Below are 57,671 nucleotides of genomic sequence, written 5' to 3'. Positions count from 1 at the left end.
AGACGACAGCGCCAGACCGGCGACGACGAGGAGCGTGCGTTGTGCAAAAGACAGCAATGAATTCACGATGATTCCAAAATAGAAATGACAAGAGCCGCGATGGCGAAACTCACAGCGCGAGTGAAGACTGTGTCAATTCGTGACACGCATAAGGCAAATGCACATCACAAAAGCAGACATCGGCGAAAGAGCATTGGTCGCATGCGCGATGCAGATGGTTGCGTTGCGTCGGCACCGCTGCGGTCAAAAGGTGATCGGCAGCGCGCGCGGGATATTTAGGCGCTGCCACCGGACCACACATGCGCCTTGCGCGTGGGTGTTGGCACGCATTCCAGCCCCGGCAGACGGCGCACGGCCTGCGACAGCGCCGCGCAGATGGCCTTGGAAGTCGCGTGCGACGCGCGTCTGGCGCGGACACGGCACTGTTCAAGCGTCCCGATGCGGCCTGGACCGCGTGCTGCAACTGAACGGCGCCAATCAACGCCAATCAAGGGATCACGCTTCAGGCCGATACGAGCGCATGCCTTCCCTGCCTGCCTCTGTCGCGTCTCTTCTTCCGCCCACGCTCGACGAGTCCACCCGGCTCGAGGTGCTGCGCGGCCTGTGCCTGCTGGATTCGCCGCCAGACCCGGTGTTCGACACCGTGGCCGCCATGGCCGCGCGCAGCCTGGACGCGGAAATTGCGTTGGTATCGCTGGTGGACGAGCACCGCCAGTGGTTCAAGGCACGCATTGGCCTGGAAGCGCGCGAAACGCCGCGGAGTCAGGCGTTCTGCGCGCATGCGATCCGCTCGGACGAAGTGATGGTGGTGCCGGATGCGCGGCTGGATCCGCGCTTTTGCGACAACCCGCTGGTGCTGGGGCCGCCGTTCATTCGCTTCTATGCCGGCGCACCGCTGAAGCTGCGCGATGGCCATAGCATCGGCACCTTGTGCGTGATCGGCACCAGCCCGCGCCCCGGGCTGGATGCAGCAGCGATCACGCAACTGGAAGGCCTGCGCGACCTGGCCGTGCTGCGCGTGGAAAACCTGCGCAGTACCACCTACCGCGATGGTCCGACCGGGCTGCCCAACCGCGCGCGCTTTAGCGAAGACCTGGATACCTGGCTGTCGCAACGCGACACTGCACCGGCCACCACGGCGGTGGCCATCGATGTCTGCGGCAGCGATTATTTCCGCGATATGGTTAAGGCGCTGGGCTGGGAATACGCAGACGGCTACGTCGCCCTGGCACAGCGTCGCCTTGCCGCCTATCTGCCCGGCGGCACCCTGTTGTATCGGTTGGACCCGACGACCTTCGGCTTCCTGGCGCAGGCGGAAGGCCAGCGTCTGGCCACGCTATGCACCAAGGTCGCCAAGGCGTTCACCGAGCCCTTGGAACATCAGGGCATCCCGCACACCGCGGTGGCTTCGATCGGCGCGGTCTCGCTGCAGTCCAGCTACGGCGCCGCCGATACCATCCGCTCGCTGACCACCTCGGTGGATATTGCGCGCGAGCGCTGCCTGCCGTGGAGCCTGTACGAGCGCAAGCACGATGTTGCCCAGCGCAATACCTTCCGCCTGCTCGCCGCCCTGCCCGCGGCCCTGGACAGCGCCAGCCAGCTGCGCCTGCATTTTCAACCGCGCGTGGATCTGCACGACCACCGCTGCGTCGGCGTGGAAGCCTTGCTGCGCTGGCAGCACCCGATGATCGGCCCGGTGGTGCCGTCGGATTTCATTCCGATGGCCGAGAAAACCGCGCTGATCAACCGCATTACCGCCTGGGTCATCGACAACGGCATCGCGCAGGCAGCGCGCTGGCAGCAGCAAGGCCTGGACTTCAACCTGGCCTTGAACGTGTCGGCCGCCGATCTGGATCGCCCCGGCTTTGCCGGCCTGCTGCGGCGCGGCCTGGATCGTCACAAGCTGGACCCGCGCCGGCTGGAAATCGAATTCACCGAAAGCGCGATGATTCGCCACCCCGACCACCTGGCCGAACAACTGGCCGCCATTGCAGCGCTGGGCGTGCATATCGCCATCGACGACTTCGGCACCGGCTACAGCAATTTCAGCTATCTCAAGCAGCTGCCGGCCAGTTCGTTGAAGATCGATCAATCCTTCATCCGTTCGCTGCCGGACAGCCGCACCGACCGCACCCTGGTGCCGGCGATGATCCAGCTTGGCCACAGTCTGGGCCAGCGCGTGGTGGCCGAAGGCATCGAATCGGCGGAAGCGTACGCGCAATTGCGCGCCTGGGGCTGCGACGAAGGCCAGGGCTACTGGATCGCCAAACCGATGCCGGCCGCCGCGCTGGAAACCTGGCTGGAAACGCCGTGGCACGAGCAACATGCCGCGCCGGTCAACCTGCTTGCCGCCAGCTTGGCCGCGGCACGCGTCTAAGCGCAGCCAGCACACCAACCGCGTCCACCACTCGGCGGCGCAGGCGGTACTTGAGTGGCATCTGCCACGAATGCGCAGTGGCTGCCGCGGGCCATCCAAACGCGCTTGACGAGGGCTCGCGCCGCCGAAACGGCAGGCTGTCAACGCAGCGCGGCGCGACACCGAGGTGCCGCGCCGCGTTTCAAGACATCACTGCTTACCAGAACACGGTGTACAGCACGATCAGAATCGCGATCACGCCCGCCGCGCCGATCTTGAAGCTCAGCGTGGTGCCGTAGGCAACGTCGTTGGTACGGATCAGATCGCGTGCCTGGGTGGCCGGCGTCAGCAACGACACCACCGCCGCCAACACCAGCGCGGCCACGAACACCACGCCGATGCGGTCCATGAACGGCAGTTCGGGCCAGGCGAACTTGAGCGCGAACGACAACACCACCGAGCCGATCGCCGCGGTGAGTGCGCCGGCTTCGTTGGCGCGCTTCCAGAACAGGCCGAGCATGAAGATCACCACCACGCCGGGAGTGAAGAAGCCGGTGAATTCCTGGATGAACTGGAAGCCCTGATCGAAGTTGCCCAGCAACGGCCGCGCGGTGAGGATGCCGATCAGCACCGACAGCGCGGCCACGATACGGCCTACGCGCACCAGCTGTTTCTGCCCGGTCTGCGGGCGGAACTTGGCGTAGAAATCCAGGGTGAAGATCGTCGCCACCGAATTGATCTTCGAGGCCAGCGAGGCCACGATCGCCGCAACCAACGCGGCAAACACCAGGCCCAGGATGCCGGTCGGCAACAGCTGCATCATGGTCGGGTAGGCCTGATCGGGCTTGGCCAGATCAGGCGCCAGCACCACCGCGGCAATGCCCGGCACCACGATCACCAACGGCATCAGCAGCTTCAGGAACGCGGCAAACACCATGCCCTTCTGCGCCTCGCCGATGTTCTTGGCCGCCAGCGCGCGCTGGATGATGTACTGGTTGAAACCCCAGTAACTGATGTTCATCACCCACAGCCCGCCAAGCAGCACGCTCAGGCCCGGCAGATCCTTGTAGAACGGGTTGTCCTTGGTCAGGATCATGTGGAAGTGCTCCGGGTGCGCGCTCCACAGGTGCTGGAAGCCGGCCAGCACGCCGGCACCGTCGCCGATCCGCGCCAGGGTCAACCCGGCCACCAGCAGCCCGCCCAGCACCAGCAGGGTGACCTGCACGATGTCGGTCAGCGCCACCGCCTTCAGCCCGCCGTAGAGCTGGTAGACCAGCGCAAACACGCCGATCAGTGCCAGCGCCAGGGTCTGGTCCATACCGGTGACCTGGCTGACCGCGATCGATCCCAGCCACAGGATCGAGGTGAGATTGACGAACACGTACAGCAGCAGCCAGAACACCGCCATCAGCGTGCGGATCCACTTGCCGTAACGCTGCTCCAGAAACTGCGGCATGGTGTAGATGCCATTGCGCAGGAAGATCGGCAGGAAGAACTTGCCGACGATCAGCAGCGTCAGCGCCGCCATCCATTCGTAGGAGGCGATCGCCAGGCCGATCGCATAGCCGGAACCGGCCATGCCGATGATCTGTTCGGCCGAAATGTTCGCCGCAATCAGCGAGGCGCCGATCGCCCACCACGGCAGCGACTTGCTGGCCAGGAAGTAATCCTCGGCGCTCTTGCTGTGGCCTGCCTTCTCGCGCGAGACCCACTGCGCAAGCACGAAGATGCCGGTCAGGTAGACCAGCACGATCACGATATCCAACGTCGCCAAACCCACTGCACTCTCCTGTCTGGCTCTGGGATGTGCATCGAACGCCAGACAGGCCTGCAGAATGCCGCCGCAACGCACGGCGTGCGTCACGGCAGCGCGGCGAACCGCAGCTGCAGGCCATCCCGGCCAATCGACGCGCGCGTCCCGCGGCGGCTGATGACACCACCGATCAGGGTGGCCGCTATACCGCGCCGCCAGCACTGGCGACGCGCCTGTTTCATCCGATCTCCCGCAGGCGCGCCTACGCCTGCGGGAATGCTGCTTACTTGACCGGGCAGTCGACGGTAACTTCGGCTTCGTTGAGCGCACCCAGCGCCACCTTGGACACCGACAGGTCCAGCGCGGCGGCGCTTTCGATGCTGGCGACCTGGGTCAGCTTGCTCACGTCGGCACCGGCCACTGCAAAGCACTTGAGCGGCACGCCGACGACTTTCCACTGGCCTTGCGGCAGCGCGGCCAGGGTCTTGCGCACATCCACGCGACCACCGCACTTGTCGCCACAGCCCACGCCCAGCCACACCGACGCGGTCACGGCGCTGTCGCGGCGCAGGGTCAGCTGCAACTGCACATCGCCGTTGCTCTCACGCGAGACGTCCACCGGCTTGGCGGACACCAGCAACACGCTGGAGGCGGTGCTGCCGGACCACACCAGACGGCGCGCATCTTCCTGCGCCTTGTGATCGACTGCGCTCATCTTCAGGCTGCCATCGGACAGGCCCACCGGCAGCGTGGTTGCCGGCATGTTGGCCTGGCCGGCGTTGGACAGCTGCATCGCGATACCCAGTGCCGGCTTGCCGCGCACGAAGTACATCCCGCCTACCGACTGCTCTCCGGACACGCCCGACTCTTCCGGCAACGCCGCCAGGTCGCCCTTGTCGGCATAGGTCAGGCCAAAGCCGAACTTGAACTGCGGGTCGTAGTCCTTCTGGCCGACGTTGTTGGCGAACTGCACCGCGGTCTTGGGCCAGGAGAAGCTGAGCTTGCCCTTGAAGTCGTTCTGCACCGAGCCATCGGCCTTGCGCAGCAGCACGTCGGCAATGCCCTCGCCTTCGGAACCCGGCAACCAGGCAGCGACGAACGCGTCGGAGGCGTTGATGTACTGGTTCATCCACAGCGGACGCCCGCTCAGGAACACCGCCACCACCGGGATGCCGTCGGCCTTGAGCTTCTTGATCAGGGCCAGTTCGCTTTCGTCGCCCGGCTTGTACAGCAAGGTGGCGATATCGCCCTGGAATTCGGCGTACGGGTTTTCGCCGAACACCACCACGGCCACGTCCGGCTTGGTCTTGTAGGCGCCGTCCACGGCCAACTCGGCGCTGCCGCCGGCGGCCTTGATCTGCTTGTCCAGGCCTTCCCAGATGGTGGTGCCGTTGGGGTAGTCGCTGCGCTTGGTGCCGGTGCCCTGCCAGTTCAGGGTCCAGCCGCCGGACTGCTTGCCCATGTCGTTGGCGCCATCGCCCACCACCAGCACGCGCTTGGTCGGATTCAGCGGCAGGATGCCGGCCTGGTTCTTCAGCAGCACCAGCGACTCACGTACCGCCTGGCGGGCGATCGCACGGTGTTCGGGTGCGCCGAGCAATTCGTACTTGCCACCGAGTGGGCGCTTGGACGGCTTGCCGGCCTCGAACAGGCCCAGGCGCATCTTCACACGCAGGATGCGGCGCACGGCATCGTCCAGACGCTCGGCCGAAATCTGGCCGGACTTCACCGCCGCCAGTTCGGTTTCGTAGATACCCTTCCAGCTGTCGGCGGCCATCGCCATGTCGACACCGGCAATGAACGAGGCCGGGCAGTTCTGGTTGGTGCAGCCCTTGACCTGGCCGTGGCCATTCCAGTCGCCGACCACGAAACCGCCGAAATTCATCCGGCCCTTGAGCACGTCGGTCAGCATGACCTTGTTGCCGTGCATCTTTTCGCCGTTGAAGCTGTTGAACGAGGCCATCACGCTCTGTGCGCCAGCGGCAATCGCAGGCGGATAACCGGCAGCGTGGATATCGCGCATGGTGGCTTCGGACACCTTGGTGTCGCCCTGGTCCTTGCCGTCGGTGGTGCCGCCATCGCCGACGAAATGCTTCACCGAGGAAATCACGTGGCTGCCGTCCAGGAACTGCGGCGTGCCCGGCACGCCCTGCACGCCTTCGACCATCTTGCCGGCAAAGCTGGCCACCACGTCCGGCGATTCGGAATAGCCTTCGTAGGTGCGGCCCCAGCGGTCGTCCTGCGGCACGGCCACGGTGGGCGCGAAGGTCCACTCCATGCCGGTGACGCGGGTTTCGGCAGCGGTGACTTCGCCGATCTTCTTGATCAGGTCCGGGTTGCGCGTGGCGCCCAGGCCGATGTTGTGCGGGAACAGCGTGGCGCCGACGATGTTGCTCTGGCCGTGCACCGCATCGATGCCGAAGATGATCGGAATCGCGTTGCCGCCCTTGGAAGTGTCCATCGACGCTTCATAGAACGCGTCGGCCAGCTTCAACCATTCGGCCGGGCTGGCGTTGTACTTGCCGCCCGGATCGGAATTGCCGCCGGCCAGCACCGAGCCGATGCGGTACTTGCGCACGTCATCCGGGGTCATGCTGGCGATATCGCCCTGGATGGTCTGGGCGACCTTCTCTTCCACGCTCATCTTGGCCATCACATCGGTGATGCGCTGCTCCAGCGCCGCGTCCTGCGGGAACGGCCACTTCGGCGACGGCCACTGGTCCGGATGGATGGCGGTCGACGCCTCGGCAGGTGCGGCGGCCGGGGCGGCCTTGCTCGCTTCGGCAGCAGTGTCCTTGCCTTGGCAGGCGGCCAGCATCAGCACCGCCGCAGCGGTGGCCAGGCAGAGGGCGCGACGCGCGACGGGCGCGGCGGTACGACGGAGCAGCTTGTCCAAGATTCGTTTCTCCAGGGTGGTTCTCCCACGGCGATGCGTTGCGCCGCAGGCCATTAGGCGGCGTACGCTTGCGTGATTCCCCTACCCTGTCAACCACAGCTGCCCGTATGCCGAATACCGGGCAACTTATTGGCCGCGGCTATAGCATTGGAATACCGGCAGCACCTGTGAAACCGCGCAAAACCACCCAATCCGCTGCCGCGTCTGACAGCGCGAGCAGATGCACTTTGCTGCATCGCACCACCCGCCGGTCTGACCAATGCGCAGCATCGGCGTGTCAAGGGAACCTGGCAGCGCTCGCTTGCCACGACACGTTCGAACCCAGGCCAACGGGTGAGCCTGCTGTCAAACAAGTGTCATACCAGCGGCCTAGCGTGACCGGCTTGCCGATGCGCCATTGCCATCGTCGATCGTCGCCTTTGCCTGGAGTTTCGATGTCCCCCTCCCCCGACCCCTCCCGTCGTCGCCTGATGCAATTGCTGGCGGCAGTTCCCCTGTTGCCGCTCGGCAACGCCAGCGCTGCCGCCCTGCAACAGCTTGGCGGTGCGGCGTGGGCGGCGCGCCCGTTGCGGCCATCGGAGAACCCGACCCGCCTGGTCTCGGCCACCTTCCACGGCATGCCGGCGCCGAGCCTGGCCGACCCGGCGGCAATGGCCACCACCACGGTCGGTTCGGCACTCAGCGTGACCCGCAGCGACGGCAGCACGCAGCGCTACGCACTGGCCTACCACCCGTTCTTCATCACCGGCGATCAGGTGCCGGACGGCAACGGCGGCACCGTGCTGGCTGGCGGGTACTACGACATCCAGCATCGCCCGATCATCGACCGCTCCAAACCCGGTGCCGAACGTCCGTTCTTTTCCGATTGCCCGGACGGCTCCTCGCTACTGACCCTGCCCAATGCCAAGGTGCCAGGCGTCAAGGGCAACCACGTGTTCGCAGTGGTGCAGTTCGAATACACCACCCGCGACCAGGCCGGCAACGACACCAACCGTCACCTGCCTGCGCCGATCGCCGTGTTGACGCTGGATCAGGACCCGGCCACCGGCAAGCTGTCGCTGGTGAAGTACCACAACGTCGACACCGCACCGGTCCATGGGCTGTGGACCACCTGCGGCGCCAGCCTGTCGCCGTGGAATACCCACCTGTCCAGCGAAGAATACGAGCCCGATGCCACGGCATTGGCCGGCAACACCCAGTTCCGCAGCTACAGCACGCATCTGTACGGCGACCCGAATAAAGCCAATCCGTACCACTACGGCCATCTGCCAGAAATCACCGTGCACCCGGACGGCACCGGCAGCGTGCGCAAGCACTACTGCCTGGGCCGCATCTCGCACGAGCTGGTGCAGGTGATGCCCGACCAGCGCACCGTGCTGATGGGCGACGACGCGACCAACGGCGGGCTCTTCATGTTCATCGCCGACCGCAAGGCCGATCTCTCCGCCGGCACGTTGTATGTCGGCAAGTGGCACCAGACCTCGGGCATCGGCCCGGGCGCGGCCACGCTGCGCTGGATCAAGCTCGGCCACGCCACCAGTGCCGAGATCCAGGCCATGGCCGACCGCCTTACCGCCGCCGACATCCTCGACGTGCACCTGAGCGACCCGGGCGATGCCTCGTTCACCAAGATTCCGTTCAACGGCACCTTCAACTGGATCCGCATCAAACCCGGCATGGAGAAGGCTGCCACGTATCTGGAAACCCATCGCTATGCCGCGCTGGCCGGCGGCAGCCTGGGCTTCACCAAGCTCGAAGGCACCACCGTCAACGCACGCGACAAGGTCGCCTACATGGCGATGTCCTACATCGTCACCAGCATGCTCAACGGCTCGGGCGATGTGAAAGTGCAGGGTCCGGAAGCTGGCGCGGTGTACGCCTTGAACCTGCGTGGCGGCCAGCGCGACAGCCAGGGCGCCCCGATCCACAGCGATTGGGTGCCGATCGACATGGCCGCCCCGGCTGCCCTCACCGGCCACAACCTGGCCAAGGCCGACGCACTAGGCAACCTGGCCGACCCCGAACGGATTGCCAACCCGGACAATCTCAAGTTCTCCGAATCGCTGCGCACCTTGTTCATCGGCGAAGACAGCAGCCTGCATGTCAACAATTTCCTGTGGGCCTACAACGTGGACAGCGGCACGTTGACGCGCGTGCTGTCGGTGCCGGCCGGCGCCGAATCGACCGGCCTGCATGCCGTCGACGAGATCCACGGCTGGACCTACGTGATGAGCAACTTCCAGCATCCCGGCGACTGGGAAAGCCCGCTGCACGACACCGTCAAGGCCACGCTGGATCCGTTGGTCCGCGCCAACTACAAGGACCGCTTCGGTGGAGCGGTGGGTTATCTCACCGGCGACCCGATGGCCGTGCAGTTGAGCAAGGCGTAAGCGCTGCCGTTTCCAGTTGCGGCGCTGCATGACGCGACAGCCGACACGTGCAGCGGGGCATTCCCGCTGCTGTCGCAGACCGGTAGGAGCGCGCACGGGCACGAGGAGCGTTGCCGATGTGGCCTGTCGCGCGCCGGTGCGCTCCTACGGGTACGGTCGATGGGTCTCTGGCTACGTCGGTGAGACGGATCTGACGCACGTGCCTGAGTGCGCCGCTCAGCACTGCCGTAACTCCAGCGCCGTCATCACGATGGGCTTGGCCCAATCGGGTACCTGTGCCAATTCGTCCGGCGTCTGCGGGTATTGCAGGCCGCTGCGGTCCAGTTCCAGTACCAGCATGGGCGATGCCTGACCCGCGGCATCGGCCGGTGCGCTGTTGTCGTAGACATGCAGCACGGCCAGATCGGGCAGCAACGCGATCAGGTTGGCGCGCGAGGCATCGTAACGCTCGCGGATCTTGTGTTCGGGAATGGCATGTCCGCCAGCCGCAACCCGCGCCGCCACGCGCTCGATGTGCAGCTCCACCGTCGCCAACCCGCAGAACCAGACCGCCACCGTGTGCTGGGCGCAGGCTTCGCGCAGCAGGCGCGGAATGGTCGTCGCGCCCAGCGTGGTTTCGAAGGCGAAATCGCTGTTATCGGCCATGGCCTGGCGCAGCCGCCGTACGCCTTCCTGCCAGGCCTGCGCGTTCGCTTCCGCAGGCGCCCAGCCCTGCTCCACCAAGTCCCTGGTGAAGGCGTCCGGGTTGAACCAGGTGGCACCGTCCTCTTGCAGAAAACGACCCAGTAACGAACTCTTGCCTGCGCCATTGACGCCAGCCAGCACCAGAAGATTGCCCATCGCTTACAGCGACGGGCCCAAGGCGACCTTGCGGCCGCGGCGTGCCGGCGTGGCGATCGCCCTGGCCACGCCCGCACCCTCGGTCGCTGCGGCAAGATGCGCGTCGAACTTCGCCTGCAAAGCCTGCAGCGACTGCGCGCGCGCCGAGGTTGCGGCCGCCGCACTCGCCTGATTGACCAGGCGCCGATACGCCTCGGCATCCACCACCACCGCTTCGGGATGATTGTGGTTGGTGATCACCACCGCCCCATGCGAGCGCACCTTGCGCATCAGGCTGGGCCAACCTTTTACCTTGATGTCGGCAGCGGGGGATTTTTCGAGATCGGGCAGATCCTGGAAGCGCGACATGGGGGCAGTCCGGACGGAGTGACGGCGATCAGCCTACTCTCAAATCCCCAATTTAGGAAATTTGTCCATTTTGACCTCAGCGCAGTCGGCCATGTCGTCCAAAACAAGACGGGGCCCGCAGGCCCCGTTCTCTATCTGTACGATGCGCAACTGCTCAGCCGCGCAACTTGCTCAGCAGCTCGCGTGTCACCGGGTCGGCCACATCGGCCGCTTCGCCCTTCAGCGCCGGCAGCAACTGGCTGGCCAGCTGCTTGCCCAGTTCCACGCCGAACTGGTCGAACGCATTGATGCCCCACATCACCGATTGCACGTAGACGCTGTGCTCGTACATCGAGATCAGCCCGCCCAGTGCCTGCGGGGTGAGCGCATCAAGCAGGATCACCGTGCTCGGGCGGCCGCCCGGGTAGCTGCGGTGCGGGTCGCTGCTGTCCTGGCCGTTGGCCAGCGCCTCGGTCTGCGCCAGCACGTTGGCCATCAGCGCGACATGGTTTTCCGCGTACGGGTCGTCGTTGTGCACGGTGCCGATGAAATCGGCCGGCACCACGCTGGTGCCCTGATGCAGCGCCTGGAAGAAGCTGTGCTGTACATCGGTGCCCGCGCCGCCCCACCACACCGACACGGTATCGCTGTCCACCGCCGAGCCGTCGAGCTTGACGCGCTTGCCCAGGCTCTCCATCACCAGCTGCTGCAGGTACGCCGGCAGCAGCGCCAGGCGCTGGTCGTAGGTCATCACCGCGTGCGTGGCGCTACCGAGCAGGTTGCGGTTCCACACTGCGGTCAGGCCGTGCAACACCGCGACGTTTTCTTCCAGCGGCGTGTTGAGCACATGTGCATCGAACTGCGCGGCGCCTTCCAGCAGTTGTTCGAAACGTTCGAAACCAATGGCCAATGCAATCGGGAAACCCACTGCCGACCACAGCGAGTAGCGCCCGCCCACCCAATCCCACATCGGCAGCACGCGGCCCGGTGCGATATCGAAGGCCTTGGCGGCGCGCTCGGGGTTGGCGCTGACTGCGTACAGCCGCTCGCTGCCACCGAGCCAGGCATGCAGGATGCTGCCGTTGAGCAGGGTTTCCTGGGTGCCGAAGGTCTTGGAGATCAGGATGCCGGCGGTGCGTGCCGGATCCAGCGTGGCCAGCGTGCGCTGCATCGCCGCACCGTCGACGTTGGAGACGAAGTGCACGCGGAACCGCGCCCCACTCACCGGACGCAGTGCATCGGCCACCAGCCGCGGACCCAGGTCCGAGCCACCGATGCCGACACTGACGATGTCGGTGACCTCGGTCGCTTCCAGCTGCTGGATCAACGCACCCATGCGTTGGCGCACTTCTGCAGCGGTGGCGTAGGCCTCCGATGCCACGGGCGCGTCGGTCAAATCGCCGCGCAATGCGGTATGCAAGGCCGCGCGTTGTTCGGTGACATTGACCTGCTCGCCACGGAACAGGCGCTGGAACGCGCCGGCCAGATCTCGCTCGCGCGCGATGGCGAACAAGGCATCGAGCGCGGCGCGGTCGTACTTCTGCCGCGCGAAGTTGAAATACAACGGACCGACTTGCCTGGCGTACTGCGTGGGCCGCTGCGGCTCGGCGGCAAGCAATGCGGGGATGGCAGCGCCGCGCAGGCGCTGGGCGTGGGCGTGAAGCGCGTCGAATCCGTTGGTCTGTGTCATGCGGCCTGCGTGGGGATGCTGTGGTTGGTGTGGGAGATCGCGTTGTGCGCGTTCACATATACCAGATTGGGCTTGAAGGTCTTGGCTTCGTCTTCGCTCATGCTGGCGAACGCCGCCACGATGATCAGATCGCCCACCTGCACGTGACGCGCTGCGCCGCCGTTGAGCGACATGATGCCGCTGCCCTCTTCTGCGCGGATGGCATAGGTGCTGAAACGCGCACCGTTGGTGACGTCCCAGATATGGACCTGTTCGAATTCGCGGATGCCGGTCGCTTCCAGCAGCAGGCCGTCGATGGCGATCGAGCCTTCGTAGTTGAGCTCGGAATGGGTGACGGTGGCGCGGTGGATCTTGGCTTTCAGCAGGGACAGATGCATGGACGGAAGGCAACGACAAAAGGAAAGCCGGCATTTTAGCGGAAAGCGCCCGCCCCCACCGGATTGCGCGGCCGCCGGTGGTGAGGGCTTCAGGCCCGCGCAGCGCGAACAAACGCGCGCCCCCGTTCGCTGGCGCTCCGGACCGCTCAGACGCCGCATCGCTGCGTCGGCCTGCTCAGAATTCCAGGTTGTCGATCAGACGCGTGTTGCCCAGGCGAGCCGCGATCAAGGCCACGCGCGCGCCGGTGTAGCTGTCGCCCGGCTCGCTGAGGTCAGGCAGCCGCACCACCGCGTAATCGACCCGGAAACCGGCCTGTTCCAGCGCTTGGCTGGCGGCATCTTCCACCTGCGCACGCGGCGTGCCGGCGGCGTAGCTGTCGCGCATCTGCAACAGCACCTTGCGGATCGTGGCCGAGATCGGGCGATCTTCCGCCGACAGATACTGGTTGCGTGAACTCATCGCCAGGCCATCGGCCTCGCGCACGATGCTGCCGCCCAAAATTTCGATCGGAAACGCCAGGTCGGCCACCATCTGCCGGATCACCGCCAACTGCTGGTAATCCTTCTTGCCGAAGGCGGCCACGTCCGGCTGCACCTGGTTGAACAAGCGCGCCACGACGGTGCACACGCCATCGAAATGCCCTGGCCGGCACTCGCCTTCCAGCACATCGCTGACACCGGGCGCGTGGATCGGCGTAGCCAGCGCGGTGCCGAGCGGGTACATGGTGTCCACATCCGGCAGCCACAGCGCATCGCAGCCGGCATCTTCCAGGCCGCGCAGGTCGGCCTCGGGCGTGCGCGGGTAGCGCGCAAAATCTTCATTCGGGCCGAACTGGGTCGGGTTGACGAACACGCTGGAGACCACGCGGTCGGCGTATTGGCGCGCCAGCATCACCAGCGAATAATGCCCGGCGTGCAGGTTGCCCATGGTGGGCACCAGCGCCACGCGCAGGCCCTCGCGCTTCCAGCCATTGACCAGGGCGCGCAATGCGGAAAGATCGGTCAGGGTCTGGATCATGCGGCGTACGCGTGCTCTGCATCGGGAAAGCTGCCGTCGCGCACGGCCTGCGCATAGGCGCGCACCGCGCCGGCGACCGAGCCGCCTTCGGCCAGGAAATCCTTGACGAACTTGGGCCGGCGGTGGCCACTGTCCAGCCCAAGCATGTCGTGCATCACCAGCACCTGGCCGTCGCAGCCGGGGCCGGCACCGATTCCGATGGTGGGAACGCTAAGGTCGGCGCTGATCTGCGTGGCGATCGGTGTCGGCACGCATTCCAGCACCAACAAGCTCGCACCGGCATCGACCACCGCCTGTGCGTCACGACGCAGCTGCTCGCCAGCTTCGCCGCGGCCCTGCACCTTGTAGCCGCCAAACCGCAGCACCGATTGCGGGGTCAGGCCCAGGTGCGAACAGACCGGGATCTCGCGCTCGACCAGGTAACGGATGACTTCCAGCTTGTGCCCGGCGCCTTCGATCTTGACCATTTCCGCGCCGGCCTGCAGCAGCTGGGTGGCGGCATCCAATGCACGTTCAGGGGTGGCATCGGCTTGGAACGACAGGTCGGCCACCAGCAAGGCGCGATCGAGCGCACGGGCCACCGCGGCGGTGTGGTAGACCATGTCGGCGGTGGTCACCGGCAAGGTGGAATCGTGTCCCTGCACCACCATGCCGAGCGAATCGCCGACCAGGATCAGGTCCACGCCATGGGCGTCGAAGGTGCGCGCGAAACCGGCGTCGTACGCGGTCAACATGACCAGTTTTCGACCCTCGCGCTTGGCCTGCGCCAAGGCGGGCACGGTCCAGGGCTTGCTGTCGGCGTGGCTGCTCATGAAGTCATTACGTGGGGTGATAAGCCGGCCATTATCTACCCAATCGGCTCCAGCCCGCAGGTATCGATGGCGCGCAGGGCGCGCCGCACTGTTCCATGCCCCGGGATGATCGCCTCCGGCGCCAGCTCCGACAGCGGCAGCAGGGCGAAGGCGCGCGCGTGCAGATGCGGATGCGGCACCTGCAACTGCGGCAGGTCGATCACCTGATCGGCGTACAGCAGCAGGTCCAGGTCCAGCGTGCGCGGACCCCAGCGCTCGCCGGCGCGACGCTCGCGGCCGAACGCCTTTTCGATGCCGAGCAAGGCCTCCAGCAACGGCAGCGGCGCAAGATCGGTGCGCAGCTGGGCCACAGCATTGATGAAATCGGGCTGGTCTTCGCGGCCCCAGGCCGGCGTGCGATACAAACGCGAAGCGGCGATCAGCGTGGTCTGCGGCACGACGCCCAGCGCGGCGATGGCCGCGCGCACGCTGGCCTCGGCCTGGCCCAGGTTGGCACCCAGGCCGACAAAGGCGGTCTGCATGCCCTACTCGCCTGCGGGCGCGCCGGTCCGACGGCGGCGTCGGCGACGCTTGCGCGGTGCGCCCTCATCGCCGTCTTGGTCGGCCTGCGCCGATTCGATCGCATCCACCAGCTCCTGGCCGGACGACTTCTGCGCCTCACGCCAGAACTCCACATCGGCCGCGTGATCGGGCGATGCGAACTGACGCAGCACCAGGAAATCGAACGCCGCGCGGAAGCGCGGATGCGACAAGGTGCGGAACACCCGCTTGCGCTGACGCGAGGAGAAGCGCGTCTGCAGCAACCAGATTTCCTGCATCGGCAGCGAGAAACGGCGCGGCAACGCGACGCGCTCCAGCTGATGCAAGGTGACGCGATCGGCCGCACGGCGCTGCGCATCTTCCGGTTGCACGCCTTGCGCCTGCAGAGCCATCAGGGTGCGGCAGAACGCCGGCCACAGCAGCAATGCAAACAGGAAGGCCGGCGACACTGGCTCGTCGTTGGCCACGCGTGCATCGGTATTGCGCAGGCCTTCCAGCACCATGGCGCGCAACGCACCACTGCGATTGGACTTCAATGCCGCCGCGCTTTCGGGAAACAGCACGCCGAGCAAGCCATAGCGCTCCAGGCCTTCGAAGCTGGCCACACCGTGCCCGGACAGAAACAGCTTGAGGATTTCTTCGAACAACCGCGCAGGCGCAGCTTCGGACAGCAGCCCGGCCAGACGCGGAATGGGTTCGGCAGTGCCGGCTTCGATGTCGAAATTCAACTTGGCCGCCAGGCGCACCGCGCGCAGCATGCGCACCGGATCTTCCTGGTAGCGCAGCTCGGGGTCGCCGATCAACTTCATCAGGCGCGCCTGCACGTCTTCGAAGCCACCGCAGTAATCGCGTACCGAGAAATCCTCGATGGCGTAATACAGGGCATTGCAGGTGAAGTCGCGGCGGATCGCGTCGTCTTCGATGGTGCCGTATACGTTGTCGCGCACCAGCCGGCCGTTATCGAGTTCGCGGTCGCCGCTGCCATCGTCGACGTTGGCGCGGAAGGTGGCCACTTCGATGATTTCGCGACCGAACACCACATGTGCCAGACGAAAACGGCGGCCGATCAGACGACAGTTGCGGAACAGCGCCTTGACCTCTTCCGGCGTCGCGTCGGTGGCCACGTCGAAATCCTTCGGGTGGCCGCCGACCAGCAGGTCGCGCACCGCACCGCCGACCAGATAGGCGCCAAAGCCCGACTCGCGCAGGCGGTACAACACGCGCAACGCGTTGGGGCTGATGTCCTTGCGCGAGATGGTGTGCTGGTCGCGTGGAATGACGCGCAGCGTGAACGGAGATGTAACTGAGGGTTCGATGATGGCGCTTCCGTCTTGTGTTGCAGGATTGCCCAACGGCTATTACCTCACTATACTAGCGCGCTGCACAAGACGTGACAAAAGCGCTCCCTTCGTCTAATGGTTAGGACGTGGCCCTCTCAAGGCTAAAACAGGGGTTCGAGTCCCCTAGGGAGCACCACGATCGGTCTGACTGCTAGACGCCAGAGCCCCGCAATGCGGGGCTTTTGCGTTGTGGCGCAGGCCCTTTGCATGTGCATTGGCCTGCGTGCCATCGCGCAGGCCGCAACCATCTCCGCCTCGCATCTAGCCCGATCAGGACCGCAGGGGCCCTGGATTGGTCGAGGTTGGTTGCCGCCTCCGCGGCGCCGGATTCCATCTCAAAAATCCGCAATGCGGCAGTGCGTTGTCGGGATGCAATACGGCCAAGGCCCCCAACGCGCCCCAGCCGACACGCATGCAGATTCGCGGCATCGCACGGCAAGCGTCAGACGATGTGTCGATCTCAAGGACGCAGCTCAGATCAGCCACATCAGCACACAGAGAACGGGCCTCATCGCTGCGCGCTCGCCGGTACGCATTCGCTGCGCGGTGACGTGAGTGGAGGTGTTTCGCCCGTGCACCATGCGTGCCGGCCGCCCTGGGAATTTGCAGTGCATTGCATCTGCTCACATGGTCGTCGGCCCAAGCACCGCGTCGTCGCTGTCGGTTTCGGCGACGGCGTCGTGGGCATGCAGGCTTTCCAGATGGCGTACCACCACATGGAAGGCCGCATAGTGCTCTGCCAGCTGCTGGCGCAGGCGCCGCGCCGCATCTTCGACATACATCAGGTTTGCGCCATTCAAGCGCGCAAATGCCTGTTCGTCGGGTCGCCGCACTGCAGCCTGCACCGGCGTCGCCAACGCCCGCTCGCACAGACCGACCAGTTGCCGGATGGCCAAGCGCTGCGCATCGGCGGGCAGCTCAACGCGTACCTGCGCCACGCTGCGTTGGCTATGCGGCGTGGCGTAGGAACCGTGGTCCTGCAGCCATTGCGCAACCTCGTCCAGCGCCAACGCATCGCGCCCGGCATGTTGCTGCACGAATGCATCGCTCAGCAGCTGCCGCGACAACGCTGCCGAACAGGGGCAAGTAGAGGCGTACAACACCTCCACCTGGAGCTGGATCGTGGTGCGCCCTGCACTGCATTGCGCGGCGATGTGCACTGGATAGGCACGCCAGCCACTGAGCCCCTCACTGCGCAATGCCGGCGTGCGCAACATCAGTTCGCCGCTCAGCGTCAGCCGAGCGGCGCGGCTCGCACAATCGGCATGACTGTCGATCAGCGCCTGCAATAACCCCGAGAGCATGGCCGGCGACACTGGTTGCTGCAGCTGCGTATCCAGCAGGCGGTACAACCGCGACATGTGGATGCCTTTCAGCTCTGCCCGCGGCAGATCGACCTGCACGCTGGCGCGTGCGGCAAGCTGGCCGCCACCGGCCTCCAACTGCACGGGAATGGCGATGTCCTGCATGCCCACCCATCGCAGGGGCGCGCTCAGCGTTGATGGTTCGGTCACAGCAACATCGGGAAGCGTAGCGGACATCGGGATCTCGTCGAAGATAAAGGTGACGACCGCGCCTCAGGCGCGACCAGGAAACGCAGCGAAGTAGTCGTCGATTCCCGCATGCAATGTCTGCGCGAGTTCGTCCTGATGCGTATCGCTGCACAGGCGGCTGCAATCGTCGCGATTGCTCATGAAGCCGGTTTCCACCAGCAGCGACGGAATGTCCGGCGACTTCAACACCGCAAAATCGGCCTGCCCCACCTGGTTCTGATGCAGGCGCGTCACCTGCTGCAGGCGTTCCAACATCAATGTGCCGAATGCCAGGCTGCTGGCGATAGTGCCGCTCAGCGACAGATCGGCCAGCACCTGCGATAACACCGGATTGCTCGGCACCCGCAGCCGTCGCGCGGTGTTTCCCATGTCGTCGGCAGCGTTTTCGCTATCGGCGATCCAGCGCGCCAGTGCGGAGCTGGCGCCAGTCTGCGACAGTGCAAACACCGAGGCGCCCCGCGCTTGGCGCGTTGGTGCGGCATCGGCATGGATGGAGACGAACAGGTCCGCATTGTGGCGATGGGCGATCAACACGCGCTCGTGCAGCGGCACGAAGCGGTCATCGCTGCGGATCATGGTCGGCCGGTAGCGCGCATCGGACGCCAGGCGTCGATGCAACCGCCCGGCGACCGCCATGGCGACATGTTTTTCGTAACGCGCATCGGCACTGACCGCCCCCGGATCCTTGCCGCCGTGGCCGGCATCGATGGCAACCACGTAGGGATGCAGGCGATGACCGAGCGCGGCCGGCGCGAGCGCATCGGCGACATGGCTGTCCATCACCTCCGGCGCCTCACCTGTCTTCGCTGCCGCCTCGCCGCCCAGATCGATTAGCAGCTCACTGCCCTGCCAGCGCGGCTGCGCGGCGACCGGCCGGGTCAGATCGAGCACCACGCGCACGCCGTCGCCATGCACACCCGCCCGGAGACCGGTCACCGGCTCGCCATAGGTAATCGATGCGATCGGTGGCAGCGCAGGTACTACGTGTCCCAGGTCGATGACCAGCCGCTGCGGGCCCGTCAAAGTGAACAGGTGGTACTGCGTCGGCGCGGACAGGGACAGACGCAACTGCGTCCCCTGATCGCCTCGCTGCAGCGAGCACGCCTGCAGACGGATCTGGCCTGCTGCCGTGACCAGGCCGGGCGCAAGCACCATGGCCGCGGCGGTGGCCTGCAACAACGCGCGTCGCTTCATGCAGTCGGCCTGCAAGGGTGACGGGCAATGGCGGGGCCGCGCGCCCGCCCTGCGGGAGAAGCGTGACGCTGAAAGACACAAGAGGCGATAGGACGGAAAGGCACGACGCATCAATAGCGATCAAGATGATTGTTATAAAGTAACAAAGTAGAACAGGACGCAAGTGTTAACGGCTCCGTGCGCTTGTCGCCATTCATCTTCCCGAGGACACCCATGACCACCGGCCCGGTCCCCGCCAGTTATGACGCCTGGCGTCGCTGCATCGAACTGGGTTGCGCCCAGCCGCTGACGGCCGCCTTCATCGCCCAGCGCCTGGCCGCCTTACGGGACCCGGACGACCACCACACCAAGCAGTTCCTGCGCCGCTGGGGAGCGCAGCACCACGCTAAGGTCATTGCATGGTTCGAGCAGGCGCGGCAGCAAGCACTACAGGGCTAGCTCGACGGCTTGCGCGGTTGCCCATGGAGGGACGACGAAGTCGTGACCGGCCCAATTAGGAGGGCATAAGCCCTGGCCTGGCGGTGGCTGGCGGTGTGGACGTGCGCTCCGATATTCCATGCCGTGGTGGCCAAGTTTGATCGCCTGTCCCAAGGACTGCGCGTCAAAAAGAAGCGCAGGCCATCCGCCAGATACACGCCACTCCTGATGACTGATCCGTAGTGTCGCCAGCATGAAGCCCCCTTCCCCGATGCCGACATTCATGGCGGCCTGCAAACCTGTGCTCAAGGTCCCTTTTGACCTCTACAGCATTGTCAACGGATCTGGGAAAGCAGTTCCCTTGAGCTAATGGACTTTCGATAAAACATCGACATCGATACAGCGAATAGACGTACCGTAGGCTGGCCTGAATCGCAGGCAGAAATGCCCCTAGCAGGGAGAGGCGAAAACATCATGCGAACGAAGAAAAACCAGCTCAAGTATCTTTGCGTAGTGGCCGGAGTTCTGCTCAGTGGTCCTGCACTCGCTCAGAGCGGCGGGTGCTGCGCAGGTGGCGTAGGCGCCAGCGCCACAACCGGACTTGGAGAGCGTAGCCCCGCAGCAGCGGCGAACCTTACGCTGGATCCTGCCTGGCCGATTTACGAGTTCCAGCGCGACGGTGTGACCTACCTGCAGATCAATGACGCAAGCGGCGGGGTCCGAGCGGTCGTTGCACGCATTGACAACGCGATGTGGGTACTTCCAATGGGTAAGGATGCAGACCGCGTCTCCGTACCTTCCGCTAACACCCTTTGGGGCAATCCGACGTCAGCGGCAACCGCTGCGGAGCCAGGCCCCAATGCACGCACGATTTACCGGACTACCCACTTCACTGTGCAAGTCGAGCGGCAAGCCAACGAGGAACGCTGGAAGGTGTCTCCGTCGCAGTAACTGTAGGCACTTCGGCAACTAGAAAACTAACCACCAGCGCATGGCGGCGGCGAAACATACCGCCATGCGCCTTGAGGCGAGCGCGAAGTTCCGCCTCGGCATCAGGCGACTCACGGCGGAGCGAATCTACTACCGAGGTGTCGGCGAACACTCTCATTACGACGCCCTGCGCACCTCTACCGCGCCAAACGCGCGCATGGATGAAATGCTTGTCCGCAACAGGAAGAAGTTCCATGGTGTTGAGCACACAACGATAAGCAGCCAGCTGCAAGCCAAGTGACAGTAGCTGGCAATCCCCCTGCAGGAGACAAGTGACTTCAGTTGCATTCAGCCGCTCAAAGGCGGCCGAACGTAACGATCGGAACAGTCCGTGCGTTTCGATCTCGAGCGGGTATAGCGCTCCGACATACTCGTGCAAGAGCTGAGACTCAAGCACGGCGAGACGTGTGATCTCCATTGCCGCAGCGTGCTGTCCCCGAGCACGCAGGTCAGCGATAACCGACTTCCGCATCCTGTTCACCTGAACATTGATGTCGGAATACTTGACAACTCGATTCCTCAGCGTCCTTTCAGCGGAGAGATAGCTCTCCTGGATGGCACGCTGCGCATCGACCCTTACTCGCCGGATCGTCTCAAATCGCTTTACGGGCTTGACGAATTTCGCACCTGCGGAGAAAAGAATGGCACTGACAATGACGTGAAAGATTTGAACATCGAACAACTGTGCATTGTAGTAGCCAATCTCGTACGTCTTAGGCAAAGTGATTGCCAACGCGAAGTTGGCTAGCAACGTACCCAGCGCAGTACCTGTCCAGCCATGGTTGCGGGTCAAGAAGATCGCAGGCCCGATCAGCAACGCCATCAAGACCTTTCGAGTCCATATGCCTTGCGTGTAGCCAAGGATGTAGAACAGCACCAGGATGACAACAACCGATAGCGCCAAATCCCTCGGCAAGTCCGCCCGGGTTGGCCCTCGCCGCTGGGGGGACCAAAGCAGAACGGGAAGCAGGAAGGCCAGTATTCCCTGATAACTCCCCAACCAGTAGCGGACGAGAAATTGACCTGCATCGGCAGTTGAAGGGCCGTCGAGTGAAGCATTAAGAACGATGCTCCACGAAGAATTGAAAAACGCGATCGCGATGGAAAACGGAATCAGGAAGGGAGTCTGCTGGATCAGCTTCCCGCAGTAGCGACGAGCGGACCAGATTCCCAAAGCAATCATGGGTGCGTGCAGAAAAGGACTCAGATAACCCCAGGCCGGGTCGTAACCTTGGTTGTGCGAGAGCGGCACGCGGAGCCACAGCATCGCCGCCGCATCGCCTGCCAGCAGAAAAGGCCACTCGCGATAAGGCCTGAATAGGAGAGCGACGACGCGCAGGCCAACCGGCAAATACCACTGATCGATGGAGCAATACCAGAGTGACAGGAAGGCCAAGCAGTAGCACACGCTGATCAGCGCACCCCTGACAAGCTCTCTTGTTGCTGCCATACCACCACTCCTTGGTTTCACGATGCGCCCTAGTCTGGAGGGAATCGACCGCCGGAGTATAGCGGTGGCGCACACATTGCGGAAAAAGCCAGACAGCCTACCGGCTCGTCACCACTGCGTAACGACATCATGCACTTCGCTGGTGCAGTGACACGTTTAGCATCATCAACCTTGACGAATCAGTGGCGGCAAGGCCACGGCGTTCAGCAGCTACCACAAGCGCCCCGCGACTGCCGGGAGACGAGGCCTTGCCGAGTTATTAATCGTTTCGGGCCAGATTCATGCTCAACCAACGGACATGCACAGACGCGATAAAGGCCGCCCTTGGCGGCCTTTATCGCAGCACGCATAGCTGTCGCACACGCAACTGATTCAGCCCTCCATTTGCTCCAACTCCTTGCCCTTGGTCTCGTAGACGTACTTGAGCACGAAGAACACCGAGATGAAGGCGGCGACGGTGTAGATGCCGTACGCACCGGCCAGACCGATACTGCCGAGCAGGATCGGGAAGCTGACGGTGATGGCGAAGTTGGACGTCCACTGCGCGGCACCGGCAATGGCCAGGCCCGAGCCGCGGATCTGGTTGGGGAACATTTCACCCAGCATCACCCACATCACTGGGCCCCACGAGGCGTTGAAGAACACCACGTAGACGTTAGCGGCCACCAGGGCGAGCATGCCCATGGCATCGGACATCGCAAGCTTGCCGTTGGGATCCAGCGAGGCAGTGGCAAAGGCGTAGGTCACCAAGGCCAGCGAGACGGCCATGCCGGCCGAGCCGATCCACAGCAGCGGCTTGCGGCCGATCTTGTCCACCAGCATCACCGTGACCAGGCAGGCGCCGATGCTGAGGCCGCCGGAAAGCACGTTGATCAACAGCGCATCCTGCTCGGAAAAGCCCACTGCCTGCCACAACACCGCGCCGTAGTAGAACACCACGTTGATGCCCACCAGTTGCTGGAACACCGCCAGGCCAATGCCGATCCAGACGATGGGGCGGATCTTGCCGGTGGCCTTGTTGATCAGGTCGGAGAACTTGGGCTTGTGCTGGTCGGCCGCCATCGAGGCGGAAATCTCGCCCAGCTTGGTCTGCGCGGCGGCGTTGCCGTACAGGCGCTTGAGCACCACTAGCGCCTGCTCGCGGCGCCCCTTGACCACCAGGTAGCGCGGGCTTTCCGGGATGACCAGCAGCAGCAACAGGAACAGGATGGAGGGAACCGCCTGCATCCAGAACATCCAACGCCAGGCGGCCTGCCCGGCCCAGAGCGGCTCGGTGGAAGCGCCGGCGGCGTTGGCCAGCAGGTAGTTGCTCAGAAACGCGCAGAACAGCCCGCTGATGATGGCGATCTGCTGCATCGTGGCCAGCCGGCCGCGATAGCGCGCGGAGGCGACCTCGGCGATGTAGGCCGGCGAAATGACGCTGGCCGCCCCCACCGCGAAGCCGCCCATCACGCGGGCGAAGATGAAGAAGCCGGAACTGTGCGAAGCACCGGCGCCGATGGCCGAGAGCAGGAACAGCGCAGCGGAAATGATCAGGACCGCGCGGCGGCCCCAGCGGTCGGCCAGGCGGCCGGCAAAGAAGGCGCCGATGGCGCAGCCCAGCAGCATCGAGGCAACCTCGAAGCCGGTCTCGGCGGCGGTGGATTGGAAGGTCTGTTTCAGGCCGTCGACGGTGCCATTGATCACGCCGCTGTCGAAGCCGAACAGGAAGCCACCGATCGTGGCCACGCAACTAATCAGGATGATGAAACGGGTGTTCTCGCCGGCATCGGGGGCGCCGTCAATGGAAACACTGGACATGGGTTCACCTGGGAACGTGCAAGGGAGCGTCCACGGGGGTGGCCGCCATCGGCCGGCGACGCAATGCGCCGCCGGCCACGGGACATCAACGCGTCAGATACTGATTGATCAGGTTTTCATACGCTTCCTGGCGGCCGCTGAGCTGCAGGGGCGCATTGCCGGCCGCATGCTTGGCCAGATCGGCCAGCGTGGTCTTGCCTGCGGCAAAGTCCGCGCCGGCGCCGCTGTCGAAGCTGGCGTAACGCTCGGCACGCCACTGTTCCAGCGGCGAGGTGGTCAGCAGCGCGTTGGCCACTTCCAGCCCGCGTGCGAACGCATCCATGCCGCCGATGTGGGCCAGGAACAGGTCCTGCGGGTCGGACGATTCGCGACGCACCTTGGCATCGAAGTTCAAACCGCCCGGTGCCAGGCCACCCTGCCGCAGTACCACCAGCATGGCGCCGACGGTGTCGTACAGATCGGTCGGGAACTGGTCGGTGTCCCAGCCGTTCTGCGGGTTGCCGCGGTTGGCGTCGATGCTGCCGAGCAGGCCGGCATCGGATGCCACCTGCAGGTCATGCTCGAAGCTATGGCCGGACAGCGTGGCGTGATTGGCCTCGATGTTGAGCTTGAAGTCTTTGTCCAGGCCATGCTGGCGCAGGAAGCCGATCACCGTGGCGCTATCGAAATCGTACTGGTGCTTCATCGGCTCCATGGGCTTGGGCTCGATCAGGAAATTGCCCTTGAAGCCAATCGCACGGCCGTAGTCGCGCGCCAGGGTGAGGAAGCGCGCCATGTTGTCCTGCTCGCGCTTCATCTGCGTGTTGTGCAGGCAGGCATAGCCTTCGCGGCCGCCCCAGAACACGTAGTTCTCGCCACCGAGTTCAACGGTCGCATCGATCGCGGCCTTGACCTGCACCGCCGCACGCGCCACGACATTGAAGTCCGGGTTGGTCGAGGCGCCATTCATGTAGCGCGGATGCGAGAACAGGTTGGCCGTGCCCCACAACAGCTTGATGCCGGTGTCGGCCTGACGCTGCTTGGCGATGCCCACCATGTGCTTGAGGTTGCGCTCGTACTCGCCGATGTCGTCGGCATCCGGTGCCAGGTCGATGTCGTGGAAGCAGTAATACGGCACGCCGAGCTTGGTGAAGAACTCGAACGCCGCATCGGCCTTGGCCTCGGCACGGTTCAACGCGGTAGTGCCCGCATCCCACGGATACGCACGCGTGCCCGGGCCGAACGGATCGGCGCCATTGCCGCAGAAGCTGTGCCAGTAGGCCACGGCAAAGCGCAGATGCTCGGCCATGGTCTTGTCGCCGATGGTCTTGTTGGCGTCGTAGACCTTGAACGCGAGCGGGTTGTCCGAATCGCGGCCTTCGAAACCGATCTTGCCGATGCCGGGGAAATATTCTTTCGCGCCGATGTACACGGTGTTGCTCATGGGGTGTGAAGTCCTTGCTGCTGGGGGAGTTGTAGAAAAACTATCGATCAACCGGCATAGAGCGGGCTGACGACATGCAGGTGCTTGAGGAAGGTCTGGTAGTGCTGCTGATACTGGGCCACACGCTGCGGGTTGGGCTGTGCGGCAAGCGCATCGTCCACCTGCAGGTGCTCCAGCACCACATCGGCCAACGCCGCATCGCCGCCATCGGCGCGCTCGCAGGCCCACAATGCCTGGAGCGCGGCACCGAACGCAGCGCCTTCGGGCTGGGTCGGCACCACAACCTGCAGGTTGAAGATGTCGGCCACCATCTGCCGCCACTGTGCGCTCTTGCTGCCGCCGCCGGTGAGCAGGATGGTATCGAACTGCAATCCCGCAGCAACGAAGGCATCGAAGCCGTTGCGCAGGCTGTAGGTGGCACCTTCCATCGCGGCGCGATAGAAATGCGCGGCGGTGGTGTTGTGCAGATCCATCCCGAACAGGCAGCCGCGCGCAGCCGGCAGATCCGGGGTGCGCTCACCGTTGAAGAACGGCAGCAGCACCAGACCGTCGGCGCCCGGCGCGGTGTCGGCGATCATCGCTTCGGTCTGGTCGCGGGTGATGGAGAACATGCGCATCACCGCCTCGGTGGCGACGGTGCAATTCATCGTGCAGATCAAGGGCAGCCAGCCGCCGCTGGAGGAGCAGAACGCGGCCCAGCGCGCCTCATCGTCCACCACCGGGTGATCGGCATAGGCGAACAAGGTGCCCGAGGTGCCCAGGCTCATGGTCAGGCGCCCGGGCACTACGTTGCCGGTGCCGATGGCGGCCATCATGTTGTCGCCGCCGCCGGTGGTGACGCGCACGCCGGCCGGCAGATGCAACGCCTGGGCGGCGGCATCGGACAACGCATAGACCGCGCCGGTGTCCACCAGCGGCGGCAGTGCATCGCGCAGGTCGCGTTGGGCATCGACCGCACTCAGCATGCGCTCGGACCACTGCCGCGTCCGCACGTCCAGCCAGCCGGTACCGGAGGCATCGCCCACTTCGGCAAAGCGCTCGCCGGTGAGCCAGAAGTTGATGTAGTCGTGCGGCAGCATCACCGTGGTCATCGCGGCATACGCCTCGGGGCGATGCTTGCGCGTCCACGGCAATTTGGAGGCGGTATAGCCGGCCATGATGGGGTTGCCTGCTGCGGCGACGCTGCCTGCGGCGCCGCCGACGGCGTCCATGATTTCATCGCATTCCAGCGCCGTGCTGGTATCGCACCACAGCTTGACCGGCGCGGTGACGCTGCCGTCGGCGGCCACCGGCACGAAGCCATGCTGCTGGCCGGAGACGGAAATGCCGCGCACGCGTGCACGCTGTTCGCCATCGAGCTGCGCAAAGCAATGCACGATGCCGTCGATCCACCACTGCGCCTGTTGTTCGCGGGTACCGTCGTCGCGGCTGATCAGCTCCATGGGCGCGGCGATCGTGGCGACCACGGCGCGATCCTGCGGATCGTAGGCCACCAGCTTGACGCTCTGCGTGCCCACATCCAGTCCTACATACAAGCTCATTGCGTCACCAATCGGTTGTTGTTGAGTCCCACCTGCTGGGTGCGGCCTGCGCCCAGTTCCAGGTCCAGGGTCTGCCCTGCGTAGGACAGTTGATAGCGTCCGCCACGATCGCTGTGCAAGCGTGCCTGCTGCAAGCGGCCGCCCTCCCATTCCAGATCCACGCTGGCGCCGCCACGCACGCGCAGACCGCGCACGCTGCCGCGCGGCCAGGCCTTGGGCAAGGCCGGCAGCAGGAACACGCTCCCGCCCCAGCTTTGCAGCAGCATCTCGGTGATGCCGGCGGTGCCGCCGAAGTTGCCATCGATCTGGAACGGCGGATGCGCGTCGAACAGGTTCGGATAGGTGCGTTCGGGCGAGATCAGCAGTTGCAGGATGCGGTAGGCATGCTCACCGTCGGCCAGCCGCGCCCACAGGTTCAGCCGCCAGCCGATACCCCAGCCGGTGGCGTTGTCGCCGCGAATTTCCAGCGAGCGGCGTGCGGCCGCAGCCAGGTCCGGGGTATCGCGCAGATTGATCTGACTGGAAGGATGCAGGGCGTACAGATGCGAGACGTGGCGGTGGTGGATCTCCGGCGCCTGCATGTCCCAGTCCTGCTGCCATTCCTGCAACTGCCCTGCCTTGCCGATGCGGTTGGGCGGCAACTGCTCGCGCAAGGCGGCCAATTGCTGGGCGAACTCCGCATCGATGCCGAGCAACTTGCTCATGGCGATGCATTGCGCGAACAAATCGCGCAGCAGCTGCGCGTCCATGCTGGGACCGGCGCACACGGCCGCACCGAAGGGATGCTGGTTTTCCGGCGACATCGACGGATTGGTCACCATCGCACCGGTCTGCGGATCGCGCATCAACGTGGCAACGAAGAATTCGGCGGCGCCCTTGAATAACGGGTAGACCTTGCTCAGGTACGCGCGGTCGCGGCCGTAATCCCAGCGGTCCCACAGTTGCTGCAGCAGCCATACGCCGCCCAGCGGCCACAGGCTCCATTGCGCGCCGTCGATCGGGCCGGCCTGGCGCCACAGATCGGTATTGTTGTGGACCACCCAACCCGGCGCGTCGTAGATCGCCCTGGCGGTGCGCGCGCCGGTCTGGGCCAGATCGAACAGCATGGCTTCCAGCGGCTCAACGCATTCGTGCAATGCGTTGGCCTCGCTGGGCCAGTAGTTCATCTCGGTGTTGATGTTGATGGTGTACTTGCTTTCCCACGGCGGCTGCATCAGGTCGTTCCAGATGCCCTGCAGGTTGGCTGGCTGGGTGCCGGGCCGCGAGCTGCAGATCAGCAGGTAACGTCCGTATTGGTGATACAGCGCAGCCAGTGCCGGATCATTGCCTTCGGCGAACCGCTGCACGCGTTCGTCGGTAGGCAGCTGCGTGGCCGCGCTGCTGCCGAGGTCGATCGCCACGCGCCGGAACAGGCGTTGATGATCGGCCAGGTGCGCGCGCAACAACGCGGGAAAATCCAGCTTGGCAGCCTTGCGCAGGCATGCGGCGGTCGATGCGAGCGGATCGCCATCGACCGCATCGAGACGTTGGTAACTGGTCGCGGCGCTGAGCAGCAACACCACTTCGTCGGCCGCGTCGATGCGTAGACGGTCGCGCACTTGGCTGAGTTTGCCGCCGCGCACCTGCGGCAGCACCCGCAATGCAAACCGCAGCTTGCCCTCGATGCCGGCGAAGCTGCCGTTGCGACCACTGAACAGCAAACCGCCCTGCTCGGCGGTGACCTCGCCGGTTTGCGGGCTATCGATGCCCACACGCACCGAAATACCGCCGGGGCGGTCGCACGACAGCCGCACCACGATGCATTGCACCTGCGCAGAAACGAACACCTCGCGCCGATGCACCGCGCCGCCGGAGCGGAACGTGGTGGTGGCCACCGCCGTGTCCAGATCGAGCTGACGGCGATAGTCGCTGATGCCGTCGGCGCGATCGAAATCCAGCAGCAGATCGCCCAACGGTTGGTACGGCATCTGCTTGAGCGGGCGCGAGAGCAGCTTGGCATCGGCCAGTTGTTCGGCCTCTGCGTAGCGCCCGGCGAAGATCAGCGCACGCACCTGCGGCAACGCGGCCAGTGCGTCAGGGCTGTTGGAATCGTAGGGCCCGCCTGCATACAGCGTGTCTTCGTTGAGCTGCAGGCGCTCGTGGGCGATACCGCCCCACACCATCGCGCCCAATCGCCCGTTACCGACCGGCAGGGCTTCCACCCATTGATTGGCCGGCTCGCGATACCACAGCTGCAGGGCCTGCGCTGCCGCGACGGGCGGGAGCGCGGTTTTATTCGAAGCCTGCGCGGCCTGTGCAGCCGCCGGCACGGCGCCAAGGGCCGCAATGGCGGCCCCGGTTGCCTTGCACAGCTCACGACGGCTCAGCACGGCAACCGCCGTGCTGAATGACCGGAACCGCGCGCGCCTGCCTTGCGGCGTTCCGGCATCTGGGTGCTCATCGACTGAAGACAGCCTGCGATCATCGACGACGCGCTTTGCCCGACGCAATCTTGCGCTGCAACACGCTGACCGGCTTGCCGTCGTACTGGATGCTGGCGTCGGTCTTGGGCGCGAGCGCGCCGGCATCCTCGCGCGGGCCGTCGACGAAGCGCACGTTGATGGTGCGTTTGGCCTGCATGCCGGTCCAGCTGCCTTCGCGCTTGCCGATGCTCAACTCGCCCTTGGCCTGGTTCCAGACCAGCGGGATGCGGCTGAACTCGCCCTTCTCGTAACCGTAGCCTTTGCCATCGTCTTCATACAGCGAGAACTGGCCATCGGCGCCGGTGTAGACCACCACGGTGAGCGGTGCATCCGGCACCTGGTCGACGTATTCCTGCACCGGGCCGGTGGGCACGATGGAACCGGCACGCACGAACAACGGCATGCGCTCGATCGGCGCGGCAGCTTCGATGCTCTGGCCGCCCTCGTAACGCTTGCCGGTTGCGAAATCCAGCCAGCTGCTGCCGGCCGGCAGATACACCTGCCGCGAGGTGGCGCCGAAGCGGGTTACCGGTGCGACCAGGAACGCCGGCCCGAACAGGTACTGGTCGTTGATGTCGCGGACCTTGGGGTCGTTCGGGAAGTCCATCATCATGCCGCGCATGATCACGCCATCGCGCTGGTAGGTGTCGCCGGCCAGGCTGTAGATGTACGGCAGCAACGCATAACGCAAACGGTTGTAGTAGGCCATGCTCTCGTAGAACGGCGTACCTTCCGGTGCGATGTTCCAGATTTCGCGGTACGGGAACTGGCCGTGCGACCGGAAGATCGGCACGAACGCACCGAACTGGAACCAGCGCGTGTTGAGCTCGCGCCATTCCGGCAGGTGGGCCGGATCCTGGTCTTCATAACGCTTCTCCACCGCAAAGCCGCCGATGTCGAAGGTCCAGTTGGGCAGGCCCGACAGGGCCATGTTCACGCCACCGGAGATCTGGTCGCGCATGTCGTCCCAGCGCGACACGATGTCGCCGCTCCACACTGCCACCGCATTGCGCTGGGTGCCGGCATAGCCCTTGCGCGAGAGGATGAACACGCGCTTGTCGTCGGCCGCACGGTCGCCCACGTACACGCCATGCGTGTGCGGCAACGGGTAGGAGTTGAAGTATTCGGTGGACGAGCCCAGCGCGTTGGGCGTGGTGCGGGCCTTGCGCTCGGCGATGTCCAGGTTGGAATGCACGTCCGGCTCGTCGGCGTCCATCCACCAGGCATCGAAGCCCTTGCTGTTGAGCTTTTCGTTGATCTGGCGCCAATAGATCGCCTGCGCCTTTTCCGAATACGGGTCGTAGAACGAGTTCTTGTAGCCCTTGCCGATCCAGTCCAGTTCGCCCACTTCCACGTTGCGCCTGAACATGAAACCGGCGGCGTCCAGTTCCTTGTAGTTGGCGGTGGTGGGATAGAACTTGGGCCAGATCGAAATCATGATCTGCGCATGCATGTCGTGCACGGCCTTGACCATGCCGTCCGGGTCCGGGAAGTGCTGCTTGTCGAAATCGTGCGAGCCCCAGGCGTCTTCCGGCCAGTACGACCAGTCGAGCACGATGTTGTCCAACGACAGTTTGCGCTTGCGGTATTCGGCCACCGCGCCCACCAGCTCGTCCTGGCTCTTGTAGCGCTCACGGCTCTGCCAGAAGCCGTAGGCCCATTTGGGCAGCATCGTCGACTTGCCGGTGAGTTCGCGATAACCGGCCACTGCCTGGTCGTACGAATCGGCGGAGACGAAGTAATAGTCGATCATCTGGCCGGCTTCGGACCACAACGACAGATCCTTCGCTTCGGCGGCCGGCAGCGGGTCGCGGTGCAGCAGCGCGATGTAGCTCGGGTCGATCAGGTCCCATTCGATCTTGACGGTGTGGCGCTGGCCCGGCTCGAGATCGAGCTTGAATTCGTGGTTCCACGGGTTCCAGTTCTGGCGCCAGCGATCGATCACCAGCTTGCCGTCCACATACAACTTGGCGTATTCGCTCGAATACAGCGAGAAGGTGTGTTCGCCACCGGTGAGCGCTTCGATCTCGCCCTCCCAGGTCACTTGCATGCGGCTGTTCTTGTCCTTGGTGATCGCCTTCTTCGGGTACTTGGGCAGATCGCTGAGGTATTGGTAGTTCACCTCGCTCTCGCGGCGTTCGAGGATTTGCTTGCCGTTGATCGCATAGCGCGCGGTCAGTGCGCCGGCCTTGCCCTTGGCGTCGTACAACTTCAGCGTCTTCGGCAGCGGCTGCAGGCCGCGCGGGTCGCCCAGGCGGGTGATCGAGTTGTTGTCCCACAGCAGGCCGTAGTTGCGGCTGGACACCAGGTACGGCACCGCCATGTCGATGTTGTTCTGCTGCAACTCGACGTTGCGCCCCTTCTGGTTCATCCAGCCCTGCTGATGCTGGCCGAAGCCGTACAGCGCTTCGTCAGCGGGCGACTGGAAGCGCTGGCGCACGCTCAGGTACTGCTTGCCCTCGGCCTTCAACGGCGCAAAGCTGCGCCCGCCGGCCACTTCCGACAGCACCGGCTTGCCGTTGGCATCGGCAAAACTGACATGGCCATCGACGGTGGAGATGCTGGCAGTGACCTTGCCGGTCTTCAGCTGCACGCTGTCGCCCTGCTCGGCCATCTGGAACGCGGTGTCGCCCTGCACCGGCACGCGCATCAGGCTGGGGCTGCGCGCGAAGTCGCCGTCCGGATCTGCGCTGACGCGGATGATGCCGCTGTCGACCACTTGCAGGCGCACCGGCGCGGCGCCCTTGGCGCTCGGCACCACGGTGACGCCATCGGCGGCCTTGCGTACTTCCTGCGCATGCGCGGTGTTGGCCAACAGGGCCAGCGACAAGGCCAGGCACTGGGCCAGTGGCGTACGTCGGTTGGCAGGCACGGCGCCGGCGGAACGGATGGTGGTTTGCATGATCACTCCCTTTGAATGACGAAACGGTGCCGCGGGGGCGGCAGCGCATGGGTAAGGCGAGGCGATGCCGTCGCGGCATCGCGGCGTTGTGGCAGGCGCGCTTATTTGTAGGTTGCCAGCTTGATCTTGAGCAGCTGCGGCACGCTGGAAAAGTTGACGCCGTAATCGGTCTGGTCGCCATTCCAGTTGCGCTGGAATTTCCAATCGTTGCCTTCGTACACACCTTCCTCGACACGGTCGTAGATCATGTTGGCGGTGGCATCGCTGGCCGGATGTAGGGTCACGCGCGCGTGATAACCGGTCACCAGGAATTCGTCCGGGCTCAGCTCGGCGATCAACGCGGCGCCGATCGGTTCGGGGTTACCCGGCGGGTCACCCTTGAACCAGAACTGCGGCACGCCATAGGTGATGGTGGCGCTCCAACGGTCGTTGAGCTTGAGCTCCTGCACGGCCTGGCCGGGTTCTTCGGCAGTGCCATGCAGCTTGCCTTCGGAAGCGGCCTTGGCGAACGGTCGCATGCCCATGCTGACCGCCTGAAACCCGAGCGCGAACGGCGCCAGCGTCTCTTCGTTGACGTGCTTGGCACCGAGCGGATAGTTGGAATAGCGGGTGTAGTCGATGCCGAAGGCCGACCAGCCGATGCCGTCATGGCCCAGCGTGGGGTACAGATAGCGCGCGTATTCCGGGCGGTTGCCGGTTTCGGCCACGAACAACGCGTTGTCCGGGCGTGCGTAACGTTCCAGCACCGTGGTGTACATGCGGTATTCGGGCATGTAGATGTCCGGCGCCAGCAGGTCGATATGCGGGCCGGCCGCCTTCCAGACATCCAGCACGTTGTCAGTGGGGCCACCGCTGGCGTACTGGCCGGGCTGGCCTGGATTGAACGGGCCGCGCAGCGCTGCATTGACGTACATCGGCAACGGATACTCGGCCTTGCCGGCTTGCGCTACCTGGTCGATGTAACGGCCGATCGACCACGCGTGGAAGATTTCGTCGGCATCGGCACCGAACACCTGCGCCCAGGTGCCCGGCTGCTTGTTCATGCGCTTGATCAACTCGTCCGGCACTGCGCCGTCGAACAGCTCCTGCGCCATCGGCGAGAAGTCGCGCACGCTGCCGTAGGTGCCCGCCTCGTTCTCCGGCTGGATCATGATCACGGTGTGCTGCGGGTCCACCTTCTTCAGGTGCTGCATGAAGGCGACGAACGCCTTGCGGTCGGCATCCAGCGTGGCCTGCGCATGCGGCGACAACGAACCGATCGACTTGCCTTCGCGGGTGACCACGCGCGGGAAGCGCTGGTTATCGGTCTTGACCCAATGCGGCGCGTACTGCGGGCCGTTGTTCTTCCAGGTTGCGAACCACAACAGCACCAGGCGTACCTTGTGCTCGCGCGCCTGGCCCAGCAGCGTATCGACGAAGGAGAAATCGAACCTGCCTTCTTCCGGCTCCACCTGTTCCCAGGCGATCGGCACCTGCACGGTGTTGGGGCCGAGCACCTGCATGGCCGGCCACACCTTGTCCATGATGCCGGGGTAGTTGCTGGAGTTGTTGACCTGCGCGCCCAGGATCAGGAACGGCGCACCGTCGACCATCAACGCATGCTTGCCGTCCTTGCTGACGAACTGCGGCATGGGCGTCTGTGCAGCCGGCGCCTGCGCGTTGTCCGGCGTTGCCGCAGCGGTGCTTGCAGCAGCAGCGTTGGTTGCAGCAGGTTTGCCGGCATTGCCCTTGTCGCCAGATTGGCAGCCAGCCAGGGCCAGCGTCAGCGCGGACAGCAGCAGCGGGCGCAGGCAACGCCGTGCGCTGGAATGGGACATGGCACGTGCAACGGGGGAATGCATGGACATAAGACTCCGTGTCACCAGGTATCGGTGCGGAAGGGGGAAACAGGAAGGGCGTCGCGATTGATCAGGTTGGCGTCGTCCGGGTTTTCGCTCCAGCCGTAGCGCACCGCGACCGGTGCGGCGACGGCATCGCTGCGCACGATCACGCGGTCGCCCTCGATCTGCGCGCTGGCCGGGTGAAAGCGGTGATCGGCGCCGGCAATACGAAATCCCTGCACGGCACCGCCGCCACGCACCTGCAGCGCACTGCCCTGCAAGTCGAAGCTCAGCACCGCCTTGCCGCCGTCAAAGCGCGCGCGCTTGAATACCGGCGCGCTGTACACCAGCGTTTGGCCGTACGCCACATGGCGTGCAGCAAGCGCAAGGCGATGACCGACATCGCGCTTGTTGGTGGGATGGATGTCGGTGGGGTTGCCGATGTCGATGATCACCGCCTGCCCGGTTGCCGGCAGCGCCAGCGTCTTGGACTGCGACTCGCGCAACAGTGCCCACGGGCTCAGCTCACCCGTGTCGCCACCGGCCTTGAAGTTGGCCAGCTGCACCCACAGGAACGGCAGCGTCTTGTCGCCGCGCTCGGCACGCCATTGCCGGATCATCGCTGCGAACTGCTCGCGGTATTTCACTGCGCCGGTCTCGGTGGCATTGGTTTCGCCCTGGTACCAGATCACGCCCTTGACCGGGAACGGCTGCAGCGGATGGATCATCTGGTTGTACAGCAGCGTGGGCAGCTGATTCTTGTTGTCGGTCAACGACACCCGCACCGCGGCCGGGCGGAATTTCCAGCCGCCCAGCGCGCGCTTGGCACCGGCACTGGTCTGCACGAAGCGTTGTTCATCCGGGCCATGCATGCCGCCACCGCCGCTGAGGTCTTCCACGCGGACCGCAATGTGGTTGACGCCGGCCTTGAGCGCCGCAGCCGGCACCTGATACACGCGTGGCAGGTTCCATTGCTTTTCGGTGCTGCCGACCTGCTGGCCGTTGACGTAGGTGGTATCCGAATCGTCGATCTGGCCCACGCCCAAGGTGATGCCGGCCTTGGCCTCGGCAGCGCTGAGCGTCATGGTGGTGCGATACCAGGCGATGCCGTCCATGCCGTCGTAGCCACTGGATTCCCATTGCTTGGTGACCGGGATGCTGTCCCAGTCGCTGTCGTCGAACGCCGCTTCGCGCCATTGCGGCATCTCGCCTTCCACCTTGGGCCAACGCGCGATGCGCTTGCCGGTGGCGGCCTGCGCTGCGGCGTCGCGTTGCTTGATCGCCTCGATCGCGCCCTGGTTCTGATCGGCACTCAGGCCCAATGACGTAGCGTCCATCCACGCTTCGATCGCGCTGCCGCCCCAGGTACTGTTGACGATGCCGATCGGCACGCCGGTGCTGGCGCGCAGCTCCTTGGCGAAGAAATAGCCAACCGCAGTGAATTCACCGGCGTTGGCAGGCGTTGCGGCCTTCCACTCGCCACCGGTCAGGCGCACCTGCGGCTGCACCGACCACGATTTGGGCACCTTGAAGTGCCGTAGCTGCGCATCGTTGGCAGCGGCCACCGCTTGCGGGCCGTCGCTGGCCTGGGCCAACGGCCATTCCATGTTCGATTGCCCGCTGGCCAGCCACACATCGCCGACCAGCACCTCGCGCACCTGCAGCTCGCCCCCGTCGCCCTGCACACGCAGCACGTAGGGGCCACCGGCAGCGTGCGCAGGCAGCCTGACCTTCCATTGCCCTGTTGCGTCGGCCTTGGCGGTGGCGCGCTTGCCGTCGAAGCTGACCGTGATCGCGGCGTTGGGCGAAGACCAGCCCCATACCGGCATCGGCTGATCGCGCTGCAGCACGGCGCCATCGGCGAACAGCAGCGGCAGCGTTGGCACCGCCCAGGCCGCCGGACTGACCAGCACCAGGCCCAGCAGGCAGCCACGACGAACGAAAGAAGCGGTCATGCAGTGATCTCCAAAGTCGGCGCAGCCAGGCGGCGCGCAGCGCCGTACACGGTAAGACAGCGCGATGACGCGCGCAGCGACGCGGCGCTCATCGTGGATCGCCATAGAAGATGCCACGGCCACCGGTGGCAAAGTACACGCGGCCGGCAATCCGCGGGTCGCCGGTCACGCTATACGGTTTGCCGAAACGATGGGCATCGTCGTTGATGCGTCGCCAATGGGCGCCTTCGTCGTCGGAGCGGAAGATGCCATCCACGCCGGCCACGCGCCCGGCCAAGTACAGGGCCGCGGGCGCGCCGGCACGCAGCGCCTTGCCGATGCCCAACGAGCGCGCTTCATCGGGTTTGGAAAGCGTGCGCAACTGGCCGTTCTGCCAACGCATCACGCCCAGCGTCGGGCTGGCCAGATACACTACACCCGCACGCCATGGGTCGGGCCGCAGTTGCGGGCGCGCACGTTCATCGCGCGCCGGGGTGCCGACCCGCTGCCCGGTATCGCGAAAGCTGGCCGCACCATCGCTGCTTTCGTACAGGCGCCCACTCACCCGATCGGCCGCATACCAGCGCTGCGCATCGACGCGGTCGGCCACCACCACCGCGGTATCGGGCAAGCCCTGCACGCGCTGCCAGTGCTTGCCGAAATCGCCAGTGCGCCACACCCCGCCTTGGTCCGGCACCCACACCACTTGCGATGCATCGGCGGCAATGGCAATGGTGCCTGCCCCCTGCCCGCGCGGCGGTTCGCTGGCGAATGCAGCCCAGTGCGTGCCACCGTCCTGCGAATACAGCGCGCGGATCTCGTTGTTGCGGCGATCGCGCACGGTGCCGCTGCGCACCACCCACTGCGGTGCCTGGCCGGCGGCGTCGATGCTTTCGCCATTGGTCAGGCGCGGGCCCAGATACTGCAACTGTGCGGTGTCCAACGCGTCATGCCGGAAGCCATCGATATCGCCCAGCGCGCTGAGCAGGTGCGCACCGGCCATCGGGCTGAGCAGATCCAGCGGCACGGTTTCTTCCAGCCCACGGTCCTGGAACCACCACTGCAGCGGCGGCTGCGTTGAAAACGTCTGCAGGTTGCGCGAGGCCCAGATGCCGTAGCCGGTGACGAACAGGGCGTGGTTGCCGTCGAACGGATCGATCGCCAGCGCGCCTATCCAGTGCGGCGTTGCGTGCGCGGTCCACGGCGCGGCGCTGTGATCGAACTGCGCACCCGCCAACAGCGGAACCCAGCTGCGCCCGCCGTCATCGCTGCGGAACACCTCATCGCGCGGCGCGCGGCGGCGGAAGGTGCTGGTCAGCAGCACCTGCGGATGTTGCGGATCCACTGCCACCGCCCCCCAGCCGAAGCCATCGCCGCTCGCCGGTTGCGGGATCGGGCTGATCTCGCGCCAGCGGCCCTGCATCGCGTCGTAATTCCACAGCGCGCCACCGGCCATCAGATCCGGGCCAGGGTGATCGCCATAGCTCAGGTACCACTGCCCAGCGTTGTTACCGGCCATGTGGTTGGGGCGCAGCCCCTTGGGTTGCCCGGCCACGGCCGCCCAGGTGCGCCCCGCATCTTCGGAGACGTACAGGCTGGTTTGCGCAGTGGAAACGCCCACATAGATGCGTGGTGTCGGATTGCCAGCACGGCCGCTGGCGGCGTCGAAGACGACGAAGGCGATGCCCACGGCCTGTTCGTTTCCGACATGGTTGCGTGCCGTGGCCCCTGCCAGTGCATCGGCTGGAAAGGTTTCCACCCGCGTCCAGTGCGCGCCGCGATCGTCGCTGCGCCACAGGCCTGCATCACGCGAGCCAAGCAACAGCACACGGCCGTCGTGCGGGTCCACCGCCAGCCGCTCGCCATTGGCGCGGCCCAATTGATTGCCACCGAGCTTGAACGGCAGATCGGCGCGTTCGAAATGCTTCCCGCGATCGAACGAACGCAACACGGCCGCATTGCCGGCGCGTTCGTGCATGTAGGTGCCAGCAGCCAGGTACAGCGCGTTCGGGTCGGCAGGATCGACCGCAAAGGCGTCGATTCCCATCAGATTCCAGTCGTCGGCCCCCAACCAATCGGTCAGCGCGACCCACTGCTGCGCCTGCGCGTCCCAGCGATAGGCACCACCGACATCGGTGCGTGCATAGGCAAGATCGCGTTCGGCCGGATGAAACAGCACGCCGGTGACAAAACCGCCCCCCCCGATGGCCACGCTGTGCCACTGATACGGTGCCGGCGTGCCGGGCTCGTCCGCAGATCCCTCGGACGGCATGAAGAGCACCACCAGCGTCAGGCAGACAGCAGTCAGCCACGCATGCGCTGCGGAAAAACGGCGCTTAGTAGGCGGATCGATCACGGCGATCATTCCTCCGGCTCCCCTCGCGATCGATGGCCTGGCCATCGATAGGAAAAACACCGGCCCAACGAGCTGCCTGCACAGCTCGCCGGACCGGCGACGCACTTCCTACGGCGCGTTCTACAGGCTGGCCCGCAACGTCAGGCCATACCGACGATCGTTGATCACGAAATCGCGGTAGCGCGACTCGGTGCCCAGATAGCTTTCGCGACGGGTATCGAGCAGATTCACGCCATCGAGCGAAATCGACCACACATCATTGATGTTGAAACGCAGCGAGGCATCCAGCTGGCCGAAGCCCTTGTTGTAGACCGGCAGGTTGCCGGTGCCGTTGCCCGCCGTGGTCACCAGCCAGTCGCTGCGCCAGTTGTAGGCCACACGGCCCTGGAAGCGCGCCGTTTCGTAGCTGAGGATCGCGTTGTAGCTGTTCTTGGACAGGCCCTCCAGCGGCACCGTCAGCGACTGGCCGTTGGTGTCGGTGGCGGTGGGGCTCGGCGCCTCGCTGTCGACGTAGGTGTAGTTGGTCTGCAGGCCGAAGCCGCTCAACCAGCCCGGCAGGAAGTCGAAGAACTGCGTGTAACCCAGTTCGGCGCCGCGGATCTTGCCCGAATCGCCATTGACCGGACGGGTGATCTGCCACACCTGGCCGTCGTACACCTCGTTGAAGACGGCGTTGGCGATGAAGCCTTCCACCTTCTTGTAGAACAGGGTGCCGTACATCATCGAGCCCTGGCCGAAGTACCACTCCAGCGCGGTGTCGAACTGGTCGGCCTTGACCGCTTCCAGACTCGGGTTACCCGCCGTGCCGGTGAAAGTGGAAGCGCCGTTCGAGGTACCGGTGCTCAGGCTCAGGTTCGGGTTGAGCTTGTCGAAGGTCGGACGCGAAATACCGCGCGAGGCGGCAAACCGCCATTGCAGCAGATCGCTCAGCATCCAACGCAGGTTCAAGCTGGGCAGCACGTCGGTGTAGGTCTGCTGCGCATCCACCGGAATCAGGCCACCACCTTCGGCATCGGTGCCGGTGCGCACGCCTTGCGAGCCCACTTCGGTACGCACCACGCGCACGCCGATGTTGCCATCGAACGGAATCTCGCCATCCACGCCAAAGCGCAGCACGCCATACGCCGCGTAGGTCTTCTCGTTCTGCGTGTTGATGTTGTTGGGGGCAAATTCCAGCGGGCTGGCACCGAAGGCAGCCAGGGTCTGCTGATAGTTCGCCACTGCCGCATCGGATGCCGTCAGGGTTGGCCCGAAGGCATGACTCTGGCCGCGGAAGAAGTCGGTGATCGGATTGGTCATCACACCGATGCCGGGGTACTGCGAAAACGGTGCGCCGTCGCAGTTGTTGATGCACATGAAGCGATAGATGTTGCCCTTGGTCTCGGCATCACGGTCGGTGTAACGCACACCGGCCTTGAAGCTGCGCACGAAGTCGCTGTCGAAGGCCAGATCCATATCCGAACGCCAGGCAAATTCGGTGCCCTTGTTGTCGTCCTTGTTGTCCAGGTGATAGCGCCAGCCGTTGTAGTTGTTGACGTCGGCCAGGTAGCCTTCCGCACCGCTGGCATCGGTCACCGACAAGCGCGGCAGATCGCCCCGGAAATCGACGTTGAACTGCGGGCTGGTGACCTGACCGGTGGACAGGATGTAGCGCGTGCCGGTGGTGGTGGCATCGACATACTGGAAGTCGGTGCTCAGGGTCAGCTTTTCGTTGACCGTCCACTTGGCACCCAGCGAGTAATCGGTGGTCACCGAGTGGCGCTCGGTCAGGCTGGTATTGGATTCGGTCGGCACATTCTGGAACGAGCCGTTGACGAACTCGTTGCGGTTATTGACCTGGATGCCAGGCAAGCCCTGCATCGGGTTGGCGCCGGTCAGCGCGAAGAACGAATAATCGTGCCAGCTGAAGTCGTAGTCCGAACGCAGCACCTGCGTATAGACCTCCACTGCATCGTTCGGACGCCACTGCATCGCAAAGGCGCCGGTCTTGCGCTCGCGCTCGCCGACGGTGGTGTTGATGCCGGCGCCGTGCGGCACCGACACGCCCTGCCCTTCGTAGCCCGGCAGATCGGTCTGGGTGTACCACGGCTCGATCGAAATGGTGTCCTGGCGGAACGGGCTCTTCTGCTGCGAGTAGTTCACCAGGATGCCGATCTCGCCGATTCCGGTCTGCCAGCGATCGCTGAACAGGCCCGAGAACGCCGGCTTGCCGTCGTCGGCGAGGTCGTAATAGTTGTATTGCACGCTGCCGGCGATCTTGCGGCCGTCGTAGTCGAACGGCAGGCGCGTGCGCAGGTCCACGGTGCCGCCCAGGCCACCTTCGATCATGTCGGCAGACGGATTCTTGTAGACGTTGACGCCGCCGAGCAATTCGGCAGACACGTCTTCGAAGCTCAGGCCCCGGCCGTCGTTGGCGGTAAAGATGTCGCGACCATTGAGTTCGGTGCGTACCTGGGTCAGGCCGCGGATGGCGATCGCGCTGCCTTCGCCATAGTTGCGCGAAATCTGGATACCGGAGATGCGTTGCAGCGCTTCGGCCACATTGTTGTCGGGCAGCTTGCCGATGTCTTCGGCAACGATGGAATCGACGATCTGCTCTGCGTTCTGCTTGACCAACTGCGCCTTGGTCACGCTGCTGCGGGTACCGGTGACCTGCACGGTGTCCAGCTGTTGCGTGGTCGCAGCCGAGGCCGGCGTAGCGGTGGTGGTCGCATCCTGCGCATAGGCCTGCGCGCTCAGCAGCGTGGCCACGCTGATGGCCATCACGGAGCGGCGGAAATCACGGATCGAACGCTGACCCACAGTCCGGCCTGCCGGAATGTGGCGATGTTGCACTGACATGGTGCTCCCTCCCAGGACGCATGTACTTCTAGTTTTTAGCGGGCCGGTGCGCGAGCGCCCGACCCGTCGTTGGTGCTGGCTTGGCATCTGCCGACGGCAAGACCGTGGCTGCGTAGATGCGGTGTAAACCCGAGCGGGCTTACCTGGTAGCTGCGGCCGGAGCATAGGGCGCGGCCGTCATGCCAGACCAATGAAATATTCCTGGAAAGGTATTCGCTAAAACTATAACAACCCCAGAAAACCCGGCAACTCTGGCATCGCAGGGTGACGGCGCAAGATTGAACGTGGCGGGCTCAACTCTGAGAGCCCGCGCACGTCGCCTGCGTGATCGCCCGCACTTACCAGTTCATGCGCAGCACCAGCGAGTAGCGCCGGTCGTTGACGAACCAGCTGCGCGTATACAGATGGTTATCGACCTCGCCCCCCGTGTAGGACGTCGGCCCCATCAACACCTTGGTCACCGTGTTGGTCAGATTGTTGGCCTGCACGCCGAGCTGCACATGCGGGTTGAAGCGATAGAACGCCGAGGCGTCGAGCTGGCCGTAATCGTCCGACCAGGTCGGCAACTTGGTCGACACGTCGCTGGCGGTGAGCAGGTAGCGCGAACGCCAGTTGTAGGCCAGGCGCAACGAAAGCGGCCCTTTCTCGTAGATGCCGGCCAGGTTGTAACTGCGCCGCGACAAGCCTTCCAGCGGCAGGCTCACACCGGTGACGGTGGTCTGGGTGTATGGGTCGGTGGCGGTGTTCGCGCCGCCGCTGCTGTCGACGAAGGTGAAGTTGGCATTGACGCCGAACCCGCTCAGCCAACCCGGCCAAGAATCGAAGAACTGCGTGTAGCCGTATTCGAAGCCGCGGATGCGCCCCTTGTCCATGTTGTACGGACGCGTCACCAGCCAGTCCTGCCCACCGTAATTTTCGGTGACGGTCTGGTTGGAGAAGTAATCCTTGACGCTCTTGTAGAACAACGTCAGGTACATCATGTCGCTGGTGTCGAAGTACCACTCCAGCGCGGTGTCGTACTGATTGGCCTTCATCGGCTGCAGATTCGGATTGCCGGCAGTACCGGTCCACCTGGAAACGGTGCCGTTGGACTCGGTGTTTGCCGCAAGCAGCAGGTACGGCTGCAACTGCGTGTAGTCCGGGCGCGCCATCGCTTTGGATGCGGCGATACGCCACTGCAGCGCGTCGGAGAACTTGAAGCGCATGTTGAAGCTCGGCAGCACGTTGGTGTAGCTGCCCTTGGCGTTGTTGGCGAAGTACTGCCCGGTGTACTGCTCGCGCAGCGCTTCCGAACCCGCGCTTCCCGACAGGTCGGGGAACTGGCCGTAGCCATTTGCCTCGGTCTTGGTCTGCACGATGCGCACGCCGATATTGCCGTCCACCGGCACGCCCAGCGCTTCGTCGTTGCCGAAGTACATCACCGCGTAGGCGGCCTGGGTGCGTTCGAACTGGCGGTTGATGTCCTGCAGCTGGTACTTGTCCGGCGCCCAGCCCGACCCGCGCAGCGCCACGATCTGCTCGATCATCTTCGAGGTACCAGCGTAGTCCTTGACTGCGGCGTTGCTCGGAAAATAGAGACTGTTGGGCACATCGATCTTGCCGCGGAACAGATTGGAATACGAATACAGCTGCGAGGTGCCGGTCATGTAGGTGGCCAGATCGGCCAGTCCGGTCCCATTGGCGGTGTCGGGAATCTGCGCCCAGTTATCGCTGATCACACCCCAGTTGTAGCCGGAGTTTTTGTTGATCTGGGTGCGGTCGGTGGCGCGGATGCCGGCACGGAAGGTGCGCAGCCAGGCACTGTCGTCGAATGCGTATTCCAGGTCGAAGCGCGTGGCCAGTTCGCGGCCGCGATTCTTCGCCAGATGGTCCATGGCCGCACTCCAGAAATAATTGGAGGGGTTGCTGGTGTAGGTGCTGTCGGCAATCCCGACCGATGGATATTTGCCGCTCAGATCGAAGGTCAGGCCCGGCAGGTAGATCGAATCGAACAGGGTGAAGTCCAGCGAATCGCTTTCCGAGCGCACCAGCTGCATATCGCCGCGCACGGTGAGGTTGCCGGTGAGCTTGTGGGTAAAGCCGCCGGACAAATCCGAGGTGGTCGTGCTCTGCTGCGCGTAGCGGTTGTTGGTGTAGAAGCGCACGCCATCGTTGCCGGTGACGTTGCCGCGCCAGGAACTGGATGCCGGCGAGCCACTGACGAAGCGGCCGTCGGCATCGTAGGTAAATTGCGTTCCGGGGGCCGGGCCAATCGCGTTGGTGTCGTCGTTGAAGAACGCCGCGCGCTCCTGCCAGTTCATGTCGTAACTGGAGCGCATGTACTGCACGTAGATCTCGGTGTCGTCGCTAGGCCGCCACTGGAACGCGCCGGCCACGCCATTGCGCTTGCGCTCGAAATCGAGCTGCCGCCAGTTGACGCCGCCAGGCACGTAGACCTTGTCGAAGCTGGTGCCTTCCAGCAGCGCCGCATCGGTGCGACGCACGAACGGCTCGACCTGGATGCCATCGCTGCGCGTGGCCAGTTCCGAATGCGCCACATCCACCATCAAGCCCATCTCGCCGAGGCCGGTGTTCCAGCGATCGCTGAAGAGAAACGAGCCCGATGGCTTGTAGGTCTTGCTGAAATCGCCGTAGTTCACGTCGGCGGTCGCACCGATCACCCGGCCCGGCTGGTCGAACGGCATGCGCGTGCGCAGGTTGACCGTCCCGCCCAGACCGCCTTCGATGATCTCGGCCGACGGGTTCTTGTAGACGTCCACGCCTGCCATCAGTTCGGCCGGCACATCCTCGAAGCTCAGACCGCGGCCGCTAGCGGCGCTGAAGCTGTCGCGGCCATTGAGCTCGCCGCGCACCTGGGTCATGCCGCGAATCATCACGCCGCTGCCTTCGGCAGAGAAGTGATCCGGATCGTTACGCGCCATGAAGTGATCGATGGTCACGCCGCTCACCCGTTGCAGGGTTTCGGTGACGCTGCGGTCGGGCAGCGCACCGATGTCCTCGGCACTGACCGAATCGACGATCTGTTCGGCATCGTGCTTGATCGACTGCGACTTGATCAGGCTGGCGCGCACGCCGCGCACTTCGACCGCATCCAGGTCGGTGGCCTTGCTCGCGGTGCTCGAGGAAGCATTCTGGGACGACTGCGCCTGCTGCGCATAGACCGGCGCAGCGAGCAAGAGCCCGATGCTGATGGCCATGGCGGAACGGCGCAACGAAGGCAAACGACGGGCGAACACGCCCGTACCTGCCGAGGCATGGCTGGAACACTGGTACATCTGAATCCCTCCCAGGACGCAAGACGATTGAAACGGGTTGTCGCCGCGCAGACGCGCGGCGTGATCACGCAAAAAACGGGCGATGTCGCCCGTCAATTCCCTCCAGCAGGCGGCTTGGCCGCCGATCGCGTGCCCGACGTTACGTGCGCTTCAGCATGCGATCTGGCTCACACGTATAGGCGCACCACGCAGCGCCAGCCAATGAAAATTTCACAGGCTGCTATTCCGCTGCGGAATAGCGCGGGACGCACTGGTCAGGCAAGGGAGTCCGGCACGCGTAGCGCGGGATACAGACGTCGGGCCGTGGTGCGCAACGCCTGCAAGATGCGCTCGGCACCGGGCGGCAGGATGTAGTCGCGTCGTCGGATGATGCCGAACGATTCCATCCGCACGCCCAGTTCGATCGGCAGCACGGTGAGCAATTTCGCCTGGATCAACGGCGCCACCGATTCCACCGGCAGGGCGGTCAGCATGTCGGTGCCGCGCAGCAGGGTCGAGGTAACCGGCAGGGACGAGGTTTCGATGGCATTGGTCGGCGTCTGCACGCCGTGCTCCATGAACATCGAATCCAGGCGCGCGCGCAACACGCTGTCGGCGGGCGGCAAGATCCAGCCATGCCGTACCAGATCGGCATGCTGCAGGCCGGCGCGGCTGGCCAGCGGGTGCCCGGCACGCGCGATCACCGAATGCGGCTCGTCGGCCAGCGGTTCGAACTCCAGTTCGCCCACCCCTTCCGGGCCGAGGATGCGCCCGATCACGATGTCCAGCTGCCCGTCCAGCAACTTGGCCACCAGCGGACGGCTGTAGTCCATTTCCACACGCACCAGGATGTCCGGAAACTCGCGCTTGACCTCGGCGATGGCCTGCGGCACCAGGTTGGTGCCCGGATTGACCACCGTGCCGATCGAAGCCTGGCCCATGCGCCCGGCGCGTAGCGCGGCGATTTCTTCCTGCGCCCGCCCAATCTCCGACATGGCCGCGCGCGCGCGCCGGATCAGCACGTGGCCATACCAGGTGGGCTCAACGCCACGGGCATGCCGCTCGAATAACTTCACCCCCAGCATGTCTTCCATTTCTGCCAGCAGCTTGGACGCGGCCGGTTGCGTCATGCTAGCGGCCTCAGCCGCGCGCAACACCGAGCGCTGTTCGTGCAAATGCAGCAGCAGCAGGAGCTGGCGCGTCTTGAGCCGGGCTGCGTTGAACCAGGGAGTACCGGAATTTGCCATAGCGTGCGGTTGCGGCCGTGTATTCGTCGGAGGAATAGAATATGCCGAAAATTTCATTTGCAGCACATATCTCCCCGCGCGAGGCTATCGAACGCCGCAGCAGGAGCCCCTACCTCCCGGGCGCGGTCAGAACAGACGTGACCTGCCCGTCCGCGGGCGGCAACACGCGGCCCAATATGCGGAGGTGGAGAACGATGACGGCATCATGCCCGCCGATTGCAGGCCGTAGGACGGCGCACGCGTGTCCAGGCGGCGCTCCCTCAAGGTCGGAATCCATCGCCTTCGTCGTTACACGCTCTCTTGCCATATTGCGCATCGGCCGCCATGCCACGACCCGCAGTCGCGCAGCCTCCCCCGACGTTGCCGGCCACCCGGTCGCCAACCGCCGCTTTCCGCTCTACCGCGAGTAACCGCATGACTTCAGATACCACCGCCAGCCCGTTCGTCCTGCCCCTGGTCGCCATCCTGCGCGGCATCACGCCGGAAGAGACGCTCGACCATGTCGGCGCACTGATCGACGCCGGCTTCGATGCGATCGAAATCCCGCTCAACTCGCCGCGCTGGGAGCAGAGCATCGCGCTGGCGCAACAGGCCTATGGCGAGCGCGCCTGGATCGGTGCCGGCACCGTGTTGCGCAATGACGATGTCGACACCCTGGTCGAGATCGGCGCGCGCTTTATCGTCACCCCGAATACGCGCCCCAGCCTGATCCGTCACGCGGTGTCGCGCGGCCTGACCGTGGTGGCTGGTTTCGCCACCGCCAGCGAGGCGTTCGACGCCATCGACGCCGGCGCAACCATTCTCAAGCTGTTCCCGGCCGCGACCTATGGCGCCGCGCATGTGCGCGCGCTGCGCTCGGTGCTGCCCACGCACATCCCGGTCTACGTGGTGGGCGGCGTCAGCCCGCAGACCCTGGCCGGCTTTATCGCCCAGGGCGCTGCCGGCGCCGGCATCGGTGGCGAACTGTACAAGCCCGGCCAATCGCTCCAGACAACCCAGACGCATGCACGCGCCTTCGTGCAGGCCTACCAGGAACTGCAAGGATGAAGATCACCCGCCTCACCACCTACCACGCCGCGCCGCGCTGGCTGTTCCTCAAGGTCGAGACCGACGAGGGCATCACCGGATGGGGAGAGCCGGTCATCGAAGGCCGCGCGCGTTCGGTGGAGGCCGCCGTGCACGAACTGGCCGGCTATGTCGTGGGCAAGGATCCGGCGCGCATCAACGACCTGTGGCAGACCCTCTACCGCGCCGGCTTTTATCGTGGCGGCGCCATCCTGATGAGCGCCATCGCCGGTATCGACCAGGCGTTGTGGGACATCAAGGGCAAGACGCTGGGCGTGCCGGTGTACGAGTTGCTGGGCGGGCTGGTGCGCGACCGCATGAAGACCTACCGCTGGGTGGGCGGCGACCGCCCCGGCGCCATCATCCAGCAGATCACCGACTATCGCGCGCTGGGCTTTGACACCTTCAAGTTCAACGGCACCGAAGAAATGAAGCTGATCGACAGCGCGCGCGCGGTCGATGCGGCGGTGGTCAAGGTGGCGGAAATTCGCGAGGCCTTCGGCAACAGCATCGACTTCGGCATCGACTTCCACGGCCGCGTCGGCGCGCCGATGGCCAAGGCCTTGCTGCGCGAGCTCGAACCGTTCAAGCCACTGTTCGTCGAGGAACCGGTGCTGGCCGAACAGGCCGAGTATTACCCACGCCTGGCCGCCAGCACTTCCATTCCGCTTGCCGCCGGCGAGCGCATGTTCTCGCGCTTCGAATTCAAGAACGTGCTGTGCGCCGGCGGCATCGGCATGGTGCAACCGGACCTGTCGCATGCCGGCGGCATCACCGAATGCGTCAAGATCGCCGCAATGGCCGAAGCCTACGATGTGGGCTTTGCCCCGCACTGCCCGCTCGGCCCGATCGCACTGGCCGCGTGCCTGCACGTGGACTTCGTTTCGCACAACGCCGTGCTGCAGGAACAGAGCATCGGCATCCACTACAACGAAGGCGCCGACCTGCTCGATTACGTCATCAACAAAGACGATTTTCACTGCGTGGATGGCAGCATTGCGGCCCTGCCCAAACCCGGGCTCGGTGTGGAGATCGACGAAGAGATGCTCAAGCGCGCAAACGAAAATCCGCCGGACTGGCGCAACCCGGTGTGGCGCCACAGTGATGGCAGCATCGCCGAATGGTAAGCACGCCCGAACACACCGCCGTGCTGGCGGTCGACAGTCGCTGCACGCATGGCGAAGGCGTGCTGTGGTGCGAGCAGCGCCAGGCGCTGTACTGGGTCGACATCAGCGAAAAACGCCTGTGGCGACACCACCCGGCCAGCGCGCAGTCGCGCTACTGGACGCTGCCCGACCGCCCCGGCTGCATCGGCCTGATGGACGACGGCCGCGTGCTAGTCGCGCTGGCCAAGGCGATCGGCATTGTCGATCCGGACACCGTCGAAGAAGACGCGCTGCCCTTCGAGAAACTGGCCGATGTGGAAGCGGACAACCCGCTCACGCGCAGCAACGATGGCCGCGTCGACCGGCATGGCAACCTGGTGTTCGGCACCATGGACGAGCACGACAGCAAGGCCGCACGCGGTGCGTTCTACCAATTTTCGCTGAAGCACGGCTTGCGCGCCCTGCCGCTGCCGGGCGTTTCGATCCCCAATTCGATCTGCTTCGGCCTCGACGGCCGCACCATGTATTACTGCGATTCGGTGCGCCCGCAGATCCTGTGCTGCGATTACGACCCGCAGACGGCGCAAACCACCAACACGCGTGTGTTCACCACCCTCGATCGCGATGACGCCGAGCCGGACGGCTCGATCATCGACAGCGAAGGCCACCTGTGGAACGCGCAATGGCGTGCGTCGCGCGTAGTGCGTTATCGCCCCGACGGCAGCGTGGAGCGCATCGTGCAGCTGCCGATCAAGCATCCCACCTGCGGCGCCTTCGGCGGCGCGGCACTGGACCGCCTGCATGTGATCAGCTCGCGCCTGGACCATAGCGCCGACGAACTCGCGCGCATGCCCGAAGCCGGCAGCCTGTTTGTCTGCGACCTCGCCATCGCGGGCCTGCCAGAAAGCCGGGTGGCGAGCGCATGATCGCCATCGATTGGGGCACCAGTAGCCTGCGTGGCTATCTGCTCGATGCCGACGGCAAGGTCGTTGCGCAGCGCCGCGGTAGCGACGGCATCCTGGCCTGCCAGGGCCGCTTCGACGCAGTGCTGGCTGGCCTGGTCGACGGCTGGGACGGCCCACTGCTGCTGTCGGGCATGATCGGCAGCCGCAATGGCTGGGTCGAGCAACCTTACCTGCCCTGCCCGGCCGACACCGCCGCGCTCGCCCAGGCGATGCGCTGCTACGACGCCCTGTTGCCCGGCCGCGCACTGTGGTTCGTGCCCGGCGTCAGCACCGGCGAACAGGCCGGCGTGCCCGATGTGATGCGTGGCGAAGAAACCCAACTGGTCGGGCTGATCGCCGCGCTCGGCGACGGCGCGCATGTCGCCTGCCTGCCCGGCACGCACAGCAAATGGGCGCAGATCGCCAACGGCCAGCTGACGGGTTTTGCCACCGTCATGACCGGCGAGTTGTACGCCGTGCTGCGTCAGCACAGCATCCTGGGCAAGCTGATGGACGACGATCATGCCGCGCTGGACGCTGACGCATTCCTCCAAGGTGTCGACCGCAGCAACGACCCCGGCGGCCTCAGCCACCACCTGTTCGGCACCCGCACGCTCGGCCTGTTCGAACGCCTGTCCTCCGCGGCGCTGCCGTCCTACCTCTCGGGCGTGCTGATCGGCCACGAACTGCGCGCGCACCGCGGCGCTCACGCCATCGTGCATCTGGTCGGCAGCCCTGCTCTGGCGCAACGCTACGCATTGGCACTGCAGCACCTGGGCGTCGAAAGCCGACTGCATCCGGAAGATCTGGCTGCGGCAGGGTTGTTCGCGCTGGCCAGGCAGCGCGGACTGGCCTGACAGCCCGGCACGAAAAGCGCCAACAACTCCACACCCATCACGCGACTGCTTTAGAATTGGAAGGCTAAACGCCGGATTCCGCCATGCCTTTTGTTGTCACCGAAAACTGCATCAAGTGCAAATACACCGACTGCGTCGAGGTTTGTCCGGTGGATTGCTTCCACGTCGGCCCGAACTTCCTGGTCATCGACCCGGACGAGTGCATCGACTGCACCCTGTGCGAGCCGGAATGCCCGGCCAACGCGATCTACCCCGAAGACGACGTGCCGGCGGGCCAGGAAGCCTTCGTGGCACTCAACGCCGAACTCGCCAAGGCCTGGCCGGTGCTGACCGTGCGCCAGGAGCCGGCGCCGGATGCCGCCGAATGGGATGGCAAGCCCAACAAGTTGCCGCTGCTGCAGCGCTGAGCTGCACGACCGGGCGCGGCCCGGAGCTACACCGCTGCACGCACCTCACAGTGCACTCGGCACTAACGCAAAACGGGCGCCCAAGGCGCCCGTTTGCCATCCAGCAAACCGAACCGGCCTCAGCCGCCCAGTTTGCTCTTCAGCGAGGAGATCACCGCCACCGGCGCAGCCGCCGTGGCCGGCATGCCGCGCGGGTCCACGGCCGACACATAGCTGCCCGCATCGACCTTGACCACGCGCACCAGGAAGCTGGAACCTTCGTAGCTCACATCGTAGGAACCGAGCATCTGGGCCTTGCTGGCAATGGTCAGGCCCGGGATATCGGCCAACGCCGCGCCCACCTTGGCAAACACCTCGTCGCGCTCGCCCGGCACGGTAAAACCGCTGTTGGCGCTCGCCGACGGCGGCGTGTTGCTGTTCTGCTGCGTGGTGGAGGCCAGCGTCGGCACCTTCATCGCACCGGAGGTGTCGGGCAGGTTCAGGTCCGGCGGCACTTCCAGCGGACGAGCTTCCGGCGCCAGCGCATAGTCGCCGCGCGCGCCCTTATGGAACCAGCTGCAACCGCTCGTGGCGGCGACAGTGGCGGTCGCCAGCAACGCGAGCGACAGCACGCGGACGGGGGAAACGGAATGACGCATCGATAGATCTCCTGGGTCAGGCCGCGAGCATTTCGCGGCTGGAAAGCGCTTCCAACGCAATGGCGTCGGCGGCAAGGCGGTCGGCAGCAGGCTGGTGCGCCGCAGAAAGAGGCAGCAGCGGCAAGCGCAGGCCGTGGCCGATCCCGGCGCGCTGCAGCAGCGCCTTGACCGGGATGGGATTGGATTCGATTCCGCAGAAGCTGTGGTATTCGCTCAACCGCGCGTCCCAGGCGGTGGCAGCATCGCGCTGGCCGTCGCGGGCCAGATCGCACAGGCGCCGGTACGCCGCCGGCAAGGCGTTGGAGGCGACCGAGATCAGCCCGGCAGCGCCGGACAACATCGCGTGCGCCGCGCTGCCATCGTCGCCGCTGAGCACCACAAAACTGTCGCTGCGCAGCGCCACCAGTGCAGCGATGCGCTCGGGCTCGCTACGTGCTTCCTTGATGCCGACGATGTTCGGATGACCCACCAGCTCGGCCACCGTCTCCGGCAGCAGGTCGCAGCCGGTACGGCCCGGCACGTTGTACAGCACCACCGGCAGGCCACCTTCGTTGGCCACCGCCAGAAAGTGGGCCTTCAACCCGGCTTGGGTCGGACGCACATACGGCGGCGTCACCACCAGCGCGTACTGCGCGCCCAGCGCCGCAGCGCGACGTGTCTGCGCAATGGTCTTTGCCGTGCCGGACAAGCCGGTGCCGGCAAGCACCGGCACCCGGCCGGCGACCTGTGCCACAGCCGCGCGCAGCAGCGTGTCGTATTCGTCGTCGCTCAGTGCGGCCGCTTCACCGGTGGAGCCAGCAACCACGATTCCCTGCACGCCGCCGTGCAACTGCTGCTCCAGCAGCCGCCGCCAGGCATCCAGGTCGAGTGCGCCATCGGGACCGAAGGGGGTCGCCAGCGCGGTGATGATGCCGGAAAGGGACAAGATTCTGCTGCTCTTACGTGACAGGAAAAGGCCCGCGCGCACGCGGGTTGCGACCGCCTGCATGTTACTTGCGGCGCGAAACCACGGGCAAGTATGCTGGTCACCGCCAGGGCGCCTGCCCGGGCGGCCATTCAGCCTGATGCAATGCCGGAAGCCCCTTTGACCGACTCTACACCCCGGCCTTCGCCGACCGAAAATCACCTCCTGATCAACGCCTACACGACGCATCCGGAGTCCCCCCTGTTGCCCGTCACTCGCCGCATCGCCGACAGCGGCTGCAATCTCGTGGACGCCCGTCTGGCCACGGTGGGGCGCGACGTCTCGGTCACCGCACTGGCAACCGGCTCCTGGGATTCGGTCGCCAAGCTCGAAGCCATGCTGACCCGGCTCGAACGCGAAGAAGGATTGAAACTGGTGTGGTATCGCACCGGCCCCAAGCAGACCCAGTCCAACCTGCTGCCTTACATCGTCGAAGTGATCGCCGCCGACAAGCCGGGCATCCTGTTCCAGCTGGCCGATTTCTTCGACCGCCAGGGCATCACCATCGAAAACCTGCAGAGCACGCGCTACCGCGCCATGCAGACCGGCGCGGAGATGTTTTCGGCGCAGGTGACGATCGGCGTGCCGGCCAACATGCACATCGCCGCATTGCGCGATGATTTCCTGGAATTCTGTGATCACCTCAATCTCGACGCGATCATGGACCCGATGAAGTTCTGAGGCACCCATCAATGGCCATCGCGATCTCTGCGCTAAAACAGATGTTCGACCACATCCGCTCCGAGACCGATTGGAATCTCGACGGCCCGCTGCGCTGGGAATACTTCTTCGCCGATCCTGCGCAGGAGCCGCTGCAGAAGCTCGCCGAGCAACTGACCCAGGACGGCTATCGCGTCATCGACATTTTCCTCGGCGAACGCGACGAAGACGACGGCGATGACGAAGAGTCGTACTTCCTGCATGTGGACAAGAAAGAACATCACACCATCGAGTCGCTGAATCAGCGCAATGCGCAGTTCGACGCACTTGCCAAACGCTTCCATGTGGCTGCTTATGATGGGATGGACGTCGGCCCGGCCTGACCGCGCCGTCGCCCCTCCACTTTGGGCTGAGCAACGATGACCGACGCTGTGCTGGAATTACCCGCCGCAACCTTCGACCTGCCGCTGGCGCTGTCCGGCGGCACCCACACCACCCTGCGCGACCATGCCGGCACATGGCTGGTGCTGTACTTCTACCCGAAGGACAGCACGCCCGGCTGCACCACCGAAGGCCTGGACTTCAATGCCTTGCTGCCGCAGTTCAAAAAAGCGGGCGCGATGGTGTTGGGCGTTTCGCGCGATTCGGTGAAGTCGCACGACAACTTCTGCGCCAAGCAAGGCTTCGCCTTCCCGTTGATCAGCGACAGCGATGAAGCGCTGTGCCGCGCCTTCGACGTGATCAAGGAAAAGAACATGTACGGCAAACAGGTGCTCGGCATCGAGCGCAGCACCTTCTTGCTGTCGCCCGAGGGGCATGTCGTGCAGGAATGGCGCAAGGTCAAGGTCGCCGGCCATGCCGAGGCCGTGCTGGCCGCAGTAAAGGCGCACGCCAAACAGTGACACCCCTCGCTTCCCGCGTCCTCCATCACCCTGCAGCTGCAGGCGTGATGGCTCGCCCCTGCTCCATCACTTGGAAGACCCAATGACCCGAGGCAAGCGCATCTACGTGCTGGACACCAACGTGCTGATGCACGATCCCACCGCGCTGTTCAAGTTCGAGGAACACGATGTGTTCCTGCCGATGCAGGTGATCGAGGAGCTCGACAACGCCAAGAAGGGCACCTCCGAAGTCAGCCGCAATGCACGCCAGGTCAGCCGTTTCCTGGACGAATTGCTGGAAAACACCAACGCAGAGCAGATCCAGGCCGGCATCCTGCTCAGCCATCCACAGGGCATCCAGCTCAAGGGCCAGGCCGCGATCGGACGGCTGTTTTTCCAGATCAAGCCGATCGACCCGGGCCGCACCTTCGGCGAAATGCTGCCGGACAACAAGATCCTGGCCTCGGTGCTGGCGCTGCGCGAAGAAAATGCGGATGTGCCGGTCATCCTGGTGTCCAAGGACATCAACCTGCGCATCAAGGCCTACATCAGCGGCCTGGTCGCCGAGGACTATCAAAACGACCGTGCGCTGGACGATTTCAGCCTGCTGTTCACCGGCGCCATCGAGCTGCCGGAAGATTTCTGGCAGAAGCACAACGAAGATCTGCGCAGCTGGAACGAACGCGGCCGCACCCATTACGAAATCGTGCTGGCCGAGGACGAAGACTGGTATCCGAACCAGTACCTGTACCTGCCCGGCGAAGATGAAGTGGAGCTGCGCGTGGCCAAGGTTGGCGGCGGCAAGGCCACCTTGTGCCTGGTCGACGATTTCCGCAGCGGCCAGCATGCGGTCTGGGGCATCGTGGCACGCAACCGCGAGCAGAATTTCGCGCTCAATGCGCTGATGGACCCGGAGATCGACTTCGTCACCCTGCTCGGCACCGCCGGCACCGGCAAGACCTTGCTCGCACTGGCTGCAGGCCTGGCGCAGACCATGGACCAGCAGCGCTACCGGGAAATCATCATGACCCGTGCCACTGTCAGCGTGGGCGAAGACATCGGCTTCCTGCCGGGGACCGAAGAAGAAAAGATGACCCCGTGGATGGGCGCACTGACCGACAATCTGGAAGTGCTCACGCACAATCAGGAAGGCGGCTCGTGGGGCCGTGCGGCCACCAACGACCTGCTCGCCAGTCGCATCAAGATCCGCTCGATGAACTTCATGCGCGGTCGCACCTTCCTGTCGCGCTATCTGATCCTGGACGAGGCGCAAAACCTCACGCCCAAGCAGATGAAGACGCTGATCACCCGCGCCGGCCCCGGCACCAAGATCGTGTGCCTGGGCAATGTCGAACAGATCGACACCCCGTACCTCACCGAAACCACTTCGGGGCTGACCTACGCGGTGGATCGCTTCAAGGCATGGCCGCATAGCGCGCACATCACGCTGCGTCGCGGCGAGCGCTCGCGTCTGGCCGACTTCGCTTCGGAGGTGTTGTGATGCGCACCTATCGCGGCGCGGTGGCGCTCGCCGTGATCGCGCTGGCCGGCTGCGCCAGCACGCAGGGGCCAGCCAGCGTGCCGACCAATCTCAAGAACGGCCAGTCATGGATCATCACCCGGCAGAGCGTGGCCGAACAGGTGTTGCAGACCTGCTCGCGCGACAGCCCGGCACGGCATCCAGGCCAGATCAGCGGCTATTGGGCGCCGAGCCATCAGCAGATCGAACAGCTCGAAGCGCGGCAGGATGCGTTGACGCCCACCATTGCCGAGCCACGCGAGTTCGACCGCCAATACGTGGGTGTGGTGATCCAGGGCCAACAGTTGATCTACGTCAACGCGTTCAAGCTTCCCAACGACCCGCCGGTGAAACCGGCGCGGGAAGCGATCCAGGTCTGCGACGGCGGCAGCATGTTCTGGGGTGCGCTGTACGACCCGGAAACCGGCGCGTTCTCGCAGATTGCGATCAACGGTAGCCCCTGACCCGCGATGGGAATCCTGCTACCGCGCTGGGTCTGGATTGGCGCGGTGGCATTGTCGACCGTGGCCGGCATGGTCAATGTGGTGGGCTACCTGGGATCCGAGCACCAGGTGGTCAGCCATCTCACCGGCACGACCAGCCTGCTCGGCGTTGCCCTGGCGCAAGACGCCGCCCCGGACATCGGCTTTCTTTGCGGCATCCTCATCGCCTTCTGCGCAGGCGCCATGCTCAGCGGACTGATCATCCAGGACGATGTCGTACGGCTTGGACAGCGCTACGGCGCCGCGTTGCTGCTCGAGGCGCTGCTGTTGCTGGGCGCGATTGCACTGTTCAAGTTGCATCATGTCGGCGGCGTCCTGTGCGCCGCTGGCGCCTGCGGCCTGCAAAATGCGATGGCGACCACCCTCAGCGGTGCAGCGGTCCGCACCACGCATTTGAGCGGCATGTTCACCGACCTGGGAATCGGCCTGGGGCACCTGCTGCGCGGGCGTCCGCTGCAGGTGCGGCGCCTCACGCTGAGCGCGCTGATCATCAGCGGTTTTCTCGGCGGCAGCATCCTCGGAACCTTGCTGTTCCAGCGCTGGCAGTACGACGCGCTCTACCTGCCCGCCAGCCTCACCGGATTGACCGGCGCCGGTTATGTCGCCTACCTGCAGTGGCGCCGCTGGCGCACAGGATGATGCGCACATCCTCCGGCCAGCAGTGCAGAATCGCCACATGACTACGCCCAGTACGCTGTCCGCATTGAGCATCGCCGGCTCCGACTCCGGGGGCGGCGCCGGCATCCAGGCCGACCTCAAGACCTTCGCCGCGCACCGCGTGCACGGCTTGTCGGCGATTACCGCATTGACCGCGCAACACACCCGCGCCGTCACCGCCGTGCATCTTCCACCGTTGTCGTTTTTGCAGGCGCAGGTGGACGCCTGCTTTGCCGATTTCGAGATCCAGGCGGTCAAACTCGGCATGCTGGCCAATGCCGACGTCATTCATTGCGTGGCCGACCTGCTTGAGCGATATCGCCCACCGTTCGTGGTGCTCGACCCGGTGATGGTATCCACCAGCGGCGCGCGCCTGCTCGAAGATGCGGCACTGGATGCGCTGCGCACGCGCTTGCTGCCGCTGGCCACCCTGGTCACCCCCAACACGCCCGAGGCCGAGTTGCTGACCGGCCGCCGCATCGACAGCGCCGACGCCGCCGAACATGCCACCGCCGCCTTGCTCGACCTGGGCGCCAACGCCGTGCTGCTCAAGGGCGGACATCTGCACGAAGGCGCACGCGTGCTCGACCGCTTCGATGACGGCGTGACCCAGGATGTGTTCATGCACCCGCGCCTGCAGGTCGATGCGCACGGCACCGGCTGCAGCCTATCGGCGGCGATTGCCGCACAGCTGTGCCAGGGCCTGTCGTTGCTCAATGCCTGCGAAGCGGCGATCGATTACGTTGCACGCGCCATCCGCATTGGCCAACGCCCCGGCCACAGCGATGTGCTGGTGCTCGACCACTTCGGCGCCGCGCCCGGCGCATGAGCGTGCAGACCGACACCCTGCTCGCCAGCGCTGCAGATGGGCATCGCTGGCAGGTCATCCGTTGCGCACCGCCGCACCCGACGACAACGCTGCTGTGGCTGCCGGCATTGGGCGTGGCAGCGCGGCATTACCAACCCTTCGCACAGGCGCTCGCGTCCACCGGCGTTGCGGTGTATCTGCACGAATGGCGCGGCAATGGCAGCAGCACGCTGCGCCCGTCGCGTGAGCACGATTGGGGCTATCGCACGCTGCTTGCAGACGACCTTCCCGCCAGCCACGCCCTGCTCGATATCCACGACCCGCAGCTGCCGCGCATGGTCGGTGGACACAGCCTCGGCGGTCAGCTCGCGTGCTGCTACGCCGCGCTGCATCCGGTGCAATTCGCCGAGCTCTGGCTGGTGGCCAGCGGCTCGCCGTACTGGCGCAATTTTCCCGTGCCGATGCGTTACGGCCTGCCCCTGGCGTTTCGGTTGTTGCCTTGGCTGGCGCGCAGGCAGGGCGTGCTGCACGGGCGCAAGCTCGGTTTTGGCGGTACCGAAGCACGCAGCCTGATTGCCGACTGGGCGCAGGTCGGCCGCAGCAATCGCTATCGCGCGGCAGGCGCGCCATGGGACCTGGAACGGGCACTGGGCCAACTGCGCGTGCCGATCCGCGCAGTGACCCTTGCGCGCGACACGTTGGGTCCGGCAGGTGCGCTGCGCGCATTACTGGACAAGATGCCGCAGGCACACCCACGCCATGTGCGATTGGACGATGGGCAACTCGGCGCACGCAGCGATCATTTCGCGTGGATGAAAACGCCTGCGGCCGTGGTCGCTGCACTGCGTGACGCGCCTGACCATGACCTCGACGGCGCTGGAATTTCACAAAGGGATTGACGGCCCCGTCGGTCATCCGCATAATTCCGCTCCTGACGAGGCGCCCGTAGCTCAGTTGGATAGAGTACCTGGCTACGAACCAGGCGGTCGGGAGTTCGAATCTCTCCGGGCGCACCATCCTCAGAACAAGAAGAATAAGAAGACAGCACGCACGCGCTGATTTTCAGTTAAAAAGATCCGATCGCCCTGCGTCAGATCTGCAAGTCAAAACAAGATATGCGCCCGTAGCTCAGTTGGATA

At 64.9% G+C, this 57,671-nt stretch carries 44 protein-coding genes and 2 tRNA genes (1 of these 46 cut by a window edge); 18 read left to right on the top strand and 28 right to left on the bottom strand.

Annotation, left to right across the window (positions count from 1 at the left end; translation table 11 throughout):
- A protein-coding gene (locus J7396_RS20860) for a cellulase family glycosylhydrolase (RefSeq protein WP_029819244.1) crosses the window boundary here: on the bottom strand, positions 1–66 show its 5' end (the start). 921 nt of this gene lie to the left of the window's left edge; 66 of the gene's 987 nt are visible here — the first part of the coding sequence; it begins with the start codon at positions 64–66; its stop codon lies beyond the left edge, outside the window.
- Between the two features lie 454 nt (positions 67–520).
- Between J7396_RS20860 and J7396_RS20855 the strand changes: the two genes are divergently transcribed.
- Positions 521–2,377 carry an EAL domain-containing protein gene (locus J7396_RS20855; RefSeq protein ID WP_057681965.1) on the top strand — a complete coding sequence of 619 codons (1,857 nt, stop codon included), beginning with the start codon at positions 521–523 and terminating at the stop codon, positions 2,375–2,377.
- Positions 2,378–2,573: 196 nt separating this feature from the next.
- On the opposite strand, the gene J7396_RS20850 is transcribed toward J7396_RS20855, so the two are convergent.
- From J7396_RS20850 to J7396_RS20845, 3 genes are all read right to left on the bottom strand, one after another.
- Complete coding sequence (locus tag J7396_RS20850; RefSeq protein ID WP_209262038.1) at positions 2,574–4,136, bottom strand: sodium/sugar symporter; 1,563 nt, start codon at positions 4,134–4,136, stop codon at positions 2,574–2,576.
- A gap of 80 nt (positions 4,137–4,216) precedes the next feature.
- Positions 4,217–4,351, bottom strand: a complete 135-nt coding sequence (locus J7396_RS22755) for a hypothetical protein (RefSeq protein ID WP_008571254.1) — start codon at positions 4,349–4,351, stop codon at positions 4,217–4,219.
- A gap of 41 nt (positions 4,352–4,392) precedes the next feature.
- A complete protein-coding gene (locus tag J7396_RS20845) occupies positions 4,393–7,005 on the bottom strand; it encodes an exo 1,3/1,4-beta-D-glucan glucohydrolase (RefSeq protein WP_031422353.1) in 2,613 nt (870 codons plus the stop codon).
- A 434-nt stretch (positions 7,006–7,439) separates the two neighbouring features.
- Here J7396_RS20845 and J7396_RS20840 point away from each other — a divergent pair, with 434 nt between their 5' ends.
- Positions 7,440–9,395: an alkaline phosphatase PhoX gene (locus tag J7396_RS20840; protein WP_033478420.1), complete on the top strand. Its 1,956-nt coding sequence runs from the start codon at positions 7,440–7,442 to the stop codon at positions 9,393–9,395.
- Between the two features lie 216 nt (positions 9,396–9,611).
- On the opposite strand, the gene J7396_RS20835 is transcribed toward J7396_RS20840, so the two are convergent.
- The 8 genes from J7396_RS20835 to pcnB all read right to left on the bottom strand — a co-directional run bounded on the left by J7396_RS20835 (position 9,612) and on the right by pcnB (position 16,351).
- Positions 9,612–10,235, bottom strand: coding sequence for an AAA family ATPase (locus J7396_RS20835; protein ID WP_008571257.1), 624 nt, complete (start codon positions 10,233–10,235; stop codon positions 9,612–9,614).
- A 3-nt stretch (positions 10,236–10,238) separates the two neighbouring features.
- Positions 10,239–10,583, bottom strand: coding sequence for a type II toxin-antitoxin system prevent-host-death family antitoxin (locus J7396_RS20830; RefSeq protein WP_008571258.1), 345 nt, complete (start codon positions 10,581–10,583; stop codon positions 10,239–10,241).
- A gap of 154 nt (positions 10,584–10,737) precedes the next feature.
- Complete coding sequence (pgi, locus tag J7396_RS20825) at positions 10,738–12,252, bottom strand: glucose-6-phosphate isomerase (RefSeq protein WP_031422349.1); 1,515 nt, start codon at positions 12,250–12,252, stop codon at positions 10,738–10,740.
- The gene (panD, locus tag J7396_RS20820) at positions 12,249–12,629 is read right to left on the bottom strand and encodes an aspartate 1-decarboxylase (RefSeq protein ID WP_008571260.1); all 381 of its coding nucleotides are present in this window, start codon (positions 12,627–12,629) and stop codon (positions 12,249–12,251) included. Before panD ends, pgi begins: the two co-directional genes overlap by 4 nt.
- A 175-nt stretch (positions 12,630–12,804) precedes the next feature.
- On the bottom strand, positions 12,805–13,647 hold the full coding sequence (gene panC, locus J7396_RS20815; protein ID WP_011347142.1) for a pantoate--beta-alanine ligase: 843 nt from the start codon (positions 13,645–13,647) through the stop codon (positions 12,805–12,807).
- Positions 13,644–14,459, bottom strand: coding sequence for a 3-methyl-2-oxobutanoate hydroxymethyltransferase (gene panB / locus J7396_RS20810; RefSeq protein WP_008571262.1), 816 nt, complete (start codon positions 14,457–14,459; stop codon positions 13,644–13,646). The genes panC and panB overlap by 4 nt, the downstream gene beginning before the upstream one ends.
- Positions 14,460–14,494: 35 nt before the next feature.
- Positions 14,495–14,980, bottom strand: a complete 486-nt coding sequence (gene folK / locus J7396_RS20805) for a 2-amino-4-hydroxy-6-hydroxymethyldihydropteridine diphosphokinase (protein ID WP_008571263.1) — start codon at positions 14,978–14,980, stop codon at positions 14,495–14,497.
- A 3-nt stretch (positions 14,981–14,983) separates the two neighbouring features.
- Positions 14,984–16,351, bottom strand: coding sequence for a polynucleotide adenylyltransferase PcnB (pcnB, locus tag J7396_RS20800; RefSeq protein WP_008571264.1), 1,368 nt, complete (start codon positions 16,349–16,351; stop codon positions 14,984–14,986).
- A gap of 49 nt (positions 16,352–16,400) precedes the next feature.
- Here pcnB and J7396_RS20795 point away from each other — a divergent pair.
- Positions 16,401–16,475: transfer RNA gene (locus tag J7396_RS20795), tRNA-Glu, on the top strand.
- Positions 16,476–16,962: 487 nt separating this feature from the next.
- On the opposite strand, the gene folE2 is transcribed toward J7396_RS20795, so the two are convergent.
- Together folE2 and J7396_RS20785 are read right to left on the bottom strand one after the other, a co-directional pair.
- On the bottom strand, positions 16,963–17,880 hold the full coding sequence (gene folE2, locus J7396_RS20790) for a GTP cyclohydrolase FolE2 (RefSeq protein WP_209262037.1): 918 nt from the start codon (positions 17,878–17,880) through the stop codon (positions 16,963–16,965).
- Between the two features lie 36 nt (positions 17,881–17,916).
- A complete protein-coding gene (locus J7396_RS20785; RefSeq protein ID WP_209262036.1) occupies positions 17,917–19,086 on the bottom strand; it encodes an N-acetylmuramoyl-L-alanine amidase in 1,170 nt (389 codons plus the stop codon).
- Positions 19,087–19,299: 213 nt separating this feature from the next.
- On the opposite strand from J7396_RS20785, the gene J7396_RS20780 reads away from it, so the two are divergent.
- Complete coding sequence (locus J7396_RS20780; RefSeq protein WP_209262035.1) at positions 19,300–19,524, top strand: hypothetical protein; 225 nt, start codon at positions 19,300–19,302, stop codon at positions 19,522–19,524.
- Between the two features lie 868 nt (positions 19,525–20,392).
- Here J7396_RS20780 and J7396_RS20775 read toward each other — a convergent pair.
- The 12 genes from J7396_RS20775 to J7396_RS20720 form a co-directional block, all read right to left on the bottom strand.
- Positions 20,393–21,943, bottom strand: a complete 1,551-nt coding sequence (locus J7396_RS20775; RefSeq protein ID WP_209262034.1) for an MASE1 domain-containing protein — start codon at positions 21,941–21,943, stop codon at positions 20,393–20,395.
- Between the two features lie 372 nt (positions 21,944–22,315).
- On the bottom strand, positions 22,316–23,743 hold the full coding sequence (locus J7396_RS20770) for a sugar porter family MFS transporter (protein ID WP_008571269.1): 1,428 nt from the start codon (positions 23,741–23,743) through the stop codon (positions 22,316–22,318).
- A gap of 85 nt (positions 23,744–23,828) precedes the next feature.
- Entirely contained in the window at positions 23,829–25,166 is a 1,338-nt protein-coding gene (gene xylA / locus J7396_RS20765; RefSeq protein WP_209262033.1) for a xylose isomerase, read from the bottom strand.
- Positions 25,167–25,213: 47 nt separating this feature from the next.
- Positions 25,214–26,707 carry a xylulokinase gene (gene xylB / locus J7396_RS20760; protein ID WP_209262032.1) on the bottom strand — a complete coding sequence of 498 codons (1,494 nt, stop codon included), beginning with the start codon at positions 26,705–26,707 and terminating at the stop codon, positions 25,214–25,216.
- Positions 26,704–29,076 (bottom strand): glycoside hydrolase family 95 protein, encoded by a 2,373-nt coding sequence (locus J7396_RS20755; RefSeq protein ID WP_209262031.1) that lies wholly within the window; start codon positions 29,074–29,076, stop codon positions 26,704–26,706. The genes xylB and J7396_RS20755 overlap by 4 nt, the downstream gene beginning before the upstream one ends.
- A gap of 91 nt (positions 29,077–29,167) precedes the next feature.
- Entirely contained in the window at positions 29,168–32,071 is a 2,904-nt protein-coding gene (locus J7396_RS20750) for a TIM-barrel domain-containing protein (protein ID WP_057681471.1), read from the bottom strand.
- Between the two features lie 101 nt (positions 32,072–32,172).
- Positions 32,173–33,918 (bottom strand): DUF5597 domain-containing protein, encoded by a 1,746-nt coding sequence (locus J7396_RS20745; protein WP_071117882.1) that lies wholly within the window; start codon positions 33,916–33,918, stop codon positions 32,173–32,175.
- 11 nt (positions 33,919–33,929) lie between these two features.
- Positions 33,930–35,846: a sialate O-acetylesterase gene (locus J7396_RS20740; protein ID WP_209262030.1), complete on the bottom strand. Its 1,917-nt coding sequence runs from the start codon at positions 35,844–35,846 to the stop codon at positions 33,930–33,932.
- 88 nt (positions 35,847–35,934) lie between these two features.
- Complete coding sequence (locus J7396_RS20735) at positions 35,935–38,190, bottom strand: cellulase (RefSeq protein WP_029819228.1); 2,256 nt, start codon at positions 38,188–38,190, stop codon at positions 35,935–35,937.
- 111 nt (positions 38,191–38,301) lie between these two features.
- Positions 38,302–41,022, bottom strand: a complete 2,721-nt coding sequence (locus tag J7396_RS20730; RefSeq protein ID WP_209262029.1) for a TonB-dependent receptor — start codon at positions 41,020–41,022, stop codon at positions 38,302–38,304.
- A gap of 338 nt (positions 41,023–41,360) precedes the next feature.
- On the bottom strand, positions 41,361–44,297 hold the full coding sequence (locus J7396_RS20725) for a TonB-dependent receptor (RefSeq protein WP_071118591.1): 2,937 nt from the start codon (positions 44,295–44,297) through the stop codon (positions 41,361–41,363).
- A 254-nt stretch (positions 44,298–44,551) separates the two neighbouring features.
- Positions 44,552–45,523 (bottom strand): LysR family transcriptional regulator, encoded by a 972-nt coding sequence (locus J7396_RS20720; protein WP_007966740.1) that lies wholly within the window; start codon positions 45,521–45,523, stop codon positions 44,552–44,554.
- Between the two features lie 414 nt (positions 45,524–45,937).
- On the opposite strand from J7396_RS20720, the gene J7396_RS20715 reads away from it, so the two are divergent.
- The 5 genes from J7396_RS20715 to fdxA all read left to right on the top strand — a co-directional run bounded on the left by J7396_RS20715 (position 45,938) and on the right by fdxA (position 49,902).
- Positions 45,938–46,570: a 2-dehydro-3-deoxy-6-phosphogalactonate aldolase gene (locus tag J7396_RS20715; protein ID WP_008574445.1), complete on the top strand. Its 633-nt coding sequence runs from the start codon at positions 45,938–45,940 to the stop codon at positions 46,568–46,570.
- The gene (gene dgoD / locus J7396_RS20710) at positions 46,567–47,715 is read left to right on the top strand and encodes a galactonate dehydratase (protein WP_008574447.1); all 1,149 of its coding nucleotides are present in this window, start codon (positions 46,567–46,569) and stop codon (positions 47,713–47,715) included. The genes J7396_RS20715 and dgoD overlap by 4 nt, the downstream gene beginning before the upstream one ends.
- Positions 47,709–48,620 carry an SMP-30/gluconolactonase/LRE family protein gene (locus tag J7396_RS20705; RefSeq protein ID WP_031422322.1) on the top strand — a complete coding sequence of 304 codons (912 nt, stop codon included), beginning with the start codon at positions 47,709–47,711 and terminating at the stop codon, positions 48,618–48,620. Before dgoD ends, J7396_RS20705 begins: the two co-directional genes overlap by 7 nt.
- Positions 48,617–49,495, top strand: a complete 879-nt coding sequence (locus J7396_RS20700) for a 2-dehydro-3-deoxygalactonokinase (protein WP_008574741.1) — start codon at positions 48,617–48,619, stop codon at positions 49,493–49,495. The genes J7396_RS20705 and J7396_RS20700 overlap by 4 nt, the downstream gene beginning before the upstream one ends.
- Before the next feature lie 83 nt (positions 49,496–49,578).
- Entirely contained in the window at positions 49,579–49,902 is a 324-nt protein-coding gene (gene fdxA / locus J7396_RS20695; RefSeq protein WP_003481917.1) for a ferredoxin FdxA, read from the top strand.
- 119 nt (positions 49,903–50,021) lie between these two features.
- Here fdxA and J7396_RS20690 read toward each other — a convergent pair whose 3' ends face one another.
- Together J7396_RS20690 and dapA are read right to left on the bottom strand one after the other, a co-directional pair.
- On the bottom strand, positions 50,022–50,540 hold the full coding sequence (locus tag J7396_RS20690; RefSeq protein ID WP_008574742.1) for a hypothetical protein: 519 nt from the start codon (positions 50,538–50,540) through the stop codon (positions 50,022–50,024).
- A 16-nt stretch (positions 50,541–50,556) separates the two neighbouring features.
- Complete coding sequence (gene dapA / locus J7396_RS20685) at positions 50,557–51,465, bottom strand: 4-hydroxy-tetrahydrodipicolinate synthase (protein WP_011347123.1); 909 nt, start codon at positions 51,463–51,465, stop codon at positions 50,557–50,559.
- 93 nt (positions 51,466–51,558) lie between these two features.
- On the opposite strand from dapA, the gene J7396_RS20680 reads away from it, so the two are divergent.
- From J7396_RS20680 to J7396_RS20640, 9 genes are all read left to right on the top strand, one after another.
- Positions 51,559–52,185 carry a glycine cleavage system protein R gene (locus tag J7396_RS20680; protein ID WP_002813792.1) on the top strand — a complete coding sequence of 209 codons (627 nt, stop codon included), beginning with the start codon at positions 51,559–51,561 and terminating at the stop codon, positions 52,183–52,185.
- 11 nt (positions 52,186–52,196) lie between these two features.
- Positions 52,197–52,547 (top strand): ribonuclease E inhibitor RraB, encoded by a 351-nt coding sequence (locus J7396_RS20675; protein ID WP_003481909.1) that lies wholly within the window; start codon positions 52,197–52,199, stop codon positions 52,545–52,547.
- A gap of 36 nt (positions 52,548–52,583) precedes the next feature.
- Positions 52,584–53,066: a peroxiredoxin gene (locus J7396_RS20670; RefSeq protein WP_008574748.1), complete on the top strand. Its 483-nt coding sequence runs from the start codon at positions 52,584–52,586 to the stop codon at positions 53,064–53,066.
- 82 nt (positions 53,067–53,148) lie between these two features.
- Positions 53,149–54,546, top strand: a complete 1,398-nt coding sequence (locus J7396_RS20665) for a PhoH family protein (RefSeq protein WP_008574750.1) — start codon at positions 53,149–53,151, stop codon at positions 54,544–54,546.
- Positions 54,546–55,028, top strand: coding sequence for a hypothetical protein (locus tag J7396_RS20660; RefSeq protein ID WP_209262028.1), 483 nt, complete (start codon positions 54,546–54,548; stop codon positions 55,026–55,028). Before J7396_RS20665 ends, J7396_RS20660 begins: the two co-directional genes overlap by 1 nt.
- A gap of 6 nt (positions 55,029–55,034) precedes the next feature.
- Positions 55,035–55,706 carry a YoaK family protein gene (locus J7396_RS20655; protein WP_014089991.1) on the top strand — a complete coding sequence of 224 codons (672 nt, stop codon included), beginning with the start codon at positions 55,035–55,037 and terminating at the stop codon, positions 55,704–55,706.
- Between the two features lie 37 nt (positions 55,707–55,743).
- Positions 55,744–56,553 carry a bifunctional hydroxymethylpyrimidine kinase/phosphomethylpyrimidine kinase gene (thiD, locus tag J7396_RS20650; protein WP_014089990.1) on the top strand — a complete coding sequence of 270 codons (810 nt, stop codon included), beginning with the start codon at positions 55,744–55,746 and terminating at the stop codon, positions 56,551–56,553.
- Complete coding sequence (locus tag J7396_RS20645) at positions 56,550–57,431, top strand: alpha/beta fold hydrolase (RefSeq protein ID WP_008578185.1); 882 nt, start codon at positions 56,550–56,552, stop codon at positions 57,429–57,431. Before thiD ends, J7396_RS20645 begins: the two co-directional genes overlap by 4 nt.
- Positions 57,432–57,471: 40 nt before the next feature.
- A tRNA-Arg gene (locus J7396_RS20640) sits at positions 57,472–57,548 on the top strand.
- Positions 57,549–57,671: the final 123 nt, after the last annotated feature.

This window comes from Xanthomonas sp. A1809, from assembly GCF_017746015.1.
GTDB lineage: Bacteria > Pseudomonadota > Gammaproteobacteria > Xanthomonadales > Xanthomonadaceae > Xanthomonas > Xanthomonas euvesicatoria.
Note: the sequence above shows the minus strand (reverse complement) of the source record. Positions and strands in the feature narration are given on the sequence as shown.

What these genes read in the sequence shown, in the direction of transcription:
- J7396_RS20855 (WP_057681965.1), top strand. Translation starts at nt 521, where the DNA reads ATGCCTTCCCTGCCTGCCTCTGTCGCGTCTCTTCTTCCGCCCACGCTC.
- J7396_RS22755 (WP_008571254.1), bottom strand. Translation starts at nt 4,351, where the DNA reads ATGAAACAGGCGCGTCGCCAGTGCTGGCGGCGCGGTATAGCGGCCACC.
- J7396_RS20840 (WP_033478420.1), top strand. Translation starts at nt 7,440, where the DNA reads ATGTCCCCCTCCCCCGACCCCTCCCGTCGTCGCCTGATGCAATTGCTG.
- J7396_RS20835 (WP_008571257.1), bottom strand. Translation starts at nt 10,235, where the DNA reads ATGGGCAATCTTCTGGTGCTGGCTGGCGTCAATGGCGCAGGCAAGAGT.
- J7396_RS20830 (WP_008571258.1), bottom strand. Translation starts at nt 10,583, where the DNA reads ATGTCGCGCTTCCAGGATCTGCCCGATCTCGAAAAATCCCCCGCTGCC.
- pgi (WP_031422349.1), bottom strand. Translation starts at nt 12,252, where the DNA reads ATGACACAGACCAACGGATTCGACGCGCTTCACGCCCACGCCCAGCGC.
- panD (WP_008571260.1), bottom strand. Translation starts at nt 12,629, where the DNA reads ATGCATCTGTCCCTGCTGAAAGCCAAGATCCACCGCGCCACCGTCACC.
- panC (WP_011347142.1), bottom strand. Translation starts at nt 13,647, where the DNA reads ATGATCCAGACCCTGACCGATCTTTCCGCATTGCGCGCCCTGGTCAAT.
- panB (WP_008571262.1), bottom strand. Translation starts at nt 14,459, where the DNA reads ATGAGCAGCCACGCCGACAGCAAGCCCTGGACCGTGCCCGCCTTGGCG.
- folK (WP_008571263.1), bottom strand. Translation starts at nt 14,980, where the DNA reads ATGCAGACCGCCTTTGTCGGCCTGGGTGCCAACCTGGGCCAGGCCGAG.
- folE2 (WP_209262037.1), bottom strand. Translation starts at nt 17,880, where the DNA reads ATGTCCGCTACGCTTCCCGATGTTGCTGTGACCGAACCATCAACGCTG.
- J7396_RS20785 (WP_209262036.1), bottom strand. Translation starts at nt 19,086, where the DNA reads ATGAAGCGACGCGCGTTGTTGCAGGCCACCGCCGCGGCCATGGTGCTT.
- J7396_RS20780 (WP_209262035.1), top strand. Translation starts at nt 19,300, where the DNA reads ATGACCACCGGCCCGGTCCCCGCCAGTTATGACGCCTGGCGTCGCTGC.
- J7396_RS20775 (WP_209262034.1), bottom strand. Translation starts at nt 21,943, where the DNA reads ATGGCAGCAACAAGAGAGCTTGTCAGGGGTGCGCTGATCAGCGTGTGC.
- J7396_RS20770 (WP_008571269.1), bottom strand. Translation starts at nt 23,743, where the DNA reads ATGTCCAGTGTTTCCATTGACGGCGCCCCCGATGCCGGCGAGAACACC.
- xylA (WP_209262033.1), bottom strand. Translation starts at nt 25,166, where the DNA reads ATGAGCAACACCGTGTACATCGGCGCGAAAGAATATTTCCCCGGCATC.
- xylB (WP_209262032.1), bottom strand. Translation starts at nt 26,707, where the DNA reads ATGAGCTTGTATGTAGGACTGGATGTGGGCACGCAGAGCGTCAAGCTG.
- J7396_RS20750 (WP_057681471.1), bottom strand. Translation starts at nt 32,071, where the DNA reads ATGCAAACCACCATCCGTTCCGCCGGCGCCGTGCCTGCCAACCGACGT.
- J7396_RS20745 (WP_071117882.1), bottom strand. Translation starts at nt 33,918, where the DNA reads ATGTCCATGCATTCCCCCGTTGCACGTGCCATGTCCCATTCCAGCGCA.
- J7396_RS20740 (WP_209262030.1), bottom strand. Translation starts at nt 35,846, where the DNA reads ATGACCGCTTCTTTCGTTCGTCGTGGCTGCCTGCTGGGCCTGGTGCTG.
- J7396_RS20735 (WP_029819228.1), bottom strand. Translation starts at nt 38,190, where the DNA reads ATGATCGCCGTGATCGATCCGCCTACTAAGCGCCGTTTTTCCGCAGCG.
- J7396_RS20730 (WP_209262029.1), bottom strand. Translation starts at nt 41,022, where the DNA reads ATGTCAGTGCAACATCGCCACATTCCGGCAGGCCGGACTGTGGGTCAG.
- J7396_RS20725 (WP_071118591.1), bottom strand. Translation starts at nt 44,297, where the DNA reads ATGTACCAGTGTTCCAGCCATGCCTCGGCAGGTACGGGCGTGTTCGCC.
- J7396_RS20720 (WP_007966740.1), bottom strand. Translation starts at nt 45,523, where the DNA reads ATGGCAAATTCCGGTACTCCCTGGTTCAACGCAGCCCGGCTCAAGACG.
- J7396_RS20715 (WP_008574445.1), top strand. Translation starts at nt 45,938, where the DNA reads ATGACTTCAGATACCACCGCCAGCCCGTTCGTCCTGCCCCTGGTCGCC.
- dgoD (WP_008574447.1), top strand. Translation starts at nt 46,567, where the DNA reads ATGAAGATCACCCGCCTCACCACCTACCACGCCGCGCCGCGCTGGCTG.
- J7396_RS20705 (WP_031422322.1), top strand. Translation starts at nt 47,709, where the DNA reads ATGGTAAGCACGCCCGAACACACCGCCGTGCTGGCGGTCGACAGTCGC.
- J7396_RS20700 (WP_008574741.1), top strand. Translation starts at nt 48,617, where the DNA reads ATGATCGCCATCGATTGGGGCACCAGTAGCCTGCGTGGCTATCTGCTC.
- fdxA (WP_003481917.1), top strand. Translation starts at nt 49,579, where the DNA reads ATGCCTTTTGTTGTCACCGAAAACTGCATCAAGTGCAAATACACCGAC.
- J7396_RS20690 (WP_008574742.1), bottom strand. Translation starts at nt 50,540, where the DNA reads ATGCGTCATTCCGTTTCCCCCGTCCGCGTGCTGTCGCTCGCGTTGCTG.
- J7396_RS20680 (WP_002813792.1), top strand. Translation starts at nt 51,559, where the DNA reads ATGCTGGTCACCGCCAGGGCGCCTGCCCGGGCGGCCATTCAGCCTGAT.
- J7396_RS20675 (WP_003481909.1), top strand. Translation starts at nt 52,197, where the DNA reads ATGGCCATCGCGATCTCTGCGCTAAAACAGATGTTCGACCACATCCGC.
- J7396_RS20670 (WP_008574748.1), top strand. Translation starts at nt 52,584, where the DNA reads ATGACCGACGCTGTGCTGGAATTACCCGCCGCAACCTTCGACCTGCCG.
- J7396_RS20665 (WP_008574750.1), top strand. Translation starts at nt 53,149, where the DNA reads ATGACCCGAGGCAAGCGCATCTACGTGCTGGACACCAACGTGCTGATG.
- J7396_RS20660 (WP_209262028.1), top strand. Translation starts at nt 54,546, where the DNA reads ATGCGCACCTATCGCGGCGCGGTGGCGCTCGCCGTGATCGCGCTGGCC.
- J7396_RS20655 (WP_014089991.1), top strand. Translation starts at nt 55,035, where the DNA reads ATGGGAATCCTGCTACCGCGCTGGGTCTGGATTGGCGCGGTGGCATTG.
- thiD (WP_014089990.1), top strand. Translation starts at nt 55,744, where the DNA reads ATGACTACGCCCAGTACGCTGTCCGCATTGAGCATCGCCGGCTCCGAC.
- J7396_RS20645 (WP_008578185.1), top strand. Translation starts at nt 56,550, where the DNA reads ATGAGCGTGCAGACCGACACCCTGCTCGCCAGCGCTGCAGATGGGCAT.